Consider the following 50,507-nt stretch of genomic DNA (forward strand, 5'->3'; position numbering starts at 1 on the left):
CCCCGCCCGTCCTCACGGCCGGGGTCCTCGTCGTCACCGTCCCGATCCGTGCCGTCGGTGTCGGTGGCTGTGTCGGCGCCCCCGGTGTCGGTCTCGGCGAGGTGGTAGGGGTCCTCCAGCGGGACCTCGGCACGGAACTCGGCTCCGTCGGGGCCGGCCACGACCTCCTCGTCGTGCACGTACCAGGCCTCCACGTCGGCCTCCGACGCCGGGTCGCTCGGTGCCGGACCCTCGTCGCGCTCCCGGTCGTCGGGCAGGTGTCCGCCGGCCGGCCCCCAGGCCGTGACGTTGCGCAGGTCGGGCATCTTGGCCAGGGTGAACTGCGGGTCCAGGCCGTTGCGGAGCTGCCGACTGTAGTCGGCGAGCAGACGGAAGGCGATGGTGGACAGCGGGGCGATCGCCAACAGGTTGACGGTCGCCATGACGCCCATGGAGATGTCGGCGACGTTCCACACCAGCGTCAGCGGTGCCACGCAGCCGAGGAAGACGGCGGCCAGCACCGCGGTGCGGAAGTAGGTCATGTGACGCGGTGAGGCGTCGAGGAACTGGAGGTTGGACTCTCCGTAGTAGTAGTTCCCCAGGACCGACGTCCACGCCAGGAGGAACAGGATGACGGTGAGGGCGTGGATGGACCAGCCGCCCAGCGCGCTCTCCAGAGCGGTCTGGGTGACCTCGATGGGGGCGATGTCGGGGTCGAACTCGGTGCCGTACAGCAGCACGATGAACGCCGTGACCGAGCAGACCAGCCAGGTGTCGAAGTACACGCCCAGGGTCTGGACGAGCCCCTGCTTGGCGGGGTGGGAGACCGACGCGGTCGCACCGGCGTTGGGCGCCGAACCCAGACCGGCCTCATTGGAGAACATGCCGCGCCGCATGCCCCACAGGATCGCGGTGCCCACACCGCCCGCGGCGACCTCGCGCAGCCCGAAGGCGTGACCGAAGATGGCTCCGAAGACGCCGGGCACGGCCTGGATGTTGAGGATCACGACGGTGATCCCGAGCAGGACGTAGAGGATCGCCATCAGGGGCACGAGCGCCTGGGCCACGGTGGCGATGCGTCGCACGCCACCGAAGATCACGGAGGCGGTGATGGCGGCCAGGGCCAGCCCCACCGACACGTCGAGCACCCAGCCGGTGTTGCCGCCGAGTGCGCCCACCGTGGTGCCGATCGCCCCGGCGATGCTGTTGGCCTGGACGGAGTTGAAGATGAGGCTGAACGTCACGGTGATGATGACGGCGAAGAGCACGCCCATCCAGCGTTGACCCAGCCCGTAGAGCATGTAGTAGGCGGGACCGCCCCGGAAGCCGGTGCTGGTGCGCACCTTGTACAGCTGGGCCAGGGTCGACTCCACGAAGGACGCCCCGCCCAGCACGGCCGCCATCAGCCACATCCAGAACACGGCACCGGGACCACCGAGCATGATCGCCAGGGTGACGCCGACGATGTTGCCGGTCCCCACTCGGGAGGCCGCCGACAGCGCGAAGGCCTGGAAGGACGAGATCTCCCGGCCGCCGTCGGGTGCCAGCCCGGGGCTGCTGCGGATGACGCGGAACATCTCCGGAAGCAACCGGATCTGGACGAACCCCGAGCGCACGGTGAAGTAGACGGCCAGGATGACCAACAGCGGGATGAGGAAGTAGGTCCAGAAGACGTCGTTGAGGGCGACGAGCGCGTTGTTGAGGACGGTCACGCGTTCCCCTTCAGGTGGGCGTGGTGGTCCCGAGTGCGATTTCGGGGTTTCCCGCCCACTGTCCTCGTCGCCGTGGTGATCGCTCCCCCGGGACACGCGAAGAGGCGGTAAAGGACCGTAAACACGCCGTTCCCGCCGCACGACGAAGGGGCCCGGGACGGCGTGTGTGCCGTCCCGGGCCCCGGAAGCGGTGCCCCCGCGCGAGCGACGAAGGTGCGATCACCCTGGGGTGAGCGCGCCCTCGGCCTCGCCCGGAGGTCGCCGCCTAGTGCTGGGGAGCGGAGTCGTAGCGCTCGCCCCTGCGGGGGCCGCCGCCACGACGGTCGCCACGGTATCCGCCGCGCGGACCGCCGCCGCCACGACGGTCGCCGCCGTAACCGCCACGACGCTCGCCACCGTAGCCACCGCCCCGGTAACCGCCCTCGGAGCGCTCACCGCGGTAACCGCCGCCTTCGCCACGGTCGTCACGACGGTAACCGCCCTCGGGGCGGTCGCCGCGGTCGTTGCGACGGTAGCCGCCCTCGGGGCGGTCGCCGCGGTAGCCGCCGCCACGGTCGTCGCGGCGCTCGCCACGGTAACCGCCGCCTTCGCCACGGTCGTTACGACGGTCGCCACGGTAACCGCCTCGGTAGCCACCACCGTTACCGCGGTACCCACCACCGCTGCGACGGGGGCCGCCACGGCCGCGACGGGGACGCTCGGGCTCGGGCGGCTCGATCCACGGCTCCCAGGAGGGCTCCTTGGCTCCGGTCACCTCGCTGAGCAGTTCGTCGCCGGGGTTGACCAGGTGCTGCTTGGCGTCGACGCCGGCGTCACTGAGCAGACGACGGGCCATGCGGCGCTGGTTGGGCGCGACCAGGGAGACCACGGAACCGGAGGAACCGGCGCGGGCCGTGCGGCCGCCGCGGTGCAGGTAGTCCTTGTGACCGGTGGGCAGGTCGATGTTGACGACCAGGTCGATACCGTCGACGTGGATGCCGCGGGCGGCGACGTCGGTGGCGACCAGGGCCTGGATCCGACCCTCACGGAACTTGGCCAGGGTGCGGGTGCGCACGCTCTGGGTCTTGCCGCCGTGCAGGGAGGCGCAGGGGACGCCGGCCTCGATCAGCTGCTCGCTGATGGTGTCGGCGCGGTACTTGCTGCGCACGAACATGATGGTGCGACCCTCGCGCGCGGCGATCTGGGCGACGATCGTGTTCTTGTCGCGGGGCAGCACCTTGAGCAGGTGGTGCTCCATGGTGGTGACCTGCGAGACGGGCGGGTCGACGGAGTGGGTCTGCGGCTCGTTCATGTACTTGCGCACGAGCTTGTCGACGTCGCCGTCCAGCGTGGCCGAGAACAGCAGGGTCTGACCGTCGGGGCGCACCTGGTCCAGAAGTTCGCTGACCTGGGGCATGAAGCCCATGTCGCACATCTGGTCGGCCTCGTCCAGCACCGAGACCTCGACGTCGCCCAGGTCGCAGGCGCCCTGCTCGATGAGGTCGGTGAGGCGCCCGGGGGTGGCGACGAGGACGTCGACGCCGCGGCGCAGTTCGTTGATCTGGCGGGTGTAGGAGCTGCCACCGACCACGTCGCCGACGCGCACGCCCACGACGCGGGCGTAGCCGCGCAGGGAGTCGCGCACCTGGTGGGCGAGTTCACGGGTGGGCACCAGGATCAGGGCCCGGGGGCGGTTGGCGGCGGCGCGGCGCTCGGCGCAGCGCATCAGGACCGGCAGGCCGAAGGCCAGGGTCTTGCCCGATCCGGTCCGACCACAGCCGAGGACGTCGCGGCCCTCGATCGCGTCGGGAATGGTGGCGGCCTGGATCGGGAACGGGGTGGTCACACCGTTACGGGCCAGCTCATCGACGATGTCCTTGGGCAGGCCCAAGCCGTCGAAGGCAGGCATTACGGCAGTGTCCGTCGTCAAGTGACGTGTACCTTCCTCATCGTTTGGCGGCGTTTCGAGGAAGGCTCCACAGGGTCACGGCGGACCAGCGAAGAAATCACACAAACGCGCCTGATCACACGCGGAAGCGACCCCGAATCGTGTGGGGTTCGTGTGCTCTTCGGGTCAAGAGTGATGTCGACCGGGTCGACACGCTCACCGCGTCTTGGCGGCCCGGCGCGCTCGGATGCGCGCGGCATTGAACGACCGCTTGCAGCAGCGTACTAGAGATCATTCGAGATCGGGGACGGGATGGGTGTTTTTCCCCGGTGATACGGGTCTCCCCTCCCGTTCCCCGAAGGTACGGATGTGGCCGCGTGATCAGGAGCCCGCGGTCATGGCCCCGACCAGGGCTTTGAGCCGTGCGACCTGGGCCGTGCGTTCGGCCGCGCACTGCTCCTCGAGCGTGTTGCCCTCGGCCTGCCGAAGGAGGGACTTGGTGGCGGTGGCCGCACCCGGGTCGACGGCGAGGAGCCCGGCGATGGCGTCGTCGACGGCACCGTCGAGCTCCTCGACGCCGACCACGAGCGTGGCGAGTCCGAGTTCACGGGACTCCTCGGCGCCGACCGTACGGGCGGTCAGGCAGATCTCGGTGGCGCGGTGCACGCCGACGATGTCCACCAGGGGCTTGGTGCCGGTGAGGTCCGGCACCAGCCCCAGGGCGGGTTCCTTCATGCAGAACCTGGCGTCGTCGGCGAGGATGCGCAGGTCACAGGCGAGGGCCAACTGGAATCCGGCTCCGATGGCGTGCCCCCGCACGGCGGCGATGGTCACCAGATCGGGTCGGCGCAACCAGAGGAACCCCTCCTGGAGCCCGGCGATGTAGGCGTCCAGGTCGGCGTCGTCGGTCTCGCCCTCGGCCAGTCCGGCGATGATGGAGCGTTCTCCCTCCACCCCGTCGGGGGTGAACATACCGAGGTCGACACCGGCGGAAAAGATGTCGCCGGCCCCGGCGATGACGACGATTCGGACATCATCGGAGAGCGTCTGGCCGATGTGGGCCAGGGTCGTCCAGGTGCGTCCGGTCATCGCGTTGCGGCGTTCGGGGCGGTCGATGGTGATACGGGCGACCGGTCCCTCGACCGCCAGGCGCAGTCCCGCACGCGTCAGCTCCTCCTCGGTGGGCGCCTGTAGCGTGCGGTGCTCCTGCGGGGCCTGGGTCATGTCTTCCTCCGTCGGATCGGTGACACTCCGACTTTACTCGCCGGTAACCATGCCTGCGCGACCGGCGTCACGCCTTGCGGGTCGCTCCTCCACGCCCGCGCAACTCCACGCCGGCCTCACCCAACAGTCGATGGACGAAACCATAGGAGCGTCCGGTGGCCGCGGCCAGACTGCGAATGCTCTCCCCTCCGTCGTAACGGCTTTTGAGCTCGGCCGCCAGATCGGCTCTGCTGGCGCCCGAGACCCGGGTTCCCTTCCTCAATTGATCACTCACGGTTCCCTCTCCTTCAAGACGGTCCGATCCCCCAATGGTCGGAACCACTGTCATGTTCGGGCATCGCCGTCACGCACCGCCACATCCGACATCGACTACGTTGGGTGATCCGTATTTCGGAAAGACAAAAACCGCGACCGAAAAGGGAGGGGGTGAACCTCTCAGCACACTGAGCGTCCACCCCCGTCACCGTGGTCCCACGGAATCCCTCAGGCCAGGGCGATGAGGTCCTCGAAGTCGGGGTTCCACATGTCCTCGACCCCGTCCGGAAGCATGATGACGCGCTCGGGCTGGAGCGCCTCCACGGCACCCTCGTCGTGGGTCACGAGGACGATCGCGCCCTTGTAGTTGCGCAGCGCCCCCAGGATCTCCTCGCGGCTGGCCGGGTCCAGGTTGTTGGTGGGCTCGTCCAGGAGCAGCACGTTCGCACTGGAGACCACCAGAGTCGCCAGGGCCAACCGCGTCTTCTCACCGCCCGAGAGCACGCCTGCGGGCTTGTCCACGTCGTCGCCGGTGAAGAGGAACGAACCGAGGGTCTTGCGCGCCTCGATCTCGGGCAGGTCGGGCGCCGCGCTCATCATGTTCTCCAGCACCGAGCGTTCCACGTCCAGGGTCTCGTGCTCCTGCGCGTAGTACCCGAGCTTGAGTCCGTGGCCCGGAACGACCCGTCCGGTGTCGGCCTCCTCGACCCCGCCCAGCAGACGGAGCATGGTCGTCTTGCCCGCGCCGTTGAGACCCAGGACGACCACGCGACTGCCCTTGTCGATGGCCAGGTCCACACCGGTGAAGATCTCCAGCGAACCGTAGGACTTGGACAGCCCCTCGGCCATCAGCGGAGTGCGACCGCAGGGGGCCGGGTCCGGGAAGCGCAGCTTGGCGACCTTGTCGGCCTTGCGCAGTCCCTGCACCCCGCCGACGATCTTGTCGGCGCGGTTGAGCATCTGCTGGGCCGCGCGGGCCTTGGTCGCCTTGTAGCGGAAACGCTCGGCCTGCTTGCGCAGGGTGTCGGCCTGCTTCTCTGCGTTGGCCAGCTCCCGGCGGCGACGGCGCTCGTCGTCCTCGCGCTGGACCTGGTACTGCCTCCAGCCCATGTTGTAGATGTCCATGACGCTGCGGTTGGCGTCCAGGTAGAAGACCTTGTTGACCACGTGCTCGACCAGGTCGACGTCGTGGCTGATCACGATGAGCCCGCCCTGGTGGGACTTGAGGAAGTCGCGCAGCCACACGATGGAGTCGGCGTCCAGGTGGTTGGTCGGCTCGTCCAGCAGCAGGGTGTCGGCACCGCTGAACAGAATGCGGGCCAACTCGATACGGCGACGCTGACCACCGGAGAGCGTGTGCAGCGGCTGCCCCAACACCTTGTCCGGCAGGCCCAGGCTGGAGGCGATGGCCGCGGCCTCGGACTCGGCGGCGTACCCGCCCAGCACGTGGAGGCGCTCCTCCCAACGGGCGTACTGGCGCACCCCCTTGTTGCGGGTCTTCTCGTGGTCGCTGGCCATCTTCTTCTCGGCCTCGCGCAACCCGTGCAGCGCCTCGTCGATCCCGCGCGCGGAGAGCACCCGGTCCTTGGCGATGACCTCCAGGTCCCCGGTGCGGGGGTCCTGGGGCAGGTAACCGATGGTGCCCGACGAGGTGACCGTTCCGCCGGTGGGCATCCCCTCCCCGGCCAGCACCTTGGTCATGGTGGTCTTGCCCGCGCCGTTACGGCCGACCAGACCGATCCGGTCCCCCGCGGCGACCTGGAAGGTCGTCGGCTCCAACAGGAGTCGGGCTCCGACGCGCATTTCGAGGCCGGTGGCGATCAGCATGGAAGAGGCATCCTCAAGGTGGTATGGCGATTGCTGGCGGCCCGGGGCAGCGCGCGACCGGACGCGTACGCGCGCGATCGGCGGCTGGAGACGGGCGGGTGCGTCCCCGGGCGGACCGACCCAGCCTAGACCCTGTTCGTCGACCCACTGGCGGGTGTTCCTCGGATCGGGCGTCGGCGGACGGTGTCCTCCGTGACCCGGGCCGGGACCGGAGGTGGGATCGCGCGGTGCGAGCCCTCCCACTGCGAGTTCCGCAGGTTTCCGCCGTGCCCTGGGGCGCCCGAACACGGGCCGCGGCGCGGCGGAGGCCCGGAGGAACACAGCCTAACGGCACGGGGGAGGCGGAGCACGAGGAGTGCTCCGCCTCCCCCGGTACGGATGGAGGGTGCGCCGTCGCGCCCCCGCCCGCACAACGGGGTCGGGGTGCCCCGCATTCCCACGTCGGGAAGCGGGGCGCCCACGGGCCGCCGCGCGGGCCGGGTTACTCCCGGCCGGCCCGCTCCTTGCTCGCGTCGGCGGGCTCCGCGGCGTTCTCGTCGTGGGCCACCACGACGACCGCCTTCTCCACCTGCGGTTTAGGGCCCTCGTCGGTCTCGGCGGTGGGCTCGGTGTGCACCGGCGGACGGTTGCGCAGCAGCGCCGCCAGCACCGCGGCGATCGGGGTGGCCAGGAACATGCCCGGGATGTTGCCGAGGATGCCGCCCGCGGTGATCGCGATCAGCACGATGGGCGAGGGCAGCTCCAGCGCCTGACCGTAGATGCGGGGCGCGAAGAAGCTGCTCTCCGCCTGCTGCACGACGACGACCGCGATGACGATGATGAGGGCGATCACCGGGCCCTCGGCGACCAGGGCCACCAGGGCCGCCAACAGACCGGTGAGGAACGCCCCGATGACCGGCAGGAACGCACCGATGAAGGTCAGCACGATCAGCGGGATCGCCAGGTTCACGTCGAGGAAGATGAGCAGCACCAGACCGATGCCGACGGCGTCGATGACGCCCACCATGGCCACACCGCGCACGTACCGGCCCATCACCCCGTAGGCGACACCGCCGGCGTGACGCAGGCCCGGACGGGACTTGGGCGGCAGCAGGGTGACGATCCACTCCATGAGCTTGTCACCGGAGTGCACGAAGTACACGGTCATGGCGATGACCAGGACCAGGCCGAGCAGGAGCTGCACCACCGCGGCGCCCGCGGTCCACGCTCCGCTGAGCAGCTGGTCGGTGTTGTCGGTGATCATGCCCTGCAACTGCGCCCAGGCGTTGTTGAGCGCCTCGGTGAGGATCGCCTGGTCGACGAAGGGGATCTCCACGCTCTGGAGTTGGACGAAGGCGCTGCTGACGCTGACGACGAGTCCGTCGAAACCCTGGATCGCGGGAGAGACGATCATGGTGACCACACCGCTGAGCACGACCAGCGCCGCGAGGATGGACAACGCGGTCGAGGAGCCCCGACCCAGTCCCTTCCGTCGCAGCCAGTTGGCCAGGGGCATGAGCAGGGCCGTGATGAAGACGGCCAGCACCACCGGCAGGGTGATGACGGAAAGGTAGAGCACCGCGTAGACGAACAGACCCACCACGACACCGATGAGCAGGACCCGCCAGGCGACGTCACTGACCATCCGCAGCAGGTCACCGGCGCCGACGTCGTCCTGCTCGACCGCGGCCTGTTCGACCGCGGCCTGCTTCTCCCGCCGCTCCCGGGCCTCGGTCTCGGCCCGCACCTCCTCCTGTGCCTCCAGGTGCGCGAGGCGCTCGGCGCGGGCTCTGCGGGCTACGAGCCACTTGTTGAGGAGCGCCCACACTCCCGGCCGCTGGGCTTGCACATGGACTCCATTCTCTGGTGGTCATACCGGGGTCGTTCCGAGGAGGGCGACCGCACGGAATGCCAGGATCTTCGGCTGCGGGGGATGGAGGGGAACACGGGGGACGCTGTGGGGGATGCATCGCACGGGGGATCGGTTCTCACCGATCCCCGTGGGAGGAGAACTCCGTCAGAACTGCCAGGGTTCCCTGGGGTGCCCGGTACGTACGATCTCATTCCCGAAGGGCGCGAGGGCGATGGGGATCATCTTGATCGAGGCCCAGGCCATGGGGATACCGATGATGGTGACCGCGAGGGCGACCGCGGTGGTGATGTGCCCGATGGTGAGCCACCAGCCTGCCACGATCAACCAGATGACGTTGAGGAACGTGGACCCACCACCCGATCCGGGGCGACGCACCAGGTCACGGCCGAAGGGCCAGATGGCGTAGCTGGCCATCCGGAAGGAGGCGATCCCGAAGGGGATCGTCACGATGAGAACGCAACAGATGATGCCGGCGATCACGTACCCGAGCGCCAGCCAGAATCCGGCGACGAAGATCCAGATGATGTTGAGAATGAGCCGCAGGAGGGCCACGGTGATTCGTCTCCTTGAGTCTGTGCCGGACGCGAGCGCGGTTCGTCGGGGAATCGATCGAACGCATCCTGTTTTCTATCGTCTGGGACGCTCGCGCACCATGCACTGTTCCATGTCGGACCCCTGGCCCTACCCCTCAGGGACGGCGGAGCCACGGAACGCGATGGGCCGAGCCTCGGCACGGTACACCCGAGGGGTTCCGCTCGCGGAGGGTGAGGGCATACGGTCACACCCAATCTCGGAAGGGAGGGTCGACCGGAATGTGATGGGCGCATCAGGGGAACCCCCTAGGCAGGGGCGACATAGCCCCATACGATGTGCTGTGTCCTTCGCAAGACGGCCGTTCGTGTGATCTGCGACAAACTCGGACATATACCTACAGACCTGGCGCCAGGCATCAGGTTTCGGTAACGGTTGAACGAGTAATTTCCCCACCCCCCGTGCACGATCGGGAGTGAGGATGGCATGATTACGTACCGGCTCGGACGGAGGCTGTCACCGCCTCCGCAGCCGTTCGCGTGAGAGCACCCCATCATCGGCAGGCATCGCCTTCTGTGGTGGCGCTACTCGTGGTCTCAGCCACACCGGGGAACAACGCCGACACCGCCCGACGTTTGCGTCGTGCGGGGTGCCTCGCGCCGCGTGACCGACTTTTTGGTGACTGAAGCTTTTTAAGACAGCTTACTAGTGATTTCAGTAGAGGTGGTTCAAGCATGTCTCAGGTACGCCGGCAGGCCGCGCTGCGCCCCCGCCCGAGCTGGGGGTGGCAGGATGCCGCCGCGTGCCGGGGCGAGGACCTTGTGCTCTTCTTCGGCCCCGACGGCGAACGCCAGCCGGAGCGGGAGATTCGCGAGCGCAAGGCGAAGGAGATCTGTGCGGCCTGCCCGGTTCGAACCGACTGTCTGGACTACGCGATCTCGCGTCCGGAGAAGTACGGCACCTGGGGTGGCCTGAACGAGGACGAGCGCGCCTCCGAGCGCCGTCGTCGTATGCGTCGCGCCAACGCCGCCTAGTTCCGCGGTCGTTCCCCCACGCGGACCTCCTCCCGGAAGGCCCCGGCCTTGAATAACCCGCGGCGCCCCGACGTTCGACGTCGAGGGCGCCGCGGGTTTTCCCTTGTCCGGGTCACGGAACGATCGCGAACGTCTTACCGGGAAGGTATCCGGGCCGTGCCGTGTCCTTCCCAGGCCTGCGCCGCGCTCCGACCCGTGTACGGGCGCCCGCGTGGTCGCGCATCCACGACGCCTCCCCGGGTCGCGGGAAGCACGGCCCACCGGTACTCGAACCCGAGACCGTCTCCTCGGGTTCGACGCGCGTGAAGGACCGGGCGCACACGCGCGACGCACGCCGTTCCTACGAGGCGCCTCGGGACAGGTGACGGTCGAACCAGTCCAGCGTGCGCACGGCGACCTCGCGCCACGCCTGCGCACCGCCCAGGAGCTGTTCGGCGCCCGAGACCACGCCCAGCTCCGAGGGGCCGCCCAGACGGGCCCGTGCCCACTCCCCCAGTTCCCGCACGAACGAGTCCTCACTGCCCAACAGGATGAGGGTGGGCGCCCGGACCCGGCCCAGGGCCGACTCCGCGAGGTCCACGCGTCCCCCGTGGACCACCACGGAGGCAACGTCCTGCGGCAGGTCGGCCGCGGTCACCAGCGCGGCCGGCGCGGCGGCGCCCGAACCCATGATCCCCAGGGGTTCGCCGGCGGCGTCGGTGGCACGACGCAGCCATGTGACCGCCGCGCTCAGCCGCTCACCGAGCACCTGCGTCTCCTCGTCGGTGCCCTCGGTCAGCAGGTCAAGGAGCAGGGTGGCATAGCCGGCCCGCCGTAACGACGAGGCGATCGCCCGTCGCCGCGGGTCGCCCCGTCCCCGACCGAAGGCCATCACCACCACGCCTCGCAGCTCCGTGGGCATCGTGAGGTCGCCGTCCAGGTAGACCCGACCGGCGCGGATCCGCACGCCCCGGGCGATGTCCGGCCCTCGACGCGCCTGCTCGGCCTCGGACAGGATCGCGGTGACGTGTCCGTCCGAGAGCTGCTCGAAGTCCCGATACCACTCCCCCACCGCCCGGAAGTTGTCCGGTGCGCTGATGACGACCACGGCGTCGGCCTCGCCCCGCAGGGCCTCCAGGGCCTCGGGTGAGGCGACCGGGACCGCCAGCACCAGGCGCGCGGGGCCCGCCTGGCGCACCATGCGCAGCGCGGCCCGGGCGGTGCCACCGGTGGCCGCGCCGTCATCGACCACCACGCAGTCGCGGCCGGCGATCCGGGGCACCGAACGCTCGCCCCGGTAGATGCGACGCCGACGGTCGAGTTCGTCGCGTTCGGAGGCCACAGTGTCGGAGAGCGCCTGGCGGGGGATCTTCATCCGGGCGAGGGCGAGATCGTCGTAGAGGACACGGCCATCCTCGGTGATGGCGCCCACGCCGGCCTCGGGTTGCCCGGGAAGGCCGATCTTGCGCACCATGAGCACGTCGAACTCCGCCCCCAGGACCCGTGCCAGCTCCGCCCCCACCGGCACACCGCCGCGGGGCAGGGCCAGGACGATCGGGTCGTCGAGCGCATGGGGACGCACACGTTCGGCGAGACGTCGGCCCGCCTCGGACCGGTCGGTGAAGGGCAGGGATACGGGTACCGGGTTCATGTCCTCACCGGTGCCATGACCGCGGAGCCCGGCACCGCTCCTTCCGGCTGTTCGTCGGTGAGCCGCTGAAAAGTGCTACCGGGCATACCCCGCCGCACACGGGTTACAACCCCGAGTCAGGGCAAAAACCGCACTCCACCACCTCGCCGCGCGCACCCGACGCGGGAGCGTCGGGCCCCGTGATCACGGGTCTCAGGACGGCCGATACCCGTTGCGCAGCACCGCCATGAGGAGCGCGTCGTGCCGCCGGCCGTCCCACAGCAGAGAGTCGCGCAGGCGGCCCTCGACGTAGAAACCACAGGAGCGGTAGACCGCGATGGCCCGCATGTTGAACGCGTACACGTGCAGCCAGACCCGGTGCAGTCCGATCACCTCGAAGGCGTAGCGCAGCACCAGCTGGGTGGCCTCCCTGCCCAGTCCCCTGCCGGTCACCTCGATGGCCGACAACGCGATCCGGTATCCGGCCGTCTCGTTCTCCGGTGAGACGGAGTAGATGGAGAGTTCACCGAGATAGCGGCCGTCCTCGGGCGCGGTGATCGCCAGATCCAGACGATCGTCCAGCGCGGCACGCGTGTGGCACCACTCCCGCGCCCGGTCGTAGGTCAGGTGCGCGTGCGCACCCGTGAGCCTGCGGACGGCCTGGTCCAACCCCGCGGCGAAGTAGGCGTCGGTGTGCTCCGGGCCGAGGGGCACCAGACTCACGCCCTCGCCGGTGAGAGTGGGCTTGTCTCGCAGCGCGCTCGTGTTGATCATGCGGGTCTTCCGGTTCCGGCCGGGACCGTGAGGCACGGCATTACCCGGGTGAGGGAGACGGCGGTCAGGGGGGTGCCGCACGCGGGAGCGGGTCGCGGTGGCGAGGCCTGGATGCAGGGGCCGGGTCGAGGGAGGAGCGGGGCGGGACCTTCCGGGTCGGCAGGGGACGGATTCCCTATGTAAAACACCCACGCTCCGGATGGCAAGCCCACCGAGGGCGGGTCCGCCACATCGCTGTTCATCCGATGAGCGGACTGGATAACATCTGCCCGCATCACAACCACCGTGGGAGCCGCCCGTGAACGTCCGGTCCGACATCTCCATCACACCGCCCCCCGAGGCCAGACGCGCACGGATCGCGGTGTCGACCCTGTTCTTCGTGAACGGATTCACGTACACCAACGCGGTGCCGTGGCTTCCGGTGATCAAGGACGGGTTGGGGCTGAGCAACGCCGAACTGGGGTTGGCGATCGCCGCGATGCCGTTCGGCGCGATCCTCACCGGCATGCTCGCCGGCCCCCTCATCCACCGGTTCGGCAGCGGTCCGACCGCCGTGGCCACGAGTCTGGTCAGTCTGGGAGCGCTTCCCTTCATCGCGCTCGCGCAGAACTGGTGGATGCTCGCGGGTGCCCTCTTCCTCCTGGGCTGCGCCGACACCTGGACCGATGCCGCGCAGAACTCCCACGGCCTGCGGGTCCAGCGCCGCTACCGACGCAGCATCATCAACACCTTCCACGCCGTGTGGAGCCTGGCCGCGGTCGCCGGTGGACTGTTGGGCGCCACCATGGCCGGTACCGGGGTGCCGATCCTGTGGCACCTGGGCGGGGTGACCGTCCTGCTGGTGGTGGTCAACCTCGTCGTCTCCCGCATGTTGCTGCCCGGCCCGGAGAACAGCGAACGCGAGGACGGCGTCGACGTCGGCGGGGGCGGCCGGCTGCGCATGCCCGCACGCGCGGTGGTACTGCTCCTGGCCCTGGGTGTGCTGCTGATGATGGCCGGTGGCATCGAGGACTCCGCCGCCTCGTGGGGCGCGGTGTACATGACCTCGGAGCTGGACGCGTCACTGTTCCTGGCCGCCATGCCGTTCGTGGCCTGCCAGGCGATGATGACGCTGGGGCGGCTCGTCGGAGACCGGGTGACCGACCGCTTCGGCGCGGTGGTCGTGGGGCACGCCGGCGGACTGCTGTCCGCGGGCGGTATGGCGCTGGCGCTGGCGCTGCCGCACCCGGTCACCACCATCATCGGCTTCGGTGTGCTGGGGCTGGGCGTGTCCACGCTGTTCCCGCTGACCCTGGCCGCCGCCGGGAACGTGCCCGGGGTGCGCACCGGCGACGGTGTGACCCTGGTGGGCTGGCTCGGCCGCGTGGGTTTCCTGGCCTTCCCCCCGACCGTCGGGTTCCTCGCCGACTCGGTGACCCTGGGCGGGGCACTGTGGGTGATCGCCGCCGGAGGCGCGGCGGCCTTCCTCCTGGCCCCCGCGTTGCGCCCCCGGTCCTGACCGCCTCCACGGACACCGGCGACGACGGAGGGCCCCGACCATGTCGGTCGGGGCCCTCCTCACGTCAGGACCCACGGGGGTGTGGGAACGGACGCCTCGCTACTCGGCCATGCCCGGACGGCGGCTGCCGACCCACAGGGCCAGCGCACCGATGCCCGCGACGACGGCGCCGCCGAGCACGAAGCCCGACAGGTCGACGCCGGTCGCGGCGAGGTCCGGGTCACCGGCGGTCGAGACCGGGGACGGCGTGCTGGGAGTGGTCGCACCAGGGGTCTCGCCCTGGCCGTCCTCACCCTCGTCGCCCTCGTTCTGGCCGTCGTCACCGCTACCGTTGCCGGGCGGCGGAGTCTGGCCGTCGTCCGGCGGCACCTGGCCACCGTCGTCGCCGCCGTCACCGTCGTCACCGTCGCCGGGAGGCGGGGTCTCGCCACCGTCGTCACCATCGCCGGGGGGGACCTCCGGCTCGGGCTCGGGCTCGGGCTCGGGCTCCGGCTCGGGCTCGGGCTCAGGGCCCGGGTCCGGGGGAGTATCACCCTCGTCACCATCGTCATCACCCGGAGGCTGGTCACCCACGGGAGGGTCCTCCGGCCCGGGGTGCGGGGGCGTCGTGCCCTCGTCGTCTCCCGGCCCGGTGTACGGCAGGATGTTGAAGACCTCCTCGACGGAACTCTCCACAACATTGCCCAGGTCGTCCGCGAGCGTCGGGGCCTCCAGCACCGGGGCCTCGAACGTCTCCTGCGTCGCCTCGGGGGCGACGTCGGGCACGTTCTCGTCCACGGTCTCGGCGAACACCGGTCCGGCCGAGAAACCGGCCATGAACAGGCTCGCCGCGGTGACGGTGAGTACCCGCTTCTTGGGGGACATCCCACTCCTCTCTTCTACTTGTGCACTGATCATTCAGGGGGGATGGCGTACAGGTGGTCGTCGTGCACCACCACCGCGCGGTCACCGAGCAGACCGCGCGGAGTCTCTGCGCCCTCGGGGATCTCGGTGGGCTCACCGGAGGCGTCGACCGCCACCCGGTTCCCGTCGAGTTCACCGAAGACCTGATCCCCGAGGGCGACCTCGGGGACGAATCCGGGGAGGACCGTGGTCCCGCCGCCACCGGGGGCGAACAGCACCGGCCCGTAGGCCGCGAGCTCCCGACCCAGGGGGCCGGTGCGATGCAGCACGTCGTCCAGGGCGTCGGCCTCGATCTCGGCGGTGCCGAGGACCGATCCGTCGTCGTTGTCGTGGAAGGCCAGGAGGTGACCGTCACCCTCCTCCGCCTCCCAGAGGACGAGGGCGTAGCCGCGCAGGAACGTCATGATCTGGTCGAGGTCGCCGGCACCCTCGGGCTGCTCGGCCTCCACCCGGCGAGGGTCCTCGTCGGGAGCGACCCAGTGCCAGGGGCCTTCGAGCACTCCGGCGAGCGCGCGGCCGTCCTCGGCCAGCAGGGCCGCCGAGCCCCCGGGGGTCTCCACCTCGGCCAGGTCGCCGTCGACGACGACGTAGGCGTTCTCGTCATCGCGCACCAGGACGCCCTCGCCGACGAACTGGGCGGAGGCCTCCTCGGTGAGTTCGACGCTCAGGGCGGTGCCGCCGGAGCGCGGCCACATCCAGAGGGCGTCCGCGGTCTCGATCACGATGTGCGAGGCGCCGTCGTACTCGACGAAGCGTGGGCTGCCGATCGCCTCCCCGGCTTCGAAGGGCAGGTCCACCGACCACTGTCGGGCACCGTCGACGTCGAGGAGGTTGAGGCGTTCGGACGGGTCGATGTAGACCAGGCTCTCGCCTTCACGGTCCACCGAGGGCCGGGTGTCCGGGGCGAGCTCCTCCGTGATGTCCACGGTGGCGGAGTAACCGGGCGGGGCCGGGTGGTCCAGCGGCACCGCGGTGTCGTTCCCCTCCGTGTCGGCGACCTCGGAAGGGGCGTTGAGGAACCGGACGGCGACGGCGCCGCCCGCGACGAGGAGCAGCACGACCAGGCCGGCGACCCCGAACAGCACGAGCCCGCGTCGGCGCCCGGAGCCCTTCCCCTGGGCCCTCGGGGCGTCGTGGCCGGGGGGTGGCATGGTCGGGGGCTGCGGAGGCTGCCCCTGGGCGGTCTGGTCGGCCGCCTGGACCACACCGTCGGGGGTGGCGAGCAGGCGCCAGTAGCCGTTGGCGTCACGGGCGTCGACCAGCACCGGAACGCCGATGTGGGCGGCGTAGCCGGTGGCGACGTCCAACGCCGCGCGCCTGGTCTCCTTGGGTGCCCGACCCTGGACGATCTGACGCCGACCCTCGATGACGATCTCGGCGCTGCGCTCGTCCGGCGCGATGACGATGACGGCGGTGGGCCGGGGATGCCCCGGGCTGGACGCCCGGCTCATGGTGCCTCCGAAGGCATGTGGAACATGGACCTGTCCGTGTACGGGAGCGGGGGACTCGTGGTCGACGTCGCCATGTGGTGGCGGCTCGGCGGGGTGACCGAACGGGGGGTCACGGCACACACATGATCGATTCTGGACGAGATCATACTGATCTCTGTGGGGGCCGACCGAACCCATCGGATGCAGGGGAATCGGACATGGTTCGCACACCTTCTCATGCCTCACCACCCCCACCCGACCCGACCTGGGAAGATACGGATTCGATCCGTTCCGACCCCTGGTGATCATCTCCTTGGACCTTGAGTCGGACACACCGGAAGCCAGCCCGGTTCACGCCGAAAATGGCCGGATCCGGCCACGCAGGGTTCTGAAGAACTCACGGGTACGGACGTGCGGACGAGGCGATGACGCTTCGGGGGAGACCGGAAGGGTCCGACTCCGGGCGTTGTGCGTCGAACCGCGGCGGTGGGCGTTCGTGCGCGGGCGGACCGCGCTCTTCGGGGCCCGGTCGGGTGTCGGTGACGGCATCGCGACGAACGAACCCTCCCACCGCACACGGGCCGAAGCGCGGCGGAGGCCCCGGGCGAGCCCGGTCAGCGACCGTTCCGTTCGTTGATGGTGTCGATGACGGCCTGTTCCCGGCGCTGGGCGATGCGGTCGGCCCGTTCGAAGTGACGGTTGGCGAGTTCGGCGCGGGCCGCGGCGGTGCGCACCGTGGGCCACAGGGCGTCGATCTCGGAGTTGAGGGAGGACCCCACGAGCACCGCGATGGCCATGACGTACAACCAGGCCAGGATCGCGATCGGGGCGGCCAACGACCCGTAGATGGTGACCTGCCCGAAGGAGGCGTCCAGGTAGGTCCGCAGCAGCGCGGAGCCGCCCAGGAGCACCACGGTGGCGAGCGCGGCTCCGGGCAGGTGACGCCACAGTGGGGTGCGCACCGGGACGCTGAGCGCGTACAGCAGGGTGACCGCGGCGGTGACCACCAACCCCACGACCGGCCAGTAGAAGAAGTTGAGCCGGCCCACGGTGAGCGGCAGGAGGTCGTGGACCAGGTCGGGACCGGCCACGAGGATCGGCAGGATCAGCACGGCGAAGAACAGACCGCCCAGATAGGCGAAGAAGGCGAGCACGCGCTGCCCCAGGTGGCCGCGGAGCTCGTCGAGGCCGTAGGAGATGGTGATGGACCGGATGAACACGTTCATCGCGCGCGAGCCCGACCACAGGGACACCAGGAACGTCACCGACAGGACCCCGCCCTGGACACCGCCGAGGAAGTCGTCCACCAAGGGCTCCACGACGGACTCGACCGTGTCCGAGGTGAGGATGCGGGCGGCCAGGTCGAGAATCCACTCGCGGATCTCCGCGACGAGGTCCTCGCCGAACAACATCGCCAGCGGACCGAGGGCGCCCAGCAGGCAGAGCAGGAGCGCGGGCAGGGAGATCAGCGCGAAGAAGGCCGACTCCGCCGCCAGTCCGACCACACGGTCACGGGAGAGCGCGCGCAGGGTCCGCAGCACCAGCAGGGTGCCGTTGCGGACGATGGGGTGGCGTCGCAGCCACGCGTCGACCAGTCTCCACAGGCCCTCCCAAAAACCCACCACACGGAGAACGTTAGCGGTAGTGAGGAGGTCGGGTGGCGGCGCGGCATGGAACACCCCCTCGCCACAACATGACGTGAGTCACGTCCGCGCCGTGTGGGCGCATCTGGACAAGACGCCGACGGGCGTGCCATTCTCGAAACATGATCGCTGCTCTGGACCCCATGCTCCGCGTGCGCCGCCACGTGGACTTTCTTCGGGTCAGCAGCGCCATCTGTCGCAGCGTCGGATAATCTCCTCGCCGCCTTTGACGCACACTGAACTCAGTGGTTGCCCGCGGCCCCGGCGCTCGACCTCCTTCTTGAACTCCCACACGCGGAAGTCCACCCGCGGCACCTGACACGACGAAGTGCGGTGCCGGCGGGTTCTGTGGTGCGGGCGCCGGGACCACGAGCAGCCCGCGACCCCAACGGAGACACCCGCGATGCCTCCCTCTTCCGCGCAGCCCGGCAAGGCCGCGACGGCCGCCGCAGCACGGCGCCGCCGAGGCGAGGGCCAATGGGCCCTCGGCTACCGTGAGCCGCTGAACAAGAACGAGGAGAACAAGAAGAACGACGACGGACTCAACGTCCGCGATCGGATCATCAACGTCTACTCCAAGGCCGGGTTCGACTCGATCGACCCCGCCGACCTTCGAGGGCGGTTCCGCTGGTTCGGGCTCTACACCCAGCGCGCCCCGGGCATCGACGGCGGCAAGACCGCCGTGCTGGAGCCCGAGGAGCTCGACGACCGCTACTTCATGCTGCGCGTGCGCATCGACGGTGGCCAGTTGAGCGCGGCGCAGTTGCGCGCGGTCGCGGAGATCTCCCGTGACCACGGCCGGGACACCGCCGACATCACCGACCGTCAGAACGTCCAGTACCACTGGATCCGGGTCGAGGACGTGCCCGCGATCTGGGAGAAGCTGGAGTCGGTGGGGCTCTCGACCACGGAGGCCTGCGGCGACACCCCCCGTGTCATCCTGGGCTGCCCCTTGGCCGGGGTGGCCGAGGAGGAGGTCATCGACCCGACGGCGCAGATCGAGCAGATCTACGACGAGCACATCGGCAGCCCGCTGTACTCGAACCTGCCGCGCAAGTTCAAGTCCTCGCTGTCGGGCTGCACCGTGCACTGCGTCAACCACGAGATCAACGACGTGGCGTTCGTGGGGGTGCGCGACGAGAACGGGGAGGCCGGCTACGACCTGTTCGTGGGCGGTGGGCTGTCCACCAACCCCATGTTCGCCAAGCGTCTGGGCACGTTCGTGCGGCCCGACCAGGTCAGCGAGGTGTGGGCGGGGGTCTGCGCGATCTTCCGCGACTACGGTTTCCGTCGTCTGCGCACCCGCGCCCGGATCAAGTTCCTCATCAAGGAGTGGGGCGCCGAGAGGTTCCGTGAGGTGCTCGAACAGGAGTACCTCGGCTACGGGCTGCCCGACGGGCCCGAGCCGGTCCTGGACCCGGGGGTGCGCCGCGACCACGTGGGCGTGCACCGCCAGCGCGACGGCCGGTTCTACGTGGGCTTCGCCCCCAAGGTGGGTCGGGTCTCGGGCACCTCGCTGCTGGAGGTCGCCCGGATCGCCGAGGAGCACGGGTCGGACCGTATCCGCACCACCGCCGACCAGAAGCTCGTCATCCTCGACATCGAGGAGGACCGGATCGACTCCATCACCGCCGCGCTGGAGTCCGAGGGCTTCGCCGTCCACCCGAGCGTGTTCCGTCGGCAGACGATGGCCTGCACGGGCATCGAGTTCTGCAAGCTCGCGATCGTGGAGACGAAGGACCGCGCCGCCACCCTCATCGACGAACTGGAGAAGCGGCTGCCCGACTTCGAGGAGCCGGTGACCATCAACGTCAACGGCTGCCCGAACTCGTGCGCGCGGATCCAGGTCGCCGACATCGGCCTCAAGGGCCAACTCGTGATGGACGAGCGCGGTGAACAGGTGGAGGGCTACCAGATCCACCTGGGCGGCGGCATGGGGCTCACCCAGACCTTCGGCAAGAAGATCCGTGGTCTGAAGACCACCGCGGACGACCTGCCGGACTACGTCGAGCGGGTACTGCGCAACTTCCGGTCGCAGAAGGAGGACGGCGAGACCTTCGCGGCGTGGGCGGCCCGCGCCGACGACGCCGAACTCAAGTGATCCCGTCCCGGTAACGCACACACGGGCTCGACGAGCCCCGCCCGGCCTCCGGTGCTCCGGAGGCCGGGCCCGACCCGAAGGAGGAGGTGCGCCGTGTCCGAGAGGGCCGCACCTTACTACTGCCCCTACTGCGGTGACGAGGACCTGGTGCCCGAGGAGGGCGCGGCCGTCAAGGGCGAGGGCTACCCCTGGGCCTGTCTCTCCTGTGCCCGGGTGTTCCGGGTCAAGTACGTGGGTCTGCGCTCCGCGTCGTTCTCCGCGGGCGGCACCCCCTCCAGACCGACGGAAGGGAACGCATGAACGCCACCATCACCGAGGGCCCCGAACTGGCCGAGCGGGCCGCGCGCGAACTGGAGGAGGCCACGGCCCACGAGATCATCGGCTGGGCCGCCGCGACCTTCGGCGAGCGCCTGTGCATGACCTCCTCGATGGCCGACGCACTCATGGTCGACCTGGCGGCCAAGGCGGTGCCGGGGATCGACGTGATCTTCCTGGACACCGGTTACCACTTCCCCGAGACCCTGGGCACCCGTGACGCCGTGGAGTCCATCTACGACATCAACCTCATCACCGTGGAACCGACCCGTACCGTGGCCGAACAGGACCTGGTCCTGGGGCCGCGACTGCACAACCGTGACCCGGGGATCTGCTGCCACCTGCGCAAGGTGGAGCCGTTGCAGCGGGCCCTGGAGCCGTACACGGCGTGGCTGACCGGGCTGCGCCGCGAGGACTCGGTGACCCGCCGCGACACCCCCGTCGTGCAGTGGGACCGGCGGCGGCGCATGACCAAGGTCAACCCCATCGCACGGTGGACCCAGGAGGAGGTGGACGCCTACATGACCGAGCACGGCGTGCTGGTCAACCCGCTCCAGTACGACGGTTTCCCCTCGATCGGCTGTGAGCCGTGCACGCACCGCGTGGCCCCGGGCGAGGACCCGCGCAGCGGCCGTTGGGCCGGGACGGGCAAGACCGAGTGCGGGATCCACGTGTGAGCGCCGTGGACGGGGGCGGTCGGGCGCCGGGGCGGCGTCCGTCGATCCCCCTGCTCGCGGTGGCGCACGGCAGCCGGGATCCCCGCTCCGCGGAGGCGGTGTCGGCGCTCTTCGACCGGGTGCGCGGGATGCGCCCGGAACTGGACGTGCGTCTGTCCTTCCTGGACCATGTGGCACCCTCCGCCGAGGAGGCGTTGGCGGAGACGGCCGCGGGCGGGGCCGGTGAGGTGGTGGTGCTGCCGACCCTGCTGACGGCGGCCTTCCACAGCAAGGTGGACCTGCCCGGGGTACTGGCGCAGGCCCGGGAGCGCAGTCCGTGGCTTCGGGTGCACTACGCCGACACGTTGGGGCCGCATCCGTCACTGTCCTCGGCCGTGGAGCGGCGGCTGGCCGAGGCGGGCGCACGGGCCGAGCCCGACACCGCGCTGGTGCTGTGCTCGGCGGGGTCCAGCGATCCGGGTGCCAACGCCGTGGTGGCCGGGCTCGCCGCGGAGCTGGCCGCACGCGGCCCGTGGCGCGAGGTGGTGCCCGCGTACGCGTCGGCCGTCTCCCCCACCCCCGACGAGGCCGTCAGGGCGCTCCGGGACCGCGGGGCCGCCCGGGTGGCGGTGGCCACGTACCTGTTGGCCCCGGGGTTCTTCGGCGACCGCGTACGCGACCGTGCTTCGGAGGCGGGCGCGTCGGTGGTCTCGGAGGCGTTGGGCGACGCCCCGGAACTGGCCGAGATCGTGCTGGAGCGCTACGACGCCGCGGTGGCCGCGCGGCACGTGGGGGTCTGACCCCCGCGTACTGAACCGGGACGTACCGTCCTCCGGGCGCCGGCGGACCGTGGTTCCCCAGACCCGGTGAGGGCTCGGTGGTGGGAGGTCGGGGAACCCGCCCTCCCACCACGCGCCCCGAGGGTTCCCACCCCTCCGTGGGGCGCCCTACTCGGGTCAGCGCGCCGCGACCGCGGCGGTGGCCAGGACGGCCGCGGAGAAGAGCAGGGCCCCGGGTGCGCCCACGGCCCCCGCGACACCGGCCGCGGCGGCGGGGATGGCGACCTGCCCCAACCGGTTGCCCCAGATGCGCAGGGCCAGGGCGGCGCCCCGGGCTCCTTCGGGGGCCAGGGTGGTGACCTGGGCCATGGTGAGGGGTTGGCCCACACCGAGCAGGAACCCACCCACGACCAGCACCACGGCCAGGGTGACGAAGCCGCTCAGGGGCAGGGCCACCAGGGTCAGCGCCACGGCCGCCACGGCGGTGCTGGTGATGATGAGGGCCTTGCGGGACCACCGGCGCAGCATCCACGGCAGGGTCAGCCGGGAGAGCAGGGAGGACCCGGCGCGCAGACTCAGCAGGACACCGACGAGCATCGGGGAGATGCCGCGGTTCTCGGCGATGAGCGGCAGGTAGGCGGTGAGGATGTCCACGGCGGTCAGCAGCGCCAGGCTGGTGAGCAACGCGGAGGGCATCCTGGGGCGGCGCAGCAGGTCCCGGGTGGGGACCGGGGGCGCGGCCTTCTGCGCCGCGGTGCGCCGCAGCGGACGCAGTCGCACGAGCGGTACCAGGGGTACCGCCCCCAGGAGCGCGACGGCCCCGGCCACGACCAGGGCGGTGGAGGTGGCCGAGAGCAGGGCCGGACCCGAGGCGTCGGCGAGGATGGCCCCGGACACCAGGGGCCCGGCGAGCTGCCCCAGGGAGGCGGCGGCGGTGAACCAGCCGAAGTCGCGGTCCAGGTGTTCGGGGCGCGAGTAGCGGGCGATGAGGCCCTGCCCCGCGACCATGCACAGCAGGTGCCCCACGCCCACGATGGTGCTGGCCAGGGCCAGCCCGGCCAGTCCACCGGAGCCGGCCAGGAGCAGGCTGCCCACGGCCAGGATGAGCGAACCCAGTCCGACGATCCAGGAGATGCGCGCCGCACGGTCGGTGAAACGACCGAGCGAGACCGCGATGACCAGTGGCAACAGGGCGTAGGCCGCGGTGACCAGCCCGACCGCGACGGCGTCGCCGCCCACGGCGATGGTCCGATAGGAGATGAGGGGACGGATGAGGTTGAGGGCGGTGTGCGTGAGCACCACGCTGCCCAGGAGTGCCCAGAGCCACCGTGTGCGTTCGCCGGATCCCTCGCCCGTCATGCTCCCCCTTCGCGCCGTACCCCCGCCGCGCCATCCCGGATTCGTCCCGTCACGGGACCATTCACCACCGGGGGTGACGTTCGGCGTCCGGCATCCTACCGAGCGCGCCGGGCCCGGCCTCGCACCGGGTCGACCACTCGCGACGTGCGACGGGACGCGGGCCTCACCACTCCCGGGGGGCGATGAGCTCCTCGATGTCGGCGTCGTCGAAACCGTAGGCGGTGGCCACCGACCAGAAGGCGGTGCCGATCTCGTCGCGCGCCACGGTCTCGATCTCGCTGCCCGCCGCCACGAACGCCTCCTCCAGCGCGTTGAACTCCTCGGTGGCCGCGTGGGTGAGGACGTACAGCGCGTCCGGATCGGCGGGACCGACGGTCTCGATCCGCTCGCACAGACGCAACAGGATCGCCCTGCCCTGGTCCACGAGGTGGTCGGGGTAGTAGTCGTCCCGGTACATCCCGGCGAGCAGCGCGCTCTCGTCCGGTCGGGTGCCGTTGCGGGCCATGGGGGTCTCCTCGCGTTCGAAGGGTGGAGCGCGCCCAGGATGGCGCACGTCGACGACATTCCGACGCCCGGGCGTGGGGACCACCGGCGGTCTCGGTAGGTTCGAGGGATCGACGTCGACCGGTGGGAGGGCACGTGAGTGCCGAGAGCATGCGGGATCTCCTCAGGGGGCTGACGGTGTTCGCCGGGCCCCTGGGCACGTTCGACCCGGGCACGGCGCCCGAGGATCCGCTGGAGCTGTTCCGCACCTGGTTCGCCGAGGCCGTGGCGGCCGGGGTGAACGAACCGCACGCGATGACGGTGGCCACCGTGGACACCGAGGGCGTCCCCTCGGCCCGGATCCTCATCATGAAGGACCTGACCCCCGAGGGCTGGTGGTTCGCCACGACGACGACCTCGGCCAAGGGACACGACCTGGCGCGGAACGCGAACGTCGCGCTGCTGTTCTTCTGGGGGCCGCAGGGACGCCAGGTGCGGGTACGGGGACGGGCCGAGCTCGCCGACGCCGAGTCGCGGGCGGCCGACTTCCGCCATCGCCCCCTGGAGGGGCGGGTGGCCGGGTTGCACGGCCGGCAGAGCGAGCCCCTCGCAGCGCTGTCGGAGGTCCACCGCGTGGCCGAGGAGAGCCGGGAACGGTTGACGGCCGACCCGGACCTGGTGCCCGAGGACTGGGGACTGTACCTGGTGCGCCCGAGCGAGGTGGAGTTCTGGCAGGGCGACCCGGACCGCCGGCACACCCGGCTGCGGTACGACCGCGAGGACACCGGTTGGCGGCGCGGACTGCTCTGGCCCTGACCCGCGCGGCGACGCCGCCCAGGCGTCGCGCGGGTCCCCGTCCACCAGCCACCCGCGGGTGGGCGCTCCCCCGTGTCCCCGCACGGTGACCGTGTGCCCGACGCCGAGCACACGGTGCTCCCACGGTCCGAGCGACCGCGCCCGACCGATCACCACCGGGCACGGACCCCCCGGGCACACGCGTGTCCCGTGCGCGGCCCACCCGACCGAACCCGATTCGGTCACCGGGCGGTGGACGGATAGGATGCCGCTCACCCACCCGCCGCCCCGAACCCGGAACGGAGCCGGTATGCCCGCCACACACGAGGTGTTCAACCAGGCCGCACCGCTCGGCGACCACAGCGCCGCCGACGACCCCGCACTCCTGGAGGGGCTGCACCGGGAGGGCGCCGGCTGGGCCGAGGCGGACGTGCGCGAGGTCGGGACCGCCGCGGGTTCCGAGCGCGCCCGCGCCTGGGGCGAGGCCGCCAACACCTACACCCCCGTGCTGCGCACCCACGACCGTTACGGGCACCGGGTGGACGAGGTCGACTACCAGCCCGCGTACCACGTCCTCATGGATCAGGCCGTGGAGCACGGCATGCACGCCGCCCCCTGGGCGGACGGGCGCGCGGGGGCGCACGTGGCCCGCGCGGCCAAGTTCTTCCTGTGGTCCCAGGCCGAGAGCGGGCACGGGTGCCCGATCTCGATGACCTACGCGGCGGTGCCCGCGCTGCGGCACTCCCCCGAACTGGCCGCACGGTACGAGCCGCTGCTCACCGCCCGCTCCTACGACTTCGGGCTGCGTCCTCCCCTCGGCAAGAGCGGCCTCATCGCCGGCATGTCCATGACCGAGAAGCAGGGCGGCTCGGACGTGCGCGCCAACACCACGCGTGCGGTGCCCACCGCCGAGGGCCACTATCTGCTCACCGGGCACAAGTGGTTCACCTCCGCGCCGATGAGCGACGTCTTCCTGACCCTGGCGCAGGCGCCCGAGGGTCTGACCTGCTTCCTGGTGCCGAGGGTGCTGCCCGACGGCACACGGAACAAGGTGCACCTCCAGCGCCTCAAGGACAAGCTGGGCAACCGGTCCAACGCCTCGGCGGAGCTGGAGTACGACGGCGCGGTCGCGCACCCGGTGGGCGAGCCGGGCCGGGGTGTGCCCACGATCATCGAGATGGTGAACGGCACCCGCCTGGACTGTGTGATCGGTTCGGCGTCGGGGATGCGCGCGGCCCTGGTGCAGGCGGTGCACCACGCGGAGACCCGCGGCGTGTTCGGCGCGCCGCTGGTCGAGCAGCCGTTGATGCGCAACGTGCTCGCCGACCTCGCACTGGAGTCGGAGGCCGCAACGACGCTGATGACGCGCCTGGCCGGGGCGCAGGACCGCGCGGTGCGCGGCGACGAGGGCGAGGCCGCGTTCCGTCGCCTGGGCGTGGCCGTGGGCAAGTTCTGGATCACCAAACGCCAGCCGGCGCACGCCGCCGAGGCCCTGGAGTGCCTGGGCGGCAACGGGTACGTGGAGGAGTCCGGGATGCCGCGCCTGTTCCGGGACTCCCCGCTCAACTCCATCTGGGAGGGGTCGGGCAACGTCGCGGCGCTGGACGTGCTGCGCGCGATGGCCAGGTCACCGGAGTCGGTGGAGGCCTTCCTGGCCGAACTGCGGGCGGCGGCGGGCGCCGACGACCACTACGACGCCGCCCTCGCGCGCCTGGAGCGGACCCTGGCCGACCGGGAGCACGCGGAGTTGCGCGCGCGTTCGGTGGTGGAGCTGATGGCCCTGACGCTCCAGGCGTCCCTGTTGCTGCGTCACGCGCCGACCCCGGTGGCCGAGGCGTTCACCGTCGCCCGGTTGGGCGAGGACCGGGGACACGTGTTCGGGACGCTGCCCCGGGGCGTGGACGTCGAGCCGATCCTGGAGCGGGCCCGCCCACGTCGATGACATCGTCACATTCGTCACTTTATTAAATAACCTCGCATATCAGACACCCCGCCCGAGAAACACGCGCCGAACAGGCCTATGCAGGATCATCGGCCTTTTTCGGCATACTTTCGGGGTCGTGGCGGAAGAAAGAAGTCGCAACGGCAAAGCGCCCTTCCGGGCCCCGATCTCAAGAGACTGACGACGCCTATGGTGGAAGTCTGGCCAGGTAGTTCCTATCCGCTCGGTGCGACCTACGACGGTTCCGGCACCAATTTCTCGCTCTTCTCCGAAGCGGCCGAACAGGTGGAACTCTGCCTGTTCGACGACGACGGCGAGGAGACCCGCATACCCCTGACCGAATACGACGGATTCGTCTGGCACGGATACCTGCCAGGGGTGGGCCCGGGCCAGCAGTACGGCTACCGCGTCCACGGGCCCTACGCGCCCGAACAGGGGCTGCGCTGCAATCCCGACAAGCTGCTCACCGACCCCTACGCCAAGGCGCTGAACGGCGACCTCACGTGGCACGAGTCGCTGTTCAGCTACCACTTCGCCGATCCGGACCGCAAGAACACGGCCGACAGCGCACCGTACGTGCCCAAGTGCGTGGTGGTCAGCCCGTTCTTCGACTGGGGTAACGAATCCCGGCCGCGCACCCCGTACCACCGGACGGTGATCTACGAGACGCACGTGCGCGGCCTGACGATGCGTCATCCGGGCATTCCCGAACACCAGAGAGGGACCTACGCGGGTCTGGCCCACCCGGAGATGATCGACTACCTCACCTCCCTGGGGGTGACCGCGGTCGAACTGATGCCGGTCCACCACTTCGTGCCCGAGCACGCCATGGTCGCGCGGGGGCTGACCAACTACTGGGGGTACAACACCCTGGCCTTCCTGGCGCCGCACAACGGCTACGCGGCGCTCGGCTCCCGGGGCCAGCAGGTCCAGGAGTTCAAGGCCATGGTGAAGTCGCTGCACGAGGCGGGCATCGAGGTACTGCTCGACGTGGTCTACAACCACACCGCCGAGGGCGACCACATGGGCCCCACCCTGTCCTGGCGGGGTATCGACAACCTCGGGTACTACCGGGTCAGCGACCAGGACCAGCGGTACTACCTCGACTACACCGGCTGCGGGAACAGCCTCAACGTCCGCCACCCGCACTCGTTGCAGCTCATCATGGACTCGCTGCGCTACTGGGTGCTGGAGATGCACGTGGACGGGTTCCGCTTCGACCTGGCCTCGGCGCTGGCCCGCGAGTTCCACGACGTCGACCGGCTGAGCACGTTCTTCGACATCGTCCAGCAGGATCCGGTGATCTCCCAGGTCAAGCTCATCGCCGAACCCTGGGACGTGGGTCCGGGCGGTTACCAGGTGGGCAACTTCCCACCCTTGTGGACCGAGTGGAACGGCAAGTACCGCGACACCGTGCGCGACTTCTGGCGCGGGGAACCGGTCAAGGGCGAACTCGCCTCCCGGTTGGCCGGGTCCAGCGACCTGTACCAGGACGACGGACGCCGACCGGTGGCCTCGATCAACTTCATCACCTGCCACGACGGCTTCACCCTGGCCGACCTGGTGTCCTACGACCACAAGCACAACGAGGCCAACGGCGAGGAGAACCGGGACGGCACCGACGACAACCGCTCCTGGAACCACGGGGTGGAGGGGCCCACGGAGGACCCCGCCATCCTCACCCTGCGCCGCAGGCAGGTCCGCAACCACCTCACCACCCTGTACCTGTCCCAGGGCGTGGTGATGCTCTCGCACGGCGACGAGGTGGGCCGCACCCAGGGCGGCAACAACAACGCCTACTGCCAGGACAACGAGATCGCGTGGATCGACTGGGAGGCCGTGGGGGCGGCGGGACGGTATCCGGAGAACGACCTCCTGGACTACGTGCGCCGTCTGGCCCGGTTGCGCAGCGAACACCCGGTGTTCCGACGTCGCCGGTTCTTCCACGGGAGCCCGGTGGAGGGCGGCCGGGCCGACTCGGACGGGCTTCCCGACATCTCCTGGCTGCGCCGGGACGGGTCGACGATGGAGGGTGCCGACTGGGGCAGTGGTGACCGTGCCCTCGGCGTGTTCCTCAACGGGGACGCCATCACCGAACCCGACCCCCGGGGTCGCCGGATCCGTGACCATTCGTTCATCCTGCTGCTCAACAGCGGCCCGGAGACGGTGGAGTTCAAACTGCCGGGGACCGAGTACGGCATGGCTTGGGAGACCGTCCTGGACACCGCCGAACCCGACGTGAGCGGACGCCCCTTCGAGAGTGCCGGTGGGCCCATGAGGGTGATCGACCGCGCCCTGGTGCTGCTGCGGCGCGTCTCGCACCGCCACGGTTGAGCCTCGACCACGCCCCTCCCGGCGACGTCCGCACACGGACCGGGAGGGGCGTGGCGCGTCCACGGCTTCTAGCCTGGTGACCATGTCGAACACGCACGCCTCGGGCACGACCGAACCCGCCCGCTTCCGCGAACTCCTCCCCTCCCCCGGCCGCACCGACGTGGACCTGGCGCAGGCCTACGCCTACCCCGCCGACCTCGCTCGCCCCTGGGTGCGCGCCAACATGGTCACCAGTGTGGACGGCGGGGCCGTGGGCCCCTCCGGACGCAGCCGCGACCTGTCCTCCGAGCCCGACCGCAGGGTCATGGGCGTGCTGCGGGGCCTGTGCGACGTCGTGGTCGTCGGCGCCTCCACCGCCCGACACGAGGGCTACAAGCCGGTGCGTCCGCGCGAGGTGTGGTCACGGCTGCGCGAGGGCCGGCCCGCGACACCGCGCATCGCGGTGGTCTCACGATCCCTGGACATCGACGAGGAACTGCTCACACAGGCTCCGGAGGACGCCCGCACCATCGTGTTCACCGTCGGCGACAGTCCCCGCGCACGGCGGAGCCGGGTGGCCGAACACGCCGACCTCGTGGTGGTCGACGAGGGCTCGGTGCGTCCGGAGCACATCCTGGACGCCCTGTCCGAGAGGGGGCTGTTCCGGGTGTTGACGGAGGGGGGTCCGCACCTGCTGGCCGAGTTCGTGGCGGCGGGACTGCTGGACGAACTGTGCCTGACGGTGAGCCCGCACCTGCTGGGCGCGGGATCGCCCCGGATCGTGGCGGAGGCCCCGACCACCGGGCCGGCGGAGGCGCACGGGTCCGAGAACACACCGGTGCGACCGGCGCACGTGTTGGAGGCGGGGGGAAACCTGTTCACGCGTTACCTGAGGGACTGAGGAGACCCGCGGTGAACATGCCCCCATCACTCTGTTTCGGTCACCCCACAATGACGCATGAATGGTCCCGCAACCGGACATACCCGTGATGTGCCATTCACTGGAATCGCTGTGACCGGACACACCGCATCGACGGGGCTCACCGGTACAGCCCCCTGGGCGAGAGGATGAACCCAGTGCCGACGTCCGCCAACGGATCACCTCCGGTCTACCGGGAGATAGCCGAGGAGCTTCGAAGACAGATCCGCTCCGGACGGTACGCCGACGGCGACCGCCTTCCCGGGGAGAACACCCTCATGGAGCGCCACGGGGTCGCGAGGGCGACCGCGCGCCAGGCGCTCTCCGTACTCATCAACGAAGGCCTGGCCGTGGCGGTCCGCGGCTCGGGCATCTACGTCCGTCTGTTCCGTCCCCTGCGACGCCACGGCGCACGGCGCCTGTCCAGGGAACTGTGGGGCGAGGGGCGGGCCATCTGGCAGACCGACAGCGACACGCGCGGCTACGAGGTGGAGGGCCTCGTGGTCGAGGAGGTGATCCCCGAAGCACACGTCCTGCGCGTTCTGGACCTGCCGGAGGGGTCCACGGTGCTGCGCCGTTCCCGGCGCTACCTCGTGGACGGCAGGCCGGTGCAGAGCGCCGTCTCCCACCTGTCCCCCCACTCCTGGAGGGGCCGCGAGGACGTGGACGCGGCCCGCCGCGTGCGCGACCACGACACCGGACCCGGCGGGATCTACGCCCGTCTGGCCGAACTCGGGCACGGGCCGGCGCACTTCACGGAGGAGATCAGGGTCCGTATGCCCACCCCCGAGGAGACCGTGGAACTGGAACTGTTCCCCGGCACCCCCGTACTGGAGGTCGCGCGCACCGCGCTCACGGTCGACCATCGTCCGGTGGAGTTCAACCGGATCACCATGGACGGATCCGCGTACGTGCTCCAGTACGACTTCGACGCCTGAGCCCCACCCCCGACCACGCATCCCCGCCCCGGACACACTGGAGGGGCCTCACCGTGAGGCCCCTCCATCGTCGTCTCCACCCGTGGTTTTCCGGTTGGCCTGCGACCCTCTAGTGTCGGCGACTCCGTCGCCCGGAGGCGAAGACCAGATACGCGAGCGGCAGGAACACGAGTCCCACCGCCAAGGCCCCCGCAGCGGCGAACAACATGGCGTCGGACGAGGTCATCGCCCAGTGCGCCATTCCCGTTCCCAGGAGGACCGCCACCGCCACGGCGACGACGGCGATCACACCGAAGAGCCAGGTCAGCCCTCGGTCACTCCAGGGTTCGGGGCGCGCGTGGTCGATCCCCGCCAGTGTGGCGCGGACGCTGAGCTCGGTGGCCCAGCGCAGTTCCCGACCCACGGTGGCCGTACCATCGACGACGACGCGGGTCCGGTCACGGACCCCCGCCGTCGCCTGGTCGAGCCACCACAGCCCGTATCGAACGCGTCCCACGCGCAGTGGTCGCCGACTCACTCCGAGTGCCTGTTGAGCTGTAACAGCCATGCCACCTGCCTCAGTGCACGTCGACCTCTGACCCCTGTTTCGAGCCCGTACCCGCACAGCCGACTACCGAACGTCGTCAAGGGTGAAGTTAGGTGCATCTGGCCGCTAAGGATGATTTACCTACCTTTGCGGCTATCAGACGGTTTTGAACCCACGCGGCGGCCGGTCGGCATCCGGGTCCGATTCCGGGTAGCGTCGACACCATGGCTGACGCATCGGACCAGGCCCCGCGACCGAACGACGGGGCCCCAGAGGAACTGCCCAGGACCGAACGGGAGTGGCGTGAGCGCCTCGACCCCATGGAGTACGCGGTGCTCCGCGAATCGGGCACCGAACGCGCCTGGACCGGCGCGTATGTCGACACCAAGACCACGGGCGTCTACCGTTGCCGGGGATGCGGGACCGAACTGTTCCGCTCGGACGAGAAGTTCGACTCCCACTGTGGGTGGCCCAGCTTCTTCGATCCGGCCGACTCCGAAGCCGTGACCCTGCACGAGGACACCTCCCTCGGCACGGTACGCACCGAGGTGCGATGCGCCACCTGCCGCTCCCACCTGGGTCACGTCTTCTATGGCGAGGGCTACCAGACCCCCACCGACGCGCGGTACTGCATCAACTCCGTAGCGCTGTCCCTCGAACCCACGGAGTAGGCTTACCATCCTGGTTCGCCGGGTATCCCCGTGGCCACGACCCGGACGGGGTGACCGGCACCGGCCCGATCCCCGTCCCCGTGGGATCGGGGATAATCGCACCAGCGCACCGACCATCGATGCCCTCGTCGACCGGAAGTTGCGCGCGCGGCGAGGGTGCCTCACCCGGTGACCGCGCACCACCCCGGCACACGCCCGGGGCCCGCCCCTCACAGCGGCCACCGATGTGCGGGCGACCCGACCGACCCGCGACGAAAGCGCCCGATGACCGACGACTCACCTTCCTCCTCCGTCTCCCCCCGCTCGCCGGCCCGGCCGCGTTTCGGTATGGCCCAGGGTTCGGCCCCGTGGCTGGTACCGGCGTTGGGCGCCGCCGCGGCCGCGGCCCTGGCCGCGCGGGGATCCCGGACGCGCGCCCTGGCGGCCGCCCCCGTGATCGCCCTCGCCGCGGGCATGACCTGGTTCTTCCGTGACCCCGACCGAGGCCCGGCCACGGGTCGGGTGCTGTCCGCCGCCGACGGCGTCGTCCAGAGCATCGATCCCCGAGCCGACGGGCGCACGCGGATCGCGGTCTTCATGAACCCTCTCAACGTGCACGTCAACCGTGCCCCCCTCGCCGGTGTCGTGACCGGCGTCGAGCACCGCCCCGGGGGATTCCGGCCCGCCTTCGACAAGGACAGCGAGCGTAATGAGCGCGTCATCTGGACCCTTGAAACCGAGATCGGTGAGATCACGGTCGTTCAAATCGCCGGCGCGATGGTCAGGCGTATCGTCCCGTATCTCGCTGCGGGGCAGAAGGTCGAACAAGGCGAGAGGATCGGCCTCATCCGGTTCGGGTCACGCGTCGACGTCTACCTTCCGCACGGGGTCGCCCCGGCGGTGGAGGTCGGCCAGAAGGTCCGGGCCGGGGAAACCCGTCTTGACGCCTACTGACACCGCCCCGGCGCCGAGGGCCGGGGAGGCCCCTGAGGAGACGCCCAGGCTCCGACTGGGCGTGGCCGACTACCTGACCCTCGGCAACGCCCTGTGCGGCTTCCTGGCCGTCTGGGCACTGGCCACGGCACAGAGCGCCCACGTGGCCGCCGGAACGGTCGGCCCCCTGCCCAAGGCCGCGTTGGCCACGGCCGTGGGCCTGATGTTGGTCGCGGCCGCCCTGGACGTCCTCGACGGGCGGGTCGCCCGCAAGTGGGGCGGCAGTGGCATGGGCGCGGAACTGGACAACCTCGCCGACGTGATCAGCTTCGGTGTGGCGCCGGCGTTCTTCTTCCTGGTGTGGGGCACCATCGCCGGCGACGGCGCGATCTGGCCCGTGGCGGCCGCGGGTGCCGTGCTGCTCGCGGTGATCGTCCGGCTGGCGCGGTTCTCCTGCCAGGCGCCGGGGGCCGACTACTTCACCGGTCTCCCGTGCCCGTTCGGGGCGATGGCGGTCGTGACGATCGTGCTGCTGGACCCCCCGGTCCTGGTCGGCGTGGCCGCGGTACTGCTGGTGTCCTGGCTGATGGTGAGCCGCATGGAGTACCCCAAGCCCAAGGGCCGCAAGGCCTACGTCGTACTGGGGATGCTGGCCGTGGGCGTCGTCCTGATGGTCGCCTGGGGCCTGGGCCTGCCCGCCGGTGACGCGCTCATCTACCTGATGAGCGCCGCCGTGCTGATCTTCATCCTCACCATCCCGTTCTACGTGATCGCCACCCGCCGGGAGGCGCTCCGCTCCGAGTAGTCGCACGAACGCGAACGGACCCCGCGCTCCCGAGGAGCGCGGGGTCCGTCGTCTCGGTGGGGCCGACCGGGGCCCGGGTGTCGCACCGCCGGGGGCGTCCGGGCACGGGCCGAGGCCCGGCGCGCACGCCCCCGGCGAACACCGCTAGGGCAGGGCCGCCACCAGCGCCGACACGCTCTTGCGGCGCCCGGTGTAGAAGGGCAGCTCCTCGCGCGTGTGCAGTCGGGCCTTGGCTCCGCGCAGGTGGCGCATCAGGTCCACGATGCGGTGCAGTTCGTCGGCCTCGAAGGCGAGCAGCCACTCGTAGTCGTTGAGGCCGAACGAGGACACCGTGTTGGCGCGCACGTCGGGGTACGGAGCGGCCATCCGGCCGTGCTCGGCGAGCATGGCGCGACGCTCGTCGTCGGGCAGCAGGTACCACTCGTAGGAGCGCACGAACGGGTACACGCAGATGTTGTCGCGCGGCTCCTCCCCCGCCAGGAAGGCGGGCACGTGGCCGCGGTTGAACTCGGCGGGGCGGTGCAGACCCACGACCGACCACACCGGGGTGGAGGCGCGGCCCACGCGGGTGCGACGGAAGTCGGAGTAGACGTCCTGCACCTGCTCGGGGGTGTCGGCGATCCACCAGAACATGATGTCGGCGTCGGCACGGAAGCCCTGCACGTCGTAGGCCCCGCGCGTGGTCACGCCCTGCTCGGCCGCCTTGTCGAGGAACGTCTGGAGCTCCTCGGCGGCGGCGCCGCGGTCCACGTCCCCGAGGCCCTCGACCTTGAAGACCGACCACATGGTGTAGCGGATGAGTTGGTTGAGGTCGGTGCCGTCCTCGGCGACCGCCTCGTTCTGCCGGCCTGTCACGGGTTGACTCCTTGCTGATTCGTTCCCTCGGTGCCCGGGGCACCGCGATCGGTGTGGTCGTGGTCGGTGAGCGTGCCGGCCAGGCGCGCGGCCGCGCGGCCGGCGTCGGCGATGCAGGCGGGGATGCCGACTCCCCCGTAGACGGCCCCGCACACACCGAGTCCGGGGTGGTGTTCCACGTCCGCCCGGACGCGCTCGACCCGGCCCGCGTGGCCGACCGCGTACTGGGGCAGCCCGTCGGTCCAGCGGGTCACACGCGTCTCGACGGGGGCTCCGGTCACGCCGGTGACCCTCGCCAGGTCGGCCAGGGCGACGGCGGCCAGTTCCTCGTCGGAACGGTCCAGGACGGACTCCTCGCGAAAGCGCCCGATCGAGCAGCGCAGAACGACCAGGTCCGCGCCCGGATCGACCCTATCCAGCTCCTGTGCCAGCCACGGCCACTTGTTGCTGGAGAAGGTCGCGGCCTTGATGGTCAGCCCCTCCCCGGCCGGGGCCAGGAAACCGGTCCCGCTCAGGGGGGTGGGGAAGGCGGAGGCCGGCAGGGCGAAGGTCACCAGGGCCATGCTCGCGTACTCGACGTCGCGCAGTTCGCGGGCGGCGGTGGGCGCGGTGTCGGCGAGGAGGCGCGCGGCCTCGGCGGCGGGGCAGGCGAGCAGCACGGCGTCGCCGTGGATCTCCTCGACCCCCTGTGCGCCCTCCAGGCGCACGCTCCAGCCCCGGGAGGTGCGGACCAGGGCCTTGGCCCGGACCCCCGTACGCAGGTCCTTCTGGTGGGCGGAGAGGGCCTCGACGACCGAGGCGACACCACCGCGCAGGGAGGCGAACACCGGGCCCGCCTGGGTGGGCGCCGGGCCCCGCCCCTTGAGGCTCCCGTGCACCGCCCGCATGAGGGAGCGGTCGGAGCGGGCCATCGGCGCGATCTGGGGCACGGTGGAGTCGAGGGAGAGCTCGTCGGCCCGCCCGGCGTAGACACCGCCGAGCAGGGGTTCGACCAGGCGCTCCACCACCTGGCGGCCCATGCGGGCGCCCACGTAGGTCGCCACGGGCACGTCCGAACGCACGGGGGTGCGCGGCCAGACCAGATCGAGCGCGGCGCGCGCGGTCCCGGCCGGGGAGAGCACCCCGCTGCGGGCCAGGGCCCGCAGGTCGCCGGGCACTCCCATGAGCTGCCCTCGGGGCAGGGGCCGCACACGACCGCGGGTGTAGACGGCGGCCGCTCCGGGGCCGGGGTGGACGACGCGGTCGTCCAGGTCGAGCTCGGAGAACAACGCCAGGGCCTCGGGTCTGCGGGCGAGCACCGCCTCGGCTCCGGCGTCGACGGACACACCGGCCACCGGTGAGGCGCGCAGTTTGCCCCCCGGGACGTCCGCGGCCTCCAGCACGGTGGTGGTGATCCCCCGGGCGTTGAGACGGTACGCGGCGGTGAGTCCGGAGACCCCGCCTCCGACCACGACGACATGCGGTGCTTCAGGCATGTCTCCAGCCTTCCAGATGCCGTGCGTCACTGTGCGCCGCCGCCCCCGTAGGGGACGTCGGACCGGTGGGCGTGCCCCGTGGTCCCGTGACCCCGGGGCGTCCGACCCGTTGCCCCGCCGTTACGGGACCGGCAGAACGCGACCCGCGCCCGCCACGTCGAACCCACATGGACACTTCGAACCGCGCCCGGGCGGGGCGCGTCGTCACGGTGATGACCTCGACCGCCCTGACGGCGCTCTTACTGACCGCGTGCGCGGCCTCCGAGCAGAGGGCGGGCGTGGAGGACGCCGCCGGTTCCGCCCCGGGGTCCCCCGACGTCGCCGCGCCCCAGGACCGGGCCGTCGAGGGCGAGGTGGGACCGGAGACGGCGGAGCGCGAGGAGGGCGACGCGGTCGGCACGGACGTGGCGATCGAGGACCGGGAACTCGTCCACACCGCGCACATGACGGTCCGGGTGGAGGACGTCGCGGAGGCGGCCGAGACCGCCAAGGACCTGGTGCGGGAGGCCGACGGCTACGTCGAGGCCGAACGGCTGACCACCGGCGGCACCGGCGGCACCGGCGGACCCGAAGGCGACCTGACGCTGCGCGTGCCCGGCGAGGCCTACGAGGAGGCGCTCGTCTCCCTGGCCGACCTCGGTGACCGCTCCGACCTGGAACGCTCGGTGGAGGACGTCACCGAGGAGATCGCCGACGTCGAGAGCCGCATCGAGTCCTCCGAGACCGCGCTGGAGTCGCTGCGCGGTTACCTGGAGGAGGCGGAGGACGTCGACGACCTGCTCCGGGTGGAGCGGGAGATCCAGGACCGTCAGGCGTCCCTGGAGTCCTTCCAGGCGCGGCTGGAGGCGTTGCGCGACCGGACGTCGTACTCCACGGTGCACCTGTCGCTGCGACCGCCCGCCACCTACCTGGAGGAACGCCCCGACGACGAGTCGATCGGGTTCCTGGGCGGTTGGGAACGGGGCCTGCGCGCCCTCGTGTCGTTGGGCGAGGGGGTGGCCGTGCTCGTGGGCTGGCTGCTGCCGTTCGCACTCGTGGCGACGGTGCTCGGGGCCGGGCCGTTCTGGTGGTGGCGCCGTCACCGTCGGCGGACCCCCGGGGCGGACGCACGGGCCGAGGGTCGGCGCTCGTGGATGCGTCCCCGGCGGAACCGGGCGACCATGCCCACCGGGACGACCGCGACGGACGACGCGCCGTCGGCGCGGGGCCAGGAGCACGACGCCGCCGACGCGGGGGACGGTCCATCGGGTACCGACGACGCCGTGGACGACGAAGGCGGAGCGGGCCCCGAGGATCGGCCCTCCCCCTGACCACGGACACGCCGACGCCCGGCTCCCCTTTCCGGGGCCGGGCGTCGGCGTGGAGACGGCGGGACCGCTAGTGCGCGGTCTCCTCGTGCACGAAGGCCGTGAGGCGCTCCAGCACGGTCGGGTCGGTGCTGGGCAGCACACCGTGGCCCAGGTTGAAGATGTGGCCGTCGGCGGCGCGCCCGCGCGAGAGGATGTCGCGCGTACGGTCGGCGACCACCTCCCAGGGGGCGAACAGGGTGGCGGGGTCCAGGTTGCCCTGCAACGCGGTGCCCGGCTGGACCCGCTGGGCGGCCTTGTCCAGCGGCACCCGCCAGTCGACGCCGACGACGTCGGCTCCGGCCTCGCTGAGCAGACTCAGCAACTCGCCGGTGCCCACACCGAAGTGGATGCGCGGCACCTCGTACTCGCCGAGCTGGCCGAGGATCCACGACGTGTAGGGCAGGACCGAGGCGCGGTAGTCCTCCGCGCTCAGTGCGCCGACCCAGGAGTCGAACAGCTGCACCGCGCTGGCGCCGGCCTCGATCTGGGTGCGCAGGAAACCGAGCGTGATGGAGGCCAGACGGCGCATGAGCTCGTCCCACAGCTCCGGCTCGCCGTACATGAGCGCCTTGGTGTGCTCATGGTTCTTGGAGGGTCCGCCCTCGATGAGGTAGGAGGCCAGGGTGAACGGCGCACCGGCGAAACCGATGAGCGGCTTGTCGCCGAGTTCGCCGACGAGCTGTCCGACCGCCTCGGTGACGTAGGGGACGTCATCGGGTTCGAGGTCGCGCAGTCGCTTGATGTCACCGGCGCCGCGGATCGGGTCCTCGACCACGGGGCCGACCCCGGGCTTGATGTCGAGGTCGATGCCGATGGCCTTGAGCGGGACGACGATGTCGCTGAAGAAGATCGCGGCGTCGACGTCGTACCGGCGCACCGGCTGCAGCGTGATCTCGGTGATCAGGTCGGGGCGCGCACACGACTCCAGCATCGGCACGTCGGCGCGGACCCGTCGGTACTCGGGCAGGGAACGCCCGGCCTGGCGCATGAACCACACCGGGGTGTGGGACACCGGAAGGCGCCGGCAGGCACGAAGGAATGGAGAGTCTTGAAGCGTCACACCTAGAATCGTGCCATGCCCGTGCCGGTGCTCTCACTCGGATCACCGAGGAAGTCCGGCGGCGGCCGTGAACGACCGAGGACGGCCCCGGAGGAACCCGGGGGCGGATTCGGGCGAGATCCGGCCGGGTCGTCGGGCGCGCGGTCCCAAGATCATCACAAAACACCGACACGCCGGTGGAACTGCGACCGCGCACCGGTGACTCGTGCCACCGTCGACCCGTGCCCACCATCACATCATTCGGCGGGACGTGTCCCGACGACCCCCGCCAGGACGTGATCACCACAATATGAAGGCTGACGTTTCCACCATGCCCGATGTCGGTAGCGCCGAGAACGCGCATGAGACGTTCCGGCGAGCGGTCGAGGCCCTGCGCTCCCCTCTTCTGCGACCCGAGTTGGCCGTCCGGGAGATCCCCCCGCCCCAGCGACTGGCCCCGCACTCCGCCGCCGTCTCGGCCGAGGTGACCGTCCACGGCGAGGAGATCGCCTGGGGACGGTTGATCGTCCTGTACGACCCCGAGAACACCCGGGACTGGCCCGGTCCCTTCCGGGTGGTGTGCCAGGCCAACTCCGAACTGGAGTCGGAGATCGCGACCGACCCCCTTCTGGGACCGGTCGCCTGGAGCTGGCTCACCGACGCCCTGGAGTCCGGGGGTGCCACCCATCACACGTTGAGCGGGACGGTCACCCGGGCCACCACCGAGGGGTTCGGCACCAAGGCCCACGAGGGCGCGACCACCGAGGTGGAGATGCGCGCCTCGTGGACCCCGGAGTCGGACGACCTGACCCCGCACGTGAACGCGTGGCTGGCCCTGCTCGCCTCGGCCTCGGGACTGCCGCCCCTGGACGTCACGGACATCGCCCGCCAACGTTCGCGTCCCTGAACGGTCCGCGGGCCGGGCGGTCGGCGCCGTCCGCGCGCCTCCGGCCCCGCGGGCCCCGCATGACATCGCCGTCCGCGCACCCGTCTTCAGGCACCGCGCGCACGCCGAACGAGGAACGCCGCGCGGCGCCACGGAACGGTCCGTATCCGCGTTCGGTGGCCACAGCGCATACCGTAGTGGTGTGGCGAACGCGTTGAACTCCAAGACAGACCCCCGCGAACCCGATAACGACGACTCGGAGAGGGCACCTCTCCTGCGGGAACCACGCGAGGGCCTGCCCGAGGTCACGGCGGATCCCGACACCCTCGCGGGTGTCGTCGCGGCGCTCGGCGCCGGTTCCGGACCCGTCGCGGTCGATGCGGAGCGCGCCTCCGGCTACCGGTACGGGCAGCGCGCCTATCTGGTCCAGCTGCGCCGTGAAGGCTCCGGATCGGCGCTCATCGACCCGATCGCCTGCCCTGATCTGGGTGAGGTCGACGCCGCCATGGGCGGCGCCGAGGTGGTCCTGCACGCGGCGCACCAGGACCTGCCGTGCCTGTCCGAGGTCAACCTGCGCCCCTCACGCCTGTTCGACACCGAACTGGCCGGACGGCTGCTGGGCTACCAGCGGGTCGGCCTGGGGTTCATGGTGGAGCGGCTGCTGGACGTCCGTCTGGCCAAAGAGCACTCCGCCGTGGACTGGTCGCAGCGGCCCCTGCCCGAGGACTGGCTGCGTTACGCGGCCCTCGACGTGGAGATCCTCATCGAGCTGCGGGACGCCCTGGAGGCGGAGCTGGAGGAGAGCGGGAAGCTGGAGTGGGCGCACGAGGAGTTCGCCTCGGTGCTGGCCGCCCCGCCCAAGGAGCCCAGGACCGATCCCTGGCGGCGCACCTCGGGCATCCACAAGGTCCGCAACCAGCGTTCCCTGGCCGCCGTGCGCGAGCTCTGGTACGAGCGCGACCGCATCGCCCAGGAGCGCGACACCTCGCCGGGCCGGGTCCTGCCGGACGCGGCCATCGTGGAGGCGGCGACGGCGATGCCGCGCGGCTCCACCGAGCTCACCCGGATCCGCCAGTTCGGCATCAAGTTGGCCCGGCGCTACGTCGCCACCTGGATCAAGGCGATCGACCGGGCGCGGGAGATGGCCCAGGCCGACCTGCCGCGCCCCAACGCCCCCGGTGACGGCCCTCCCCCGGTGAACCGGTGGGCGGATCGCGCCCCCGAGGCCGCACGCCGTCTGGAGGCGGCGCGGTCGACTGTGACGAGGATCGCGGAGGAGGTGGTCATGCCGACGGAGAACCTCCTGTTGCCGGACAGCGTCAGAAGGTTGGCGTGGGCACCGCCACAGACCGTGGATCCGGACTCGGTGGGCGCGTTCCTACGCTCACGCGGCGCCCGGAACTGGCAGGTGGGGCTCACTTCGGAGGCCTTGACAGAGGCTCTGCGCGAAGCGGATCAGGCGTAACATTTACCCCCTTCTGTCACTTTGAATCCCGACGTGACCGAAGTCACCACCCTTCAGAGGCGGTTCACGCCTGTTCCGTAGCCCGGTGTCCGATTAAGTTATAGAAACGTGCTCCGGATCGTCAGGGGCGCGTGATCTTTCCGACGGGTGTGTACCGAACCGTGGGCCCGGAAGGCCCCGGTACGTGATCAGGGAAAAGTGGTGAGTCTGCTTGTCGTTCTGGCGTGCGTTGCTGCGCGGGGCCGGGTTGACGCGTTCCGCCGAGGTCGAGCCGGCCGACGTCACCTCGCAGGATTCCTCCGATCGCACGGAACGTCTCGAGGAACGCGAGGCGGACTCCGGGTTCCACCGGGCCGCCGTACCCGAGCAGGTCCCGGCGTCGGCCGCCGGTGTGCCCGCGGGCGGGATCCCCGCCCTGCCCAAGCGGACCACCCGGTCCGCCGGTGCGGCCTCGGAACAGGGCTCGGATTCGCGCACGCCCTCTCCCGGCATGCGCGCCGCCGCCCTGGAGCGCACACTGCAGTCCCTGGTGGAGCGTCTGGGCACCGAGCACCCCGACACCATCACCGCCCGCAACAACCTCGCGACCAAGTACGCGCAGATGGGGCGGCGCCAGGCGGCGGTGCAGCAATTCGAGCTGGCGCTCGACGAGGCGGTCGCGGTCTACGGCGAGGAGCACCCGCGCACCGAGATCATCCGGGAGAACCTGGCCTGGGCCTTCGAGGACGCGGGCCGTCCCGCCGACGCGGCGGGCCAGTGGGAGATCCTGCTCGGTCAGCGCGAGAGCCAGTTCGGTGCGGCCGACGAGGACACCGTGGAGGCGCGTATGCGTCTGGCCGTCTGCTACCGCCGCAGTGGCCGCGTGGACGCCTCCGTGGCCCACTACGAGCGGGCGATCGAGGACGTGGCCTCCACCCAGCGCCGCGAGGAGCTGCGTCTGGGTCTGAGCGCCGCGCAGAGCATGGCCGGTCGCTACGAGGAGGCCATCTCCCAGCTCCGCATGGTGCTGTCCGCCCGCCGTCGCCGACTCGGCAAGGGACACCTGGACACCCTGGCGGTGCACCACCGGCTGGGCCGGGCCCACACTCAGGCCGGCCGCGCCGACGAGGCCGTGGAGGTGCTGCGGGAGGCCTACCGGGTCGCGCTGAACTCCTCCGGGGACCCGGAGGTGCGCCGGCTGACGCTGCGCCTTCGGCGGGACCTGGCCGGTGCCTACAACGCCGCCGGTCGCCACCGTGAGGCCGACGCCCTGCTCTGAGAAGCGTCGCGCGAGGGCCGGGGATCCCGTGGGGGTCCCCGGCCCTCGGCGTTCACGGGCCCCACCCGAGACGGCCCGCCGGCCGGGCTCCGCCACCACCCACGACGACCCCGTGCTCGGAGCACGGCCCCGATGAAAGGATTCCTCCGGATCCGCCCGTCGGCGTCCGTCGACGGCGGCCCTCGCACCGACCGCACCGCACGACCGGAGTGGACCATGCTCGAACTCAGCCCCGAGGAGATCCGCTCCTCGTTCGTCAACTGCCCCAAGGGCGAGACCCGACGGATGCACCTGCCCACCACGATGCCGCTCCTGGACTGGGAGGACACCGACTTCCTGGGGTGGGTCGACCCCAAGGCGCCGAACCGCGCCTACCTGGTCGTCGACGCGGGGGAACACCCGATCGGGGTCGCCCTGCGACTCCCCAACGGGAACCGCACCACCGACTACTTCACGTCGATGACGTGCTCGTTCTGCGTGACCGTGCACCCCGCCGGGGGCGTGCGCCTGTTCAGCGCGCCCAAGCCCGGGAAGGCCGGGCGGCAGGGGGACACGGTCGGCCTGTACGTGTGCGCCGACCTCGCCTGTCCGCTCTATGTGCGGGGCAAGCGGGAGTCGGCGCTGATCCAGCCCGCGGAGACCATCACCCGGGAGGAGCGTGTCCAGCGGCTGCGCGTCAACGTCGACCGCTTCGCCACGAGGTTCCTGCGCAGCGCGGACTGAGCGCGGGCCGGTTCCACCGCCCGGGCGTCGATCACGTACGTGTCCCCCGGAGAGCGGCGGGTTCCGCCGGGCCTCCGAGGGCACCCGAGGACCCGCCGAGGACCGGCATGCTCCGGTGCGGGCGGGGTAGGCCCACCGTCCGGAGGGGACCCGGGGCATCCGTCGCGTGCGGGGCGACGCTTTCGAGCACCGGCGGCCGTGCGCACCGCGGTCCCGGTGCGGCGGTGTCCCCGTGTCACAGGAGAACGGCGTCGCTCCCGCCGCGGCGGTGTCCGTGGTCTCCGACACCGCCGGGAGAAAGGCGCCTCACTTCCGCCGAAGTCACCGGCCCCGCCACTCGCACTATTTGTTACCGGCGAGTAGCATGACCCCATACAGTCCACCCACGCGTGAAGAAGGAGGGGCCATCGTGTCGCGCACCGCCCGCGAAGTCGTGTTCGTCGACGGGGTCCGCACCCCGTTCGGCAAGTCAGGCAAGGGCCTCTACGCCGAGACGCGCGCCGACGACCTCGTCGTCCGCGTCATCCGCGAACTGATGCGTCGCAACCCGGGCCTGCCCCCGGAGCGTGTCGACGAGGTCGCCATCGCCGCCACCACCCAGATCGGCGACCAAGGCCTGACCCTCGGGCGCACCGCCGCGATCCTCGCCGGGCTGCCGCGCAGCGTCCCCGGTTACTCCATCGACCGCATGTGCGCCGGCGCGCTCACCGCCGCGACCACCGCCGGCGCGGGCATCTCCTTCGGCGCCTACGACGTCGTGATCGCCGGCGGCGTCGAGCACATGGGCCGGCACCCCATGGGCGAGGGTGTCGACCCCAACCCCCGGATCATCTCCGAGAAGCTGGTCGACCCCTCCGCCCTGGTCATGGGCAACACCGCCGAGAACCTGCACGACCGGTTCCCGAGCATCACCAAGGAGCGCGCCGACGCCTACGCGGTGCGCAGCCAGGAGAAGGTCGCCAAGGCCTACGCCGACGGCAGGATCCAGCCCGACCTGGTCGAGACCTTGGTGCGCTCGGCGGAGAAGGGCTTCGGTCTGGCCACGCAGGACGAGCCGCCGCGCCCCGGCACCACCATGGAGTCGCTCGCCGCCCTCAAGACGCCGTTCCGCGCCCACGGCAACGTGACGCCCGGTAACGCCGCCGGCCTCAACGACGGTGCCACCGGCACGCTGCTCATGGCCGAGGAGGTCGCCGAGGAGCTGGGGCTGGACGCCAAGATGCGTCTGGTCGACTTCTCCTTCACCGGCGTCGAGCCCGAGGTCATGGGCGTGGGACCGGTTCCGGCCACCGAGAAGCTCTTCGCCCGCCAGGGCATCTCGATCGACGACGTCGGTCTGATCGAGATCAACGAGGCCTTCGCCGTCCAGGTGCTCGCCTTCCTGGAGCACTTCGGCATCGCCGACGACGACGCCCGGGTCAACCCGTGGGGCGGTGCGATCGCCGTGGGACACCCGCTCGCCTCCTCGGGCGGGCGCCTGATGATGCAGCTCGCGCGACAGTTCGCCGAGCGTCCCGACGTCCGTTACGGCATCACCACCATGTGCGTGGGTCTGGGCATGGGCGGGACCATCCTGTGGGAGAACACGAACTACGAGGGGGGCAAGTAAGCATGGCCACCGAAGAATCCCGCCTTTCGCCCTCCGGCGTCCTCGGCGGAGACGCCTCGCGCCACGGTTCCATCACGGAGCTGTTCGCGGACGAGGTCGTCACCAAGGCGATCGCCCGTGACGTGGAGCTCCCCTACGGTGCGGGCACCGCGGTCCTCATCACCCTGGACAACGGGCACGACCACACCAAGCCGAACACCTTCGGCCCCGGTGGCCTGCTCAGCCTGGACGCCGCGATCGAGGCCGCCAAGGCGCGCACCGACATCGTGGCCGTGGCCGTCACCGGCAAGCCCTTCATCTTCGCGGTCGGCGCCGACCTCACCGGCGTCCCCGCGATCCAGAATCGGGAACAGGCCGAGGCCATCGGCAAGCTGGGACACGACGTGTTCCGCAAGCTCGGCGAGCTGGACGTGCCGACCTTCGCGTTGGTCAACGGGGCCGCCATGGGCGGTGGCGTCGAGGTGGCGCTGCACTGCACCTACCGCACGGTCTCCTCCGGTGTGCCGGCCTTCGCGCTCCCCGAGGCCTTCCTCGGTCTGGTCCCCGGCTGGGGCGGCACCTACCTGCTGCCGAACCTCATCGGCGCCGAGAAGGCGCTCAAACTCATCGTCGACAACCCTCTCGCCCAGAACAAGATGATCAAGGGCGAGAAGGTCTTCGAGATGGGGATCGCGGACGCGATCTTCGCGCCCGCCGACTTCGTCGAGGAGTCCCTGCGGTGGACCGCCAAGGTCCTCAAGGGCGACATCGAGGTCGAGCGTGCCGAGGTCGACAAGGGTGAGGCCTGGGACAACGCGGTCAACATGGCCCGCTTCGTCGTCGAGGGCAGGCTGCACGGCGCCGCGCCGGCACCGGCCCGCGCCGTCGAGCTTGTGGGCGCGGCCAAGACCGCCACCCGGGACGAGGCCTTCGACGCCGAGGACCAGGCGCTGGCCGACCTCATCATGAGCCCCGAGCTCAAGGCCGGCCTGTACGCGTTCGACCTCGTGCAAAAGCGTGCCAAGCGTCCGGCCGGTGCCCCCGACAAGTCGCTGGCCCGCAAGGTCACCAAGGTCGGTGTCGTGGGCGCCGGGCTGATGGCGGGTCAGCTGGCGCTGCTGTTCGCGCGCCGCCTGGACGTGCCGGTCGTCATGACCGACCTGGACCAGGACCGTCTGGACCAGGGTGTTGCCTACGTCCACGGCGAGGTCGACAAGCTCCTCGCGAAGGGGCGCGTCAACCAGGACAAGGCCAACCACCTCAAGGCCCTGGTCACCGGCTCGCTGACCAAGGACGCCTTCGCGGACGCCGACTTCGTCATCGAGGCGGTCTTCGAGAGGATGGACATCAAGCGGCAGGTGTTCGCCGAGGTGGAGGCCGTGGTCTCCCCCGAGGCGATCCTGGCCACGAACACCTCCTCGCTCTCGATCACCGAGATGGCGTCCGGCCTCCGGCACCCCGAGCGGGTCGTGGGCTTCCACTTCTTCAACCCTGTCGCGGTCCTGCCGCTGCTGGAGATCGTCCGCGGTGAGAAGACCGACGACGCCTCCCTGGCCACGGCCTTCGCGGTCGCCAAGACACTGAAGAAGACGTCGGTGCTCTGCAAGGACGCCCCGGCGTTCGTGGTCAACCGTCTGCTCACCCTGTTCATGGGCGAGGTGCTGAGCGCCGTGGGCGAGGGCACCGAGCCCGAGGTCGCCGACCGCGCGGTCGCGCCTCTGGGCCTGCCGATGTCGCCGCTCATGCTGCTCCAGCTGGTCGGTCCGGCCGTGGGTCTGCACGTCGCCGAGACCCTGCACGAGGCGTTCCCCGAGCGCTTCGCGGTCTCGCCGCAGTTGAAGGCCGTGGTCGAGGCCGGGCGGACGGAGATCTTCGCCCCCGACCTCACCATCGACCCCGAGGTCAAGGAACTCCTCAAGGGCGGCGACTCCCCCTCCGAGGAGAAGGAGATCCTGGACCGGGCCCTGCGCGCCCTGGCCAAGGAGATCCGCCTGATGCTGGACGAGGGTGTCGTGGCCGAGGCCGCCGACATCGACCTGTGCCTGATCACCGGCGCCGGTTGGCCCTTCCACACCGGCGGCATCACTCCGTACCTGGACAAGGTCGGTGTGTCCACCGAGGTGAACGGCAAGCCGTTCCACGAGGGCGCGCCGCAGGCCCTCTAGGTTCGATCCGCACGCCGGGGCCCGGTCTTTTCCGTGAGGGAGGCCGGGCCCCGCGCGTGTACGGGCCCCTCGGGCGTTCCGTGCGCACGTACCGAGGGTCGGGTGGCCCGGAACGGGTGCGGACCGGCTGTGGGCCGCCTGGCGCTCTCTCGGCCCGTGCGTTCTCGATCACGACGCCGAGGGCCACGTCACCGACGGGCGACAGGCGGCAGGCGGCAGGCGGCAGGCGGCAGGCGGCAGGCGGCAGGCGGCAGGCGGCACATCGTGCCCGCCACCGCACGCACGACACCACGGAACCGCCCCACGACCGTCTCGACGTGCCGTGGGGCGGAGGGGCGGCGCGGGTGCGGTCAGGTGCCCGCGGGGAGGCGCTCGCGATCCTTCTCCACGGTGGCCGGGGGCGCTTCCTCCTCCTCGCCGCCCTCGGAGATGCCGATCCGGTCGTGGAGTCGGCGCAGCGGTCGTGGCAGCCACCAGTTCCGGTCGCCGAGCAGGCGCATGGTGGCCGGCACCATGATCGCGCGCACCAGGGTGGCGTCCACCAGCACGGCGATCGCCAGTCCGACCCCGATGATCTTCAGGAACAGCAGACCGGAGGTGCCCATCGCCAACAGGACCACGCCCAGCAGCAGGGCGGCGCTGGTGATGATCCGTCCCGTGCGTTGCAGGCCGAGCGCCACCGAGGCGGTGTTGTCGCCGCTGCGCAGGTACTCCTCGCGTACCCGGCTGAGCAGGAACAGTTCGTAGTCCATCGCCAGGCCGAACGACACGATGGTGATGAGCACCAGGTAGGTCGGGTCGATGGTGCCGACCGCCTCGAAACCGAGCAGGGCGGCGAAGTACCCCTCCTGGAAGCCCCAGATCACCACGCCCAGGGAGGCGCCCAGAGACAGGGCGCCCATGAGCACGGCCTTGACCGGCAGCACGATCGATCCGAAGGCGAGGAAGAGCAGGAACAGGGTGGAGCCGATGACGAACGCGATGGTGGTGGGCGCGTTGTCGACGATGGCGTCGAGGTTGTCCATCTGCATGGCGGCCACACCGCCCACGAGGGTCTCCTCGGCGCCGTCCGGGGCCGGTTCGGCCCGCACGTCCCGCACGAGCCGTTGGGTCTCGGGGTCGTCGGTGGCGCCCTGGTAGGCGACCTCGACGTGGGTGACGTCCGCACCGGTGCGTTCCACGGAGGCGCGCACGGCTCCGGGCAGATCCTCCAGACGCTCGACGTACTCCTCCAGGGCCTCCTCGGCGGGCGCGCCCACGACGGCCAGGTGCAGCCGTCCGACCTGTCCGGCGGGGAAGTCCTGCTCCATGGCCTCCGTGCCGATCCGGGACGGCGCGTCGGTGGGCAGGTAGCGCTGGTCGGTGGAGCCGAACTGGGTGGCGGCGAGCCCGGAGGTGAAGGCCACCAGCACGCAGAGCACGGCCACGAGCGAGACGGCCGGGCCGCGCATGACGGTGCGCGCCAGCCGGGCCCAGGCGCCCGCGTTCTCGTCGAGTGTCCCGGTGACCGTGCGGCGCGGCAGCGGCAGCCTCATCCGGTCGATCCGATGGCCCACCACCGACAGCAGTGCCGGCAGGAACACGAGGGCGGCGATGAGGTCGAAGACGACGACGGCGATGCCGCCCCAACCGATGGACTGCAGGATGGGCTGGGGGAAGAACAGCAGGCCGGCGAAGGCGATGCCGACGGTGACGCCGGAGAAGGCGACGGTGCGTCCGGCGGTGTCCACCGTGCGGCGCACCGCGTCGCGGACGTCCCGTCCCCGGTTCAGCTCCTCACGGAAGCGGCTGACCATGAACAGCCCGTAGTCGATCGCCAGTCCCAGCCCCAGCAGCGTGGCCACGTTGATGGCGAAGACGGAGACCTCGGTGACGTGGGTGAGGGCGCGCAGGACGGTGAGGGAGCCGAGGATGGCGAGACCGCCGACGGCCAGGGGCACCAGGCCCGCGATGAGTCCGCCGAAGATCAGGACGAGGAGGAGCAGAAGGAGGGGCAGGGTGACCAGCTCGGCCCGGACGATGTCGGTCTCGGCCGTCGCGGACAGCTCGTGTTCGACCGCGATGGGGCCGCCCAGGTGGGTCTGGAGGGGACCGGCCTCCAGGGCGGCGGCCGCCTCCTCGTACTGGTGCAGCCGTTCCTCGTGGGTCTGGCCGGTGAGGGTGATCGGCATGTACGTGGCGTGCATGTCCTCGGACACGAGCATGCCGCGTTCGACGTCGTCGAGTTCCTCGTCGAGGTAGATGTCGTGGTCGGCGACGACGTCCTCGGGCAGGTCGTCGGCGATGCGCTGCACGGCCTGGGCGAAGGTGGGGTTGTCGACCTGGATCTCGGCACTGCGGAAGACCGCGATGATGTCGATGTCGGCGTGGCCCAGTTCGTCCTGGAGCACGTCCATGGCCTGGGAGGACTCCGACCCCGGGTCCTCGAACCCGCTCTCGCTGACGTCCTGGAAGACGCCGAGCCCCCAGACGACCGAGACGACCGCGAAGAGCCCGGTCAGGGCCAGCACCCACCCTCTGCCGCGGTGGGCTCCGAGCCCCAGTCGGCCGAAGAACCCCGTATCCGTCGACATAACCGTTCCTCCGAGCGAACATGGATCATGTTCGTTAACACCGTTTGCTAACGGTGTTCACTTAAGCGTGCGCCCATTACGATGTCAATGTCGTCGACATGAACAGAGCGGCGCCACGGATACGGCGCCGGGACGGGGTGTACCGCTGAAGATGACGAAATCGCCGGTCACAAGCGACCCGACGGCCGGGGGCACGCTCAGCCGCCGTGATCGTGTGCGCGAGGCCACACTGACCGAGATCAAGTCGATCGCCCGCCGGCACCTCGTGGAGCAGGGCGTGGCCGGGGTCTCCCTGCGCGCCATCGCCCGCGAGATGGGCATGACCGCGCCGGGTCTGTACCGCTACGTCCCGGGCATCGACGCGCTGCTGGTGATCATCACGGCGGACATGTTCGACGAGTTGGCCGAGGCGGTGGCCGCCGCCGACGCCTCGGCGCCACCCGAGGACACCGAACTGCGCCTGCACTCCGCGCTGCGCGCCTTCCGGATCTGGGCCATCACCCATCCGGCCGAGTTCTCGGTGATGTTCGGCCCCCGGACCCGACTCGACCCGGACGCGGACATCACCCCCGCCCTGGAGGCGGGCAACCGTTTCGGCTCCACGTTCTTCGCCCTGTGCGACCGCCTGCTACAGGAGAAGGACATCCCCCTCCCCCGGGACGAGGACATCGACCCCGAACTCACCGCCGAACTGCGCTCCTTCGCCGACACGGTGGGGCTGTCCGCGCACGACGTGCCGGTGGGCGCGGCGCTGGTGCTCACGCGTTGCTGGATCCGGATCTACGGCGTGGTGTGCATGGAGGTGTTCCAGCACCTGGGATTCGTCGTCAACGACATGGAACCTTTCTTCGAGGCCGAGCTTCAGAACCTCATGACCGGCCTCGGTGTGCGTTACCTCCCGGGTGAAGGGAAAGGGGACCCCGTCACCGACCCGGCCGGTTGACCCATACTGGAGTCTTGGGGCCACTGTCCGATACGTGGGTACGAATCGGACATGCCCTTTCCGTGTCGGCGCGATGACGAGGATGGCCCCGTGGAGAACCGAAGCGGCGACGAGGCTTCCGGGGACGCCTTCCCCTCGCCGGACCGGCACGGCGCACGTCCCGCGCACACCGCGGAGCCCACCGGATCGCAGGATCCGCGTACCGCGCCGTCCGGCCCCGGCGGCGGCCCCGGCGGCGGTCCGGCCCCGCAGACGAACGCGCCGCCCCACGCCTCGCCCGCGGACGCACCGCCGCCCGCGCCCGGGTCCGCCGCACCGCGGGGACACCCGCCCACGAACGCCGCTCCGCGCCCGGGCGCGGGACGGCCCCCGCACCACGGCCCGGCCGTGCCGGAGGGACCCGGCATCGCCCCCTCGACGGCGGGGGCGCCCTCGGCCCCGCCCCGGAGACCCGTGCCACCTCCTCCGTGGAGACCCCACACCCCCCAGGGACCGTACGTCGGGCCACGGCCACCGGGCCCCGGGGGACACCCCGT

At 70.8% G+C, this 50,507-nt stretch carries 42 protein-coding genes; 23 read left to right on the top strand and 19 right to left on the bottom strand.

Features of this window, described 5'->3' with window-relative positions; translation table 11 throughout:
- The 7 genes from DSY14_RS06990 to DSY14_RS07020 all read right to left on the bottom strand — a co-directional run.
- A partial coding sequence (locus tag DSY14_RS06990) for an alanine/glycine:cation symporter family protein (protein ID WP_307851149.1) occupies positions 1 to 1,691 on the bottom strand: 1,691 nt, incomplete at its 3' end.
- Between the two features lie 265 nt (positions 1,692 to 1,956).
- A complete protein-coding gene (locus tag DSY14_RS06995) occupies positions 1,957 to 3,579 on the bottom strand; it encodes a DEAD/DEAH box helicase (RefSeq protein ID WP_211715641.1) in 1,623 nt (540 codons plus the stop codon).
- A gap of 360 nt (positions 3,580 to 3,939) precedes the next feature.
- Positions 3,940 to 4,782, bottom strand: coding sequence for an enoyl-CoA hydratase/isomerase family protein (locus DSY14_RS07000; RefSeq protein ID WP_211715642.1), 843 nt, complete (start codon positions 4,780 to 4,782; stop codon positions 3,940 to 3,942).
- 67 nt (positions 4,783 to 4,849) lie between these two features.
- Positions 4,850 to 5,056, bottom strand: a complete 207-nt coding sequence (locus tag DSY14_RS07005; RefSeq protein WP_211715643.1) for a helix-turn-helix domain-containing protein — start codon at positions 5,054 to 5,056, stop codon at positions 4,850 to 4,852.
- 209 nt (positions 5,057 to 5,265) lie between these two features.
- The gene (locus DSY14_RS07010; protein WP_211715644.1) at positions 5,266 to 6,864 is read right to left on the bottom strand and encodes an ABC-F family ATP-binding cassette domain-containing protein; all 1,599 of its coding nucleotides are present in this window, start codon (positions 6,862 to 6,864) and stop codon (positions 5,266 to 5,268) included.
- Positions 6,865 to 7,345: 481 nt separating this feature from the next.
- Positions 7,346 to 8,692, bottom strand: coding sequence for an AI-2E family transporter (locus DSY14_RS07015; RefSeq protein WP_307851150.1), 1,347 nt, complete (start codon positions 8,690 to 8,692; stop codon positions 7,346 to 7,348).
- A gap of 168 nt (positions 8,693 to 8,860) precedes the next feature.
- Positions 8,861 to 9,268 (bottom strand): YccF domain-containing protein, encoded by a 408-nt coding sequence (locus tag DSY14_RS07020; RefSeq protein WP_211715645.1) that lies wholly within the window; start codon positions 9,266 to 9,268, stop codon positions 8,861 to 8,863.
- A 713-nt stretch (positions 9,269 to 9,981) separates the two neighbouring features.
- Between DSY14_RS07020 and DSY14_RS07025 the strand changes: the two genes are divergently transcribed.
- Positions 9,982 to 10,281 carry a WhiB family transcriptional regulator gene (locus tag DSY14_RS07025; protein WP_017588640.1) on the top strand — a complete coding sequence of 100 codons (300 nt, stop codon included), beginning with the start codon at positions 9,982 to 9,984 and terminating at the stop codon, positions 10,279 to 10,281.
- A gap of 340 nt (positions 10,282 to 10,621) precedes the next feature.
- Here the strand turns inward: DSY14_RS07025 and DSY14_RS07030 are convergent, their stop codons facing one another.
- Positions 10,622 to 11,911, bottom strand: a complete 1,290-nt coding sequence (locus tag DSY14_RS07030) for a phosphoribosyltransferase family protein (RefSeq protein WP_211715646.1) — start codon at positions 11,909 to 11,911, stop codon at positions 10,622 to 10,624.
- A 192-nt stretch (positions 11,912 to 12,103) separates the two neighbouring features.
- Positions 12,104 to 12,664, bottom strand: coding sequence for a GNAT family N-acetyltransferase (locus tag DSY14_RS07035; protein ID WP_211715647.1), 561 nt, complete (start codon positions 12,662 to 12,664; stop codon positions 12,104 to 12,106).
- A gap of 298 nt (positions 12,665 to 12,962) precedes the next feature.
- Between DSY14_RS07035 and DSY14_RS07040 the strand changes: the two genes are divergently transcribed.
- On the top strand, positions 12,963 to 14,162 hold the full coding sequence (locus DSY14_RS07040; protein ID WP_211715648.1) for an MFS transporter: 1,200 nt from the start codon (positions 12,963 to 12,965) through the stop codon (positions 14,160 to 14,162).
- Positions 14,163 to 14,261: 99 nt separating this feature from the next.
- Here DSY14_RS07040 and DSY14_RS07045 read toward each other — a convergent pair whose 3' ends face one another.
- From DSY14_RS07045 to DSY14_RS07055, 3 genes are all read right to left on the bottom strand, one after another.
- Positions 14,262 to 15,026, bottom strand: a complete 765-nt coding sequence (locus DSY14_RS07045; RefSeq protein ID WP_211715649.1) for a hypothetical protein — start codon at positions 15,024 to 15,026, stop codon at positions 14,262 to 14,264.
- A 29-nt stretch (positions 15,027 to 15,055) separates the two neighbouring features.
- The gene (locus DSY14_RS07050) at positions 15,056 to 16,516 is read right to left on the bottom strand and encodes a hypothetical protein (RefSeq protein WP_211715650.1); all 1,461 of its coding nucleotides are present in this window, start codon (positions 16,514 to 16,516) and stop codon (positions 15,056 to 15,058) included.
- A gap of 593 nt (positions 16,517 to 17,109) precedes the next feature.
- Positions 17,110 to 18,120 (bottom strand): YihY/virulence factor BrkB family protein, encoded by a 1,011-nt coding sequence (locus tag DSY14_RS07055; RefSeq protein WP_211715651.1) that lies wholly within the window; start codon positions 18,118 to 18,120, stop codon positions 17,110 to 17,112.
- Positions 18,121 to 18,260: 140 nt separating this feature from the next.
- Here DSY14_RS07055 and DSY14_RS29575 point away from each other — a divergent pair, with 140 nt between their 5' ends.
- From DSY14_RS29575 to DSY14_RS07075, 5 genes are all read left to right on the top strand, one after another.
- A complete protein-coding gene (locus tag DSY14_RS29575; protein WP_374223988.1) occupies positions 18,261 to 18,350 on the top strand; it encodes a putative leader peptide in 90 nt (29 codons plus the stop codon).
- A 191-nt stretch (positions 18,351 to 18,541) separates the two neighbouring features.
- On the top strand, positions 18,542 to 20,239 hold the full coding sequence (locus DSY14_RS07060; protein WP_211715652.1) for a nitrite/sulfite reductase: 1,698 nt from the start codon (positions 18,542 to 18,544) through the stop codon (positions 20,237 to 20,239).
- A gap of 93 nt (positions 20,240 to 20,332) precedes the next feature.
- On the top strand, positions 20,333 to 20,539 hold the full coding sequence (locus DSY14_RS07065) for a hypothetical protein (protein ID WP_211715653.1): 207 nt from the start codon (positions 20,333 to 20,335) through the stop codon (positions 20,537 to 20,539).
- Positions 20,536 to 21,231 (top strand): phosphoadenylyl-sulfate reductase, encoded by a 696-nt coding sequence (locus DSY14_RS07070; protein ID WP_211715654.1) that lies wholly within the window; start codon positions 20,536 to 20,538, stop codon positions 21,229 to 21,231. Before DSY14_RS07065 ends, DSY14_RS07070 begins: the two co-directional genes overlap by 4 nt.
- On the top strand, positions 21,228 to 22,010 hold the full coding sequence (locus DSY14_RS07075) for a sirohydrochlorin chelatase (RefSeq protein WP_211715655.1): 783 nt from the start codon (positions 21,228 to 21,230) through the stop codon (positions 22,008 to 22,010). The genes DSY14_RS07070 and DSY14_RS07075 overlap by 4 nt, the downstream gene beginning before the upstream one ends.
- 156 nt (positions 22,011 to 22,166) lie before the next feature.
- On the opposite strand, the gene DSY14_RS07080 is transcribed toward DSY14_RS07075, so the two are convergent.
- Both DSY14_RS07080 and DSY14_RS07085 read right to left on the bottom strand, forming a co-directional pair.
- A complete protein-coding gene (locus tag DSY14_RS07080) occupies positions 22,167 to 23,348 on the bottom strand; it encodes an MFS transporter (RefSeq protein WP_211715656.1) in 1,182 nt (393 codons plus the stop codon).
- Positions 23,349 to 23,511: 163 nt separating this feature from the next.
- On the bottom strand, positions 23,512 to 23,853 hold the full coding sequence (locus DSY14_RS07085; protein WP_211715657.1) for a DUF5713 family protein: 342 nt from the start codon (positions 23,851 to 23,853) through the stop codon (positions 23,512 to 23,514).
- Between the two features lie 149 nt (positions 23,854 to 24,002).
- Here DSY14_RS07085 and DSY14_RS07090 point away from each other — a divergent pair, with 149 nt between their 5' ends.
- The 5 genes from DSY14_RS07090 to DSY14_RS07110 all read left to right on the top strand — a co-directional run bounded on the left by DSY14_RS07090 (position 24,003) and on the right by DSY14_RS07110 (position 30,738).
- Entirely contained in the window at positions 24,003 to 24,647 is a 645-nt protein-coding gene (locus DSY14_RS07090) for a pyridoxal 5'-phosphate synthase (protein WP_211715675.1), read from the top strand.
- A gap of 289 nt (positions 24,648 to 24,936) precedes the next feature.
- The gene (locus DSY14_RS07095) at positions 24,937 to 26,568 is read left to right on the top strand and encodes an acyl-CoA dehydrogenase family protein (RefSeq protein WP_211715658.1); all 1,632 of its coding nucleotides are present in this window, start codon (positions 24,937 to 24,939) and stop codon (positions 26,566 to 26,568) included.
- Between the two features lie 189 nt (positions 26,569 to 26,757).
- A complete protein-coding gene (glgX, locus tag DSY14_RS07100) occupies positions 26,758 to 28,902 on the top strand; it encodes a glycogen debranching protein GlgX (protein WP_211715659.1) in 2,145 nt (714 codons plus the stop codon).
- Positions 28,903 to 28,984: 82 nt separating this feature from the next.
- Positions 28,985 to 29,782, top strand: a complete 798-nt coding sequence (locus tag DSY14_RS07105; RefSeq protein WP_211715660.1) for a pyrimidine reductase family protein — start codon at positions 28,985 to 28,987, stop codon at positions 29,780 to 29,782.
- Between the two features lie 167 nt (positions 29,783 to 29,949).
- Entirely contained in the window at positions 29,950 to 30,738 is a 789-nt protein-coding gene (locus DSY14_RS07110) for a GntR family transcriptional regulator (protein WP_211715661.1), read from the top strand.
- 109 nt (positions 30,739 to 30,847) lie between these two features.
- Here DSY14_RS07110 and DSY14_RS07115 read toward each other — a convergent pair whose 3' ends face one another.
- The gene (locus DSY14_RS07115) at positions 30,848 to 31,234 is read right to left on the bottom strand and encodes a hypothetical protein (RefSeq protein WP_211715676.1); all 387 of its coding nucleotides are present in this window, start codon (positions 31,232 to 31,234) and stop codon (positions 30,848 to 30,850) included.
- Between the two features lie 254 nt (positions 31,235 to 31,488).
- Here DSY14_RS07115 and msrB point away from each other — a divergent pair, with 254 nt between their 5' ends.
- The 3 genes from msrB to pssA all read left to right on the top strand — a co-directional run bounded on the left by msrB (position 31,489) and on the right by pssA (position 33,652).
- On the top strand, positions 31,489 to 31,935 hold the full coding sequence (gene msrB, locus DSY14_RS07120; protein ID WP_211715662.1) for a peptide-methionine (R)-S-oxide reductase MsrB: 447 nt from the start codon (positions 31,489 to 31,491) through the stop codon (positions 31,933 to 31,935).
- Positions 31,936 to 32,199: 264 nt separating this feature from the next.
- Entirely contained in the window at positions 32,200 to 32,868 is a 669-nt protein-coding gene (locus DSY14_RS07125) for a phosphatidylserine decarboxylase (protein ID WP_211715663.1), read from the top strand.
- On the top strand, positions 32,855 to 33,652 hold the full coding sequence (gene pssA, locus DSY14_RS07130; RefSeq protein WP_211715664.1) for a CDP-diacylglycerol--serine O-phosphatidyltransferase: 798 nt from the start codon (positions 32,855 to 32,857) through the stop codon (positions 33,650 to 33,652). The genes DSY14_RS07125 and pssA overlap by 14 nt, the downstream gene beginning before the upstream one ends.
- A gap of 144 nt (positions 33,653 to 33,796) precedes the next feature.
- Here the strand turns inward: pssA and hemQ are convergent, their stop codons facing one another.
- On the bottom strand, positions 33,797 to 34,507 hold the full coding sequence (gene hemQ / locus DSY14_RS07135; protein ID WP_211715665.1) for a hydrogen peroxide-dependent heme synthase: 711 nt from the start codon (positions 34,505 to 34,507) through the stop codon (positions 33,797 to 33,799).
- Positions 34,504 to 35,982, bottom strand: coding sequence for a protoporphyrinogen oxidase (gene hemG, locus DSY14_RS07140; protein ID WP_211715666.1), 1,479 nt, complete (start codon positions 35,980 to 35,982; stop codon positions 34,504 to 34,506). Before hemG ends, hemQ begins: the two co-directional genes overlap by 4 nt.
- 167 nt (positions 35,983 to 36,149) lie before the next feature.
- Here hemG and DSY14_RS07145 point away from each other — a divergent pair, with 167 nt between their 5' ends.
- Positions 36,150 to 37,292, top strand: a complete 1,143-nt coding sequence (locus tag DSY14_RS07145; protein WP_211715667.1) for a DUF4349 domain-containing protein — start codon at positions 36,150 to 36,152, stop codon at positions 37,290 to 37,292.
- A 67-nt stretch (positions 37,293 to 37,359) separates the two neighbouring features.
- Here the strand turns inward: DSY14_RS07145 and hemE are convergent, their stop codons facing one another.
- Entirely contained in the window at positions 37,360 to 38,328 is a 969-nt protein-coding gene (gene hemE / locus DSY14_RS07150) for a uroporphyrinogen decarboxylase (RefSeq protein WP_307851152.1), read from the bottom strand.
- A 373-nt stretch (positions 38,329 to 38,701) separates the two neighbouring features.
- Between hemE and DSY14_RS07155 the strand changes: the two genes are divergently transcribed.
- The 6 genes from DSY14_RS07155 to DSY14_RS07180 all read left to right on the top strand — a co-directional run bounded on the left by DSY14_RS07155 (position 38,702) and on the right by DSY14_RS07180 (position 46,455).
- Positions 38,702 to 39,277 (top strand): DUF3000 domain-containing protein, encoded by a 576-nt coding sequence (locus tag DSY14_RS07155; protein ID WP_211715669.1) that lies wholly within the window; start codon positions 38,702 to 38,704, stop codon positions 39,275 to 39,277.
- Positions 39,278 to 39,458: 181 nt separating this feature from the next.
- Positions 39,459 to 40,721 (top strand): ribonuclease D, encoded by a 1,263-nt coding sequence (locus DSY14_RS07160; protein ID WP_307851151.1) that lies wholly within the window; start codon positions 39,459 to 39,461, stop codon positions 40,719 to 40,721.
- 211 nt (positions 40,722 to 40,932) lie between these two features.
- Complete coding sequence (locus DSY14_RS07165) at positions 40,933 to 41,979, top strand: tetratricopeptide repeat protein (protein ID WP_211715670.1); 1,047 nt, start codon at positions 40,933 to 40,935, stop codon at positions 41,977 to 41,979.
- Positions 41,980 to 42,111: 132 nt separating this feature from the next.
- Complete coding sequence (locus DSY14_RS07170) at positions 42,112 to 42,702, top strand: FBP domain-containing protein (RefSeq protein WP_249187451.1); 591 nt, start codon at positions 42,112 to 42,114, stop codon at positions 42,700 to 42,702.
- A gap of 433 nt (positions 42,703 to 43,135) precedes the next feature.
- The gene (locus DSY14_RS07175; protein ID WP_307851153.1) at positions 43,136 to 44,311 is read left to right on the top strand and encodes an acetyl-CoA C-acyltransferase; all 1,176 of its coding nucleotides are present in this window, start codon (positions 43,136 to 43,138) and stop codon (positions 44,309 to 44,311) included.
- 2 nt (positions 44,312 to 44,313) lie between these two features.
- Positions 44,314 to 46,455: a 3-hydroxyacyl-CoA dehydrogenase NAD-binding domain-containing protein gene (locus tag DSY14_RS07180; protein WP_249187453.1), complete on the top strand. Its 2,142-nt coding sequence runs from the start codon at positions 44,314 to 44,316 to the stop codon at positions 46,453 to 46,455.
- Positions 46,456 to 46,805: 350 nt separating this feature from the next.
- Here the strand turns inward: DSY14_RS07180 and DSY14_RS07185 are convergent, their stop codons facing one another.
- On the bottom strand, positions 46,806 to 49,028 hold the full coding sequence (locus DSY14_RS07185; protein ID WP_211715672.1) for an MMPL family transporter: 2,223 nt from the start codon (positions 49,026 to 49,028) through the stop codon (positions 46,806 to 46,808).
- Positions 49,029 to 49,179: 151 nt separating this feature from the next.
- Here DSY14_RS07185 and DSY14_RS07190 point away from each other — a divergent pair, with 151 nt between their 5' ends.
- Positions 49,180 to 49,971 (top strand): TetR/AcrR family transcriptional regulator, encoded by a 792-nt coding sequence (locus tag DSY14_RS07190; RefSeq protein ID WP_211715673.1) that lies wholly within the window; start codon positions 49,180 to 49,182, stop codon positions 49,969 to 49,971.
- The last annotated feature ends 536 nt before the right edge of the window (positions 49,972 to 50,507 follow it).

This window comes from Nocardiopsis sp. MG754419 (genome assembly GCF_018207095.1).
Taxonomy (GTDB): domain Bacteria; phylum Actinomycetota; class Actinomycetes; order Streptosporangiales; family Streptosporangiaceae; genus Nocardiopsis.

Bases quoted from the DNA above. Each gene is read 5' to 3' on its own strand.
- DSY14_RS07095 (WP_211715658.1), top strand. From the start codon at position 24,937: ATGCCCGCCACACACGAGGTGTTCAACCAGGCCGCACCGCTCGGCGAC.
- hemG (WP_211715666.1), bottom strand. From the start codon at position 35,982: ATGCCTGAAGCACCGCATGTCGTCGTGGTCGGAGGCGGGGTCTCCGGA.
- DSY14_RS07170 (WP_249187451.1), top strand. From the start codon at position 42,112: ATGAAAGGATTCCTCCGGATCCGCCCGTCGGCGTCCGTCGACGGCGGC.
- DSY14_RS07190 (WP_211715673.1), top strand. From the start codon at position 49,180: ATGACGAAATCGCCGGTCACAAGCGACCCGACGGCCGGGGGCACGCTC.
- DSY14_RS07180 (WP_249187453.1), top strand. From the start codon at position 44,314: ATGGCCACCGAAGAATCCCGCCTTTCGCCCTCCGGCGTCCTCGGCGGA.
- msrB (WP_211715662.1), top strand. From the start codon at position 31,489: ATGGCTGACGCATCGGACCAGGCCCCGCGACCGAACGACGGGGCCCCA.
- DSY14_RS06995 (WP_211715641.1), bottom strand. From the start codon at position 3,579: ATGCCTGCCTTCGACGGCTTGGGCCTGCCCAAGGACATCGTCGATGAG.
- DSY14_RS07145 (WP_211715667.1), top strand. From the start codon at position 36,150: ATGGACACTTCGAACCGCGCCCGGGCGGGGCGCGTCGTCACGGTGATG.
- DSY14_RS07045 (WP_211715649.1), bottom strand. From the start codon at position 15,026: ATGTCCCCCAAGAAGCGGGTACTCACCGTCACCGCGGCGAGCCTGTTC.
- DSY14_RS07085 (WP_211715657.1), bottom strand. From the start codon at position 23,853: ATGGCCCGCAACGGCACCCGACCGGACGAGAGCGCGCTGCTCGCCGGG.
- DSY14_RS07050 (WP_211715650.1), bottom strand. From the start codon at position 16,516: ATGAGCCGGGCGTCCAGCCCGGGGCATCCCCGGCCCACCGCCGTCATC.
- DSY14_RS07110 (WP_211715661.1), top strand. From the start codon at position 29,950: ATGAACCCAGTGCCGACGTCCGCCAACGGATCACCTCCGGTCTACCGG.
- DSY14_RS07010 (WP_211715644.1), bottom strand. From the start codon at position 6,864: ATGCTGATCGCCACCGGCCTCGAAATGCGCGTCGGAGCCCGACTCCTG.
- DSY14_RS07185 (WP_211715672.1), bottom strand. From the start codon at position 49,028: ATGTCGACGGATACGGGGTTCTTCGGCCGACTGGGGCTCGGAGCCCAC.
- DSY14_RS07080 (WP_211715656.1), bottom strand. From the start codon at position 23,348: ATGACGGGCGAGGGATCCGGCGAACGCACACGGTGGCTCTGGGCACTC.
- DSY14_RS07035 (WP_211715647.1), bottom strand. From the start codon at position 12,664: ATGATCAACACGAGCGCGCTGCGAGACAAGCCCACTCTCACCGGCGAG.
- DSY14_RS07030 (WP_211715646.1), bottom strand. From the start codon at position 11,911: ATGAACCCGGTACCCGTATCCCTGCCCTTCACCGACCGGTCCGAGGCG.
- DSY14_RS07000 (WP_211715642.1), bottom strand. From the start codon at position 4,782: ATGACCCAGGCCCCGCAGGAGCACCGCACGCTACAGGCGCCCACCGAG.
- DSY14_RS07070 (WP_211715654.1), top strand. From the start codon at position 20,536: ATGAACGCCACCATCACCGAGGGCCCCGAACTGGCCGAGCGGGCCGCG.
- DSY14_RS07105 (WP_211715660.1), top strand. From the start codon at position 28,985: ATGTCGAACACGCACGCCTCGGGCACGACCGAACCCGCCCGCTTCCGC.
- DSY14_RS07025 (WP_017588640.1), top strand. From the start codon at position 9,982: ATGTCTCAGGTACGCCGGCAGGCCGCGCTGCGCCCCCGCCCGAGCTGG.
- DSY14_RS07090 (WP_211715675.1), top strand. From the start codon at position 24,003: ATGCGGGATCTCCTCAGGGGGCTGACGGTGTTCGCCGGGCCCCTGGGC.
- DSY14_RS07155 (WP_211715669.1), top strand. From the start codon at position 38,702: ATGCCCGATGTCGGTAGCGCCGAGAACGCGCATGAGACGTTCCGGCGA.
- glgX (WP_211715659.1), top strand. From the start codon at position 26,758: ATGGTGGAAGTCTGGCCAGGTAGTTCCTATCCGCTCGGTGCGACCTAC.
- DSY14_RS07060 (WP_211715652.1), top strand. From the start codon at position 18,542: ATGCCTCCCTCTTCCGCGCAGCCCGGCAAGGCCGCGACGGCCGCCGCA.
- DSY14_RS29575 (WP_374223988.1), top strand. From the start codon at position 18,261: ATGATCGCTGCTCTGGACCCCATGCTCCGCGTGCGCCGCCACGTGGAC.
- DSY14_RS07125 (WP_211715663.1), top strand. From the start codon at position 32,200: ATGACCGACGACTCACCTTCCTCCTCCGTCTCCCCCCGCTCGCCGGCC.